We start from the raw sequence: 57,671 nt of genomic DNA, 5'->3' as shown, positions 1-57,671 counted from the left end.
CACGCCGTTGCGATTGCTCTATCTGTCGCCGTAAGGGCGCAATGGTTGGCTCTGTGCCGCTGGCGGGGATTAAGATCCTCAAGGGTGAGGATGCGCTGAAACTCTATGAATTCAATAACAAAACTGCCAAACACTACTTCTGCTCTATCTGCGGTATTTACACCCATCACCAGCGGCGTTCCAATCCCCATGAGTATGGTTACAACATTGGTTGCCTCGAAGGGGTTAACCCATTCGATCTCGAAAATGTTCTCACGAATGATGGTGTTAACCATCCTGCGGATCGTTAGACTATGAACATAGGTCAGTTTGCTGCACTCACTGGACTGTCGGCGCATACGCTCAGGTATTACGAGAAAATTGGCCTACTGCAGTCTGTTGTGCGAAATGGCAGCGGGCATCGTGATTATGCGGCGAAAGAAGCGGAATGGATTGGGTTTATCAATCGCTTAAAAGAAACGGGCATGCCGTTAAAGCAGATATTGACCTATGCCGAGCTGCGTGCCCAAGGCGATGTAACCGCTGGCCAGCGACAGCAGTTGCTCGAGCAACATGCAACACAATTGGCTGAGCGTATTCGCCAAGAGCAGGAGCATTTGGCTGCTCTTAAGCAAAAAATTCACTATTACCAAACTCATTTTTAGTGGCTAAGCTCAGTCGCTAACATTTGTGGTTAAATGCTAAAAAGCTAATATTATTTACTTTTCTATTTGCTTGCTTGTGCCTCTAGCCAGCGAGTTAAGTAGAGGGGCAGTCTTACTGATCCGCATTGCCTGTGTCATGCATCAATGAACCATTGACTTAGAGTTAACTCTAAGGTTTAGGCTGCTTGCTGTGATTTAATCCAGCAGGAGCTAAAAATGAGTAATCAAAGATATGTGCAGGGCCTCGCTAAACTGACTGAAATCGACGGTGAGGCGGGGGAGAAAGTCATCCGCAGTCTTGCCGATATTTGCCCTGACTTAGGCAAGTACATTATCGAATATCCTTTTGGGGATATTTATCAGCGTGAAGGGCTCGACCTTAAGACGCGGGAGCTAGTGACAGTTGCCGCACTCACGGCGCTAGGGCATTGCCAGCCACAGTTAAACGTACATATTAATGGCGCATTGAATGTGGGTTGTACGCCGCAGGAAATTGTTGAGGTGATATTGCAAATGTCGGTTTATGCTGGCTTTCCTGCTGCACTTAATGGCATGTTTGTCGCTAAAACCGTATTTTCTGAGCGGGAGTTAAGCGTCGTTTAGTTAGTCCTGAGTCAGGTTTATCGATTTGCAAGAGTGACCATAAGGCCGCTTTGATTTCCTCTCTCAAGTTCATTTTAGTTGGATTTAAACGGGCGATGGGGTGTTGCAGAGCTTTCATTCGACTCTAAACAGAACGTTCGACTTTGGCTAGAGATAGCCAAAGTGACCAATATACCGAGATTGAGTGGCACAGTTGCCATCACTGTGCTTTGCACATTACAGTGGCAAATGTTGCCCGTCTTACTATTTCAATGGAATGTAAAATAATAATGAATTTAATCGGTTACATTGGGTCAGCTCGCCAATACTTGCGAAAGCTCAGCTTACCATCACTGAGTGACATCCGTTTAGGTTTGGGCAAGTTCTGGCGCTGTCTTATCCTAGGGGTTGCTAAGTTATCCTTTGCGCAAAAGCTGTATCTTATTGCTTTGATATTGGCTTTTAGTAGCGAGTTAATGGGGTTGGTCGCTGTGATTGCCGTAATCGCTATGGCCATCGAGTTTTGGCCTGTGTTCGAGCGGGTTTGGCACAGTTTGGCGGGCAAAGCTGTGTTGTTGCTGTTTTATGCGATGATTGCCAACTTTGCTTTGGGCTGGTCTGGCGCGATAGTTAACGAAGTGGTTGGGGTATCAGCAAGCGATCTCAATTACACCCATAACTTAGCGATTTTACTCTATATGCCCGCTTGGTTTTTGATGGTAAGCGCGATCGTGCTGCTGGCATTACAGTTGATTATTCCTATCTATTTAATATTGATCTTTTTGCTTAAACCTTTAGGTGTCAAATCGTTACGGCTTACCTCGCATACTTCATTCCGTAAAACGACTTTTTTGATCCGTATCGTGCTAGCGACTGTGGTTTTGTATCACTTGAGCCTGTTAATTGATTTAGAGACGCGCATTGAAACCTCATTTGGCAACTTTATTACCTCTCCCCAAGAAGCCGCTAAGCATGCGCCTCGCGAGCCTAAATCGGGACGGTTGCCGGATGCGACCGATGTGCTGACGGTACCGATTGTAGAGCTAACTCAGACTGCTCTTGACTCTGAAAGCGATAAATCGAGCAAGGCTGAGAATAGTAATGATGACGGCGAGCTGGAAGAGGAAGAGCGCAAAAAGGCCTACGCCTCGGTGCGAACTCAATATCAGTACTTAGTGCGGCAATGGCTAGCTACGTTCGCATTTTCACTTGAAGCCAATGGCCGCTCGCGTTGTAAAAAGCCTGCCGAGTCGAATGTGATTGAATTAAATGATTACGAGATTTTGTTGATCACACCCGATAAGAATGCGGATTATGGTTATCGTTTTGAGGTGGAAAAATGTATCTCGGCCGCGTTTCCGTTGGCGGTGAAGGGCAATTGAGTCAATTAATAAAAAAGCGACCACAAGGTCGCTTTCGTTTTATCGGCTAAATCAGCTTGAGCTGACTATCGTGTTATTCAACCATCACGTTATTCAACAATCGCATTATTCAATCAGCAGCTCATCGAAGTTGCTGATTTTGCGGAACTCTCCAGTGCGTTGTTTGCTGTCGCGAACCATTTGGCAGGTCATCATACCCGCAGCGTCAGCAGCCTTTAATTCTTCAATAACATCAGACACAAACAGCACTTGTTTGGGGCTTAAGCTGATAGTGTTGAGGATATTGCAGTAAGCCTGCTTATCTAATTTGTTGCCCGTGCGGGTGTCGAAATGGCCGTTAAACATTTCAGTTAAATCGCCGCCGTCACTGTGGCCGAACAACAGTTTTTGCGCGTCGACTGAGCCGGATGAAAAGCTGTAAATACGCAGGTTTTGTGCGCTAAAACGTTTCACCGCTTCAATAAAGTCCGGGAAGATATGGCCCTTAAATTCGCCATGGGCATAGCCTTGTTTCCAAATTAACCCTTGTAAGGTTTTAAGTGGCGTAGCTTTACGGTCTTCGTTGACCCATTGTTGCAGGATCTCAGTTACACGCGCTAAGTCAGCCTCGGGCTCTAGGGCGATATCTTTAGTGTCACAAATACAGTTTTCAACCAATACATTGTGTTGGTTCTGTTCTAAAAAGTCTGGCAAGGCTTTGACAGAATAGGGGAATAGTACATCTTGGATAAAGTTTAGGTCTGTCGTGGTGCCTGCTGTGTCTACGACTATGGCTCTGATACCCATAATGTTTTGATACTCCACAATATGTTGGCTAAAAAATGCAACTCCGATCCTAAGCGTTATTGGTGAAATTGGCTAGTCTATTTCACCCAAACACATGGGCAAATTGTGGGTGATATCACTAAGCGATAAGATTGAAATTTGATTAATCTAGTAATTTTAAAAGCTTATCCACTGATTATCCGAGAAAACACTAACTTGATACTGGATTTCATCTCGTTTATTGCGCACAAGTTTGTGGTAGACATAAGACTATGGTCTTAATAGCTAAGGGAAATTTAGGCTGCTATTGTAGTTAAAGTCTCTTTACTCCTTTATACCTTGCATGCTGTGGTTTTCGGGAGACGAGACAGCATATTTCACCTGCGAATAGAGAGACCTTACATGAAATATTTACCCGCACTTGGCTTTGGTATCCTATTAGCCTTATTGAGTTTTATCAGTTTCTCATTGGTCGCCAGCGCAGGTTATATGTTGGACATGTTGAGTGCGGTGCCTCACATCTCGCATAACAGTGTGGAGTATCTTTTATTGGCGGCTCATGATGCGAGTTTGCTGATATTGCTTGCAGGTTTAGTGCTTTATGCTTACCACAGGATCTTTCCTAAACTTCCCTTCGATTGGTTTACCGCTGTGCTTATCCAAATGCCGCTTGGCTTGGCGGTACTGGTATTAGATGGTTTTACTTTAAACCTGTTTTCATTCAAAGGTTTTGCACTAACGCTGACCACTTTAGCCGCTTCATTTGGGGTGTTAAGCCTCTTTTGGTTGCTTCAACGTAGAGCTAAGCGCTTCGAGGCGAGGTTGAGTAAATAAGCAGAATTTACAGAACATAGCGTAGGCGCAGTGCCGTTTGTTCAACAGGGGATAACGCGAGCCACTGTTCTCGGATTTCCACGGCCTCTTGCGGATAGTCGGTAATGAGCACATCGGCTCCCAGCGCCAACATGCGCCGCATTTGCCGTGGATTATTTACTGTCCATACATGCACTTGCTTACCTCCTTTGTGTGCACGGGCGATAAATTTTTCGTTAGTAATCGATTGATTGACCGCTAAGAATTGTGTATTCGCCTTAATGGGATCGCCAATGGATTGAGTGACGATAAGGCCAGTGTGAATGGAAGGGTCGAGTCGTTGCACTTCTTCAATGGCTCTTGCTTCGAGTGATGTAATGACGACTTGTTGTGTCATTTTCTCTTGTTGCAATAAGGCGACAACGGCCTGTGCCAAGCTGGGATCGGCTTGATTATATTTAAGCTCAATGTTCAAACCGATTTTGTTGCGTGCCTCATTAAGCATCTCTAGTAGTGTTGGTACGGATTCACCTGCAAAGGCGGCACTGTGCCAACTCCCCGCATCGAGTTGTTGTATTTCACTCGCACTGAGGTTGGCAACTCGCCTAGAATCGCCCGCTATGCGCATTAAATCAGCATCGTGCAATACCATTAAGGTGCCATCGGATGCCGTTTGCACATCGATTTCGGCATAATCCGCCTTTTCTGCAATCGCTAAACGCAAAGCCGCAAGGGTATTTTCTGGTGCCCTAGCAGCGCCAGCACGGTGGGCAGTAATCAGGATGTCATCCCTTTGTGGTTCACTATTGAGGGCATATACCCCTAACCCCAACATGATTAAAAAAGTGCCGATCAACACCCCGCTTATCGTATAAATCGACAGTTCAGACGTTCTTTTTACCGTTTGTCGCCCAAGGCGTTCTAACCCTGCGGGTTTTTCTCCCAGTTGGCGGTATAACAGCAATATGATAAAGGCTTCCCCAAACATTCCGAGTAAGGACCATGCCGCGCTGAGCATAAAAATCAGTGCAGAGACGAGGGCCAATATGGCTAATTCTGTCGAAAGTGTCAGCGTAACCCTATCGAGTAAGCTATCGGCACCCCAGGAGATCAGCAGTATTAAGGGATACACCAAAGCACCTATCCTCAACCACCAACCCGCAGCGTGCCACATAATCGGGCGTTCATTGCCTGCGCTTAATTGCCAACTGCGTTTGAGTGCCGTCAAAGCATCGGTCGTTTCACTCACAATAATTGTTAGTGAAAAGGCCGCTTTGGCCCACAGATATAAGGCAACAAGGACATAGATTATCGCTAAGAACGCCATACTCGTTAAGGCGAGATACCAGTCTATAGGCTTGAAATACAAGTAGTAATTGATGTCGTGTCCCTGTAGAAACACGCTGAAAATCAGATATCCTAACCCGATAAAAGGTACGCTGAGCAGCAATAAGCAAGCTGCATAAATGCTACCAAGGCGAATAAATACGGGTAAGCGCGCTGTCGCGAAAATCAGCGCCCGCACTGGGCCAATGGGAATATCGTATAAGCCAGATGCTGCGAGAATAGTGACTCCAGCACGTTGGGTAAAAAACACGGTAAAGCTGCTGAATAGAGTAATGACCATAAACAGCAAGCCATAGGGAGACATGGCAAAGGCGATTAAGTCGTAATTGGTAATGGTGACATTGCCCGTTTTGGCAATCAGATGGCGCAGTAGCCAGCCAAAAGACGGGACGACAATACCCGCCGACACTAAGGTGAATAACAGTTCAAATTCAATGAGTTTTCTACCGCAGCGACGAATGGCTTTAAGCGTGTCATGCCAGTAACTGTGTTCAGGATTGAGCATGCAGCTTCCTTAATCGTGCGAGTTTAGGACTGTAATTTAGCAGCGTTTCTGGTTGACGGTTAGTCATTCGTGCAATGTTTTAGGTGTGGGTAGTTCGTTAAAGTCTTCTTCTCAATGATTTTACAGAAGACCTATGGGTACCGGATTACATTCGACAATGATTAACAGTTCTGCTGAGTGGCTACTCAAAGCGTTGAATATCTCTTGGCCAACCAGATTCTAAGGTGGCAACTCTTCAGTGGGGCGTTGCATAGTTGACATGCATGTCAATAGTGTCGATAATGTAGGCAACAACTAACCCTTCTGTCACGCGTGGCATTGCGACCCCTGATGGTTGGGAGATAAAGCCGGCGAAAGCCGGTTTTTTCATATCTAAAGGAATATACTAGTTTGAAAACAAGGGTTTATGTCGATGGATATAACTTGTATTACGGTTGTTTAAGAAATACTAGCTATAAATGGTTAGATTTAAAAAAATTATTCCTTACCTATATTCTCCCCAGTTCCGTTCCGTTTCCATACACAGTAGATCCTATTTCGATTAAGTTTTATACTGCGAAAATTTTAGAGAAAGCTGGGCGAGCCCATGATTCTGTCGCTGATCAAGATGCTTATCATAGAGCATTGCGCATGGCCTATTCTGATAAGAGTGTTGAGATTATCGAAGGATATTATTCGATAGATCAAGTTTCTGCTTATTTGATTGATTCTAATAATCCTAATGTCTGGCCGAGAAATTGCCAGCGTGCGAATATTTGGAAGTTAGAAGAAAAACAGAGTGATGTTAATTTAGCATTGGATTCAGTTGTAGATGCAATACTCGATCCTGAACTTGAACACATTGTTTTTGTAACGAATGATACCGATATCGTCCCCGCATTACGTAAACTAAAGCAAGTAACAACAGCTAAAATTGGTCTGATTATCCCAACTCGAAAATTAGAAAGAAGTCCAAATGCAGATTTAGCCGAGCTTGCTGATTGGACGAGGACTCATATTACTACTGATGAATTGAGTCTTTCACTGTTACCTCGTTCGATTACTGGGTTAAAAAAATCTGTGAATAGGCCTATTTCATGGTTTGGTCAACCAGCCATTGTTAATGATATTTTACATGTTTTAGAAGAAGTCATTCCTAGTCCTGCAAAAAGATGGAAATGGTTAGACGAGGTAAAACCTAGTCCAGAGGGATTACCTGTTTTAAGTGATATCCCAAGTAATTTATTAGACTTTGAAGAAACTGCTTTGGATGTTTTAATACATGCAAGAGCTTATGTTGAATACCGAAAAAAAAGTAACTGATTCACTCTGTACCAGACTGACTCATCACACCGCTAAAACCCGCCATTGGGCTCTACATTTGCTATTAGAACGCATTTTTTTACCCTAAAATGAATCAAATTCCTTAAGAACGGATTCAAGTAACTTTGATGACGGCACATTATCAACATAACGAGTTTGTGATGGTGGCGCAGTTTCCTGTAACGCAAATTGCATCAGGCTAATGGCCAAACTAGGTCATCAATATGCACGGGAGTTGATTAGATTAAGCACTGGTTTGTAAGTGACCGTTCGTGACAGGGAGGTCACGGTCGAGCCCTCAAGGATGAGTTTATGGCGCGTCACTGGAAAGCCAGTGCTTAATCATTTTCTGATTATTTGCACATTGCCGCACACTCAGTACAGGGCTGCTTAGTTGACACAATCAACTAATCTCGATATTGTTGATACAGTCAACTATATCGAGAGCCTTCTATGTCGTCATTGTCACTCAGTGAAACCTTACACAGATTAGTGCATGCCTACAAAAAGCAATTGCGTAGTGATATTGCTGCACAAGAGATTGATTTACCTGTCACTCATATCCGTGCCTTGAAGGGGGTTTGTCGTAATCCTGAATCGACGGCCCAGTCTATCGCCCTGCGTATGCAGCGGGATAAAGCACAAATTACCCGTGTTCTTAATGAGCTACAGCAGAGCGGGTTGATCACTAAAATCGATAACCCTAAGGATGGCCGCAGCCAGTTACTGCGACCCACGGCTGAGGGGGAAAAGATCATGACTCAGATCAATGCCTCAGAACGTAAAACCGTGGCGCGCATGACGCAGGCGCTCAGTTCAGACGAAGTCGATACTTTTATTAAACTTGCCAATAGGATCAGTAAAAGTGTGGATGATGCCGCTGCCGCCAAAAGTGAAACTGATTGCCTTACTCAAAAAAGACCATCTAGTAAGCCAAAAGATACGGCTGGAAAAGGAGCCATTGAGTTGCGCTTAACGGCAGAAAACGCAATAGGAGAAAATCATAATGAATAAACCTGCACCACGTGAGCTAGAAGTGATCCGCTCCACTTATATTACTCCGCATATGTTACGCATCACCTTAGGCGGTGCGGGATTGGCTGGATTTCCTGCCGATCAAGAGAGTGCCTATATCAAGTTGTTATTCCCGCAAGCGGGTGAGCGTCCATTAATGCGAACTTACACTATCCGTCAGCAACGCGATGATGAAATCGATGTGGATTTTGTGCTGCACGATACCGACGGCCCCGCATCGAGTTGGGCGAAAACGGCGCAGGTGGGCGAACTCATTCAAATTGGTGGACCCGGGCTTAAAAAACTGATCAATTTTGAGGCGGATTGGTTTTTACTCGCAGGTGATATGACAGCCTTACCCGCCATTAGCGTGAATCTGGCAAAATTACCAAACAATGCCGTGGGTTACGCTGTGATTGAAGTGCTAAGCGAGGCTGACATTCAGCCTCTCGTACATCCTGAACACGTGGAGCTGCATTGGGTGATCAATCCTGAGGCCGATCCCGAAGGTCGCCCTTTGATCGAGCGAATTGCCCAATTACCTTGGCTTGCTGGCGAGCCCGCCGTATGGATTGCCTGTGAATTTAATAGCATGCGCGCGTTAAGAAGACACTTTAAGCAAGCGCATTCATTGCCTAAGAGTCATTTTTATACCTCGAGCTATTGGAAAATAGGTTGTAACGAAGGTGAGCATAAGCTGGTAAAACAAGAAGATGAACAGTTAGAAAATGGGGCCAGTGTTTAAATCCAGATAAGGTCGCCAAGTTTGACTTAACGACCTTATCTAACCTTTCGCTTATGCCGTTTTTGCTGCTGATGCACCTATTATTGATGCACTTAGGCTACTGGTGAACTAGCTTGCCATTCTTCACCACATCTTTGCAGGGATTCACGCCATAGCTGTAGACCAACTGCGCCGGTGTGGCGATATCCCACAGACAAAAATCGGCTTGTTTGCCAATGACTAAACTGCCGACGTTATCTTCAATCCCGAGTGCCTTGGCGGCATTTAAGGTGAGTCCTGTTAAGGCTTCTTCTGGCGTTAAACGGAACAAGGTGCAGCCCATATTCAGCATTAACAGGGTTGAGCAAATGGGGGATGAACCTGGGTTAAAATCGCTGGCGAGCACCATAGGTACGCCGTATTGGCGCAGTAAATCGATAGGTGGTTTTTGGGTTTCCCGCAAAAAGTAAAAGGCGCCCGGCAGCAGTACGGCGCAGGTGCCGCTTTCACTTAAGGCTTTTACGCCCGCCTCATCTAAATATTCGATATGATCTACAGACTTAGCACCAAGACGTGCGGCCAGTGCACTGCCGCCCATATTGGTTAACTGCTCGGCATGGAGCTTAATCTCTAAGCCCGCCGCTTTGGCTGCGCTGAGAACCCGTTCGGTTTGCTCAAGGTTAAAGGCGATATTCTCGCAGAACACATCCACTGCATCGGCAAGATTTTCGGCGATCACTGCGGGTAGCATCTTATTGATAATTAAGTCGACATAGCCGTCGCTATTGTCTTTGTATTCTGGCGGAATCGCATGGGCGCCAAGGAATGTGGTCTTCACATCCACGTGGTGATGTTTGCCGAGCTCGCGGGCGACACGCAGTATTTTGAGTTCAGTTTCAGTATCTAAGCCGTAACCCGATTTGATCTCAACCGTAGTCACCCCTTCTTTGGCCAGCGCGTTTAAACGCTGACGGCCGAGTTCAAATAATTCTGCTTCATCCGCTTCGCGGCAAGCTTTAACGGTCGAAATAATGCCGCCACCTGCACGAGCAATTTCTTCGTAACTGGCGCCCTGTAGGCGTAACTCAAATTCATTGGCGCGATTACCGGCAAAGATTAAGTGGGTGTGGGCGTCAATTAATCCTGGGGTGATCCAGCCGCCTTTGCCCCTGTAAACGGGAATTGACAAAACATCGAAGGCGGGCAGTTCGCTGCGGGGGCCAAGCCAAGCAATTTTACCATCTTTTACTGCGATGGCCGCGTTGGTGATCGCACCATAAGGTGCTGATACGGAAGGGTCCATTGTGGCTAAGTTAACGTCTATCCAAACCTGATCCCAAGACATGTATTCCCCTCGCTGTGCTGGCAGATGTTAACCAAGTGATTAACGGTTTATTAAATTTATGTGAGCTGGCTTGTATTTACTTGTATATACAAGCTAGGATTGTAGCCGCAATTTTGAACGTTTGAAAGAGTGAATAGTACCTAGATTCTAGCGCTTTATATTGAGGAAATGTTTTGGCTACTCCTAAGTTTGCAGAAATTAAGCAATACATTATCTCCTCTATCGAGTCGGGTGAGTGGGAAGAGCATGCTCGCGTGCCTTCTGAGAATCAGCTTGCCGATTTGTTTACCTGCAGCCGAATGACGGCGCGACGTGCGCTAACCGAGCTGACGGATAGCGGCGTACTCGAACGCTCCCAAGGGCTCGGCACCTTTGTGGCTGGGCGAAAATCCCAGTCGTCTATGTTGGCGATTCGCAATATTGCCGACGAAATTAAAGACCGCGGCCACGGCTATAGCGTACAGCAATGGGTGCTAGAACAAACCGTTGCCAGTACAACTATCGCAATTTCCCTTGGACTTGAGCACGGTGCAAAGGTATTCCATTCGATCTTAGTGCATTGCGAGCAGGGTTTACCGCTGCAAGTCGAGGAGCGTTATGTGAATCCCGAGTTAGTGCCCGATTATTTATTGCAGGATTTTACCCAGCAGACACCCCACGAATATTTGTCCCAAGTGGCACCGCTGACCGAGGCGCATCACACGATTGAGGCGATTATCGCCAGCGCCGAATTACAGCAAAGGCTCGAGATCCCCGCGACTGAGCCCTGTTTACAGATTTTACGCCGCACTTGGTCACGCCAAGGCGTGGTGAGTTTTGCCAAGTTAGTTCACCCCGGTAGCCGCTTTAAACTCGGCGGCCACTTAACTTTTAGCAAGTAGCGCCAGTGGCGTTATTTACCGATTTAAATCAGTCACTCTAATAGCTGTACCTTTATAAGTTAAAAGATAAAAACACAATAAAAACAATAGTGCTAACCCGTATTAGCGACTTAGCGAATACGAGTTAGCACCACAGGTTGAAAGAGGAAAATTCAATGGATAAGCGCCACGACCCAAGCCGCCGTATTATTGCACCGCATGGCACACAATTAAGCTGTAAGAGTTGGCTCACTGAAGCGCCAATGCGCATGTTAATGAACAACTTACATCCCGATGTCGCCGAGCGCCCAGAAGACTTAGTCGTCTATGGTGGTATCGGCCGCGCCGCCCGCGACTGGGATTGCTACGACAAAATCATCGAAGTCTTACAACGCCTCGAAGATGACGAAACCTTATTAGTGCAATCGGGCAAACCTGTGGGCGTATTTCGCACCCACGCCGATGCGCCGCGCGTGTTAATCGCTAACTCAAACCTAGTGCCACATTGGGCGAACTGGGAACATTTCAACGAGTTAGACAAGTTAGGTTTAGCCATGTACGGCCAGATGACGGCGGGTTCGTGGATCTATATCGGCACTCAAGGCATAGTCCAAGGCACCTACGAGACCTTTGTCTCGGTCGCAAAACAGCACTTTGAGGGTATCTCTAAAGGCAAATGGATCCTCACCGGCGGGTTAGGCGGTATGGGCGGCGCACAAACGCTGGCGGGCACTATGGCTGGCTTCTCAGTGTTAGCCTGTGAAGTCGACGAGACCCGTATCGATTTCCGCCTGCGTACTCGCTATGTTGACAAAAAAGCTACTTCGCTCGATGAAGCATTAGCCATGATTGAAGAAGCGAACCAAGCTGGCAAGCCAGTATCCGTTGGCTTACTGGCGAACGCCGCCGATGTGTTTGCTGAATTAGTTAAACGCGGCGTTACCCCAGATGTCGTGACCGACCAGACCTCGGCACACGATCCATTAAACGGTTATCTGCCGCAGGGCTGGACTATGGCTGAGGCTGCGGCCATGCGTAAAACCGACGAAGCGGGCGTAGTGAAAGCGGCGAAAGCCTCGATGGCGGTGCAAGTACAAGCCATGCTCGACCTGCAAACCGCGGGTGCAGCCACGCTCGATTACGGTAACAACATTCGCCAAATGGCGTTTGAAATGGGCGTTGAAAACGCCTTCGATTTCCCAGGTTTTGTACCTGCTTATATTCGTCCACTGTTCTGTGAAGGCATTGGCCCGTTCCGCTGGGTGGCGTTATCTGGCGATCCCGAAGATATCTACAAAACCGACGCTAAAGTCAAAGAACTGATCCCAGATAATCCACACCTGCACAATTGGTTAGACATGGCGCGCGAACGTATTGCCTTCCAAGGTCTGCCTGCGCGTATTTGCTGGGTGGGCTTAAAAGATCGCGCTCGCTTGGCGTTAGCTTTCAACGAAATGGTTAAAAACGGTGAGTTGTCGGCGCCCGTGGTGATTGGCCGCGATCACTTAGATTCTGGCTCAGTTGCCAGCCCGAACCGCGAAACCGAATCTATGCTGGACGGCTCAGATGCGGTATCCGATTGGCCATTGCTGAACGCACTACTCAACACCGCTAGCGGTGCAACTTGGGTGTCTTTGCACCACGGCGGCGGCGTCGGCATGGGCTTTAGCCAACATTCGGGTGTGGTCATTGTGTGTGACGGCACAGATGCGGCGGCAAAACGGGTTGGCCGCGTGTTGTGGAATGACCCTGCGACAGGCGTGATGCGCCATGCCGATGCGGGCTACGAGATTGCGAAAAACTGCGCCAAGGAGCAGGGCCTCGATTTACCTATGCAAGACTAGCCGATGCTAACGACTCAATAACAATAATAACTAAAAGCTTGGAGCTAAAAATATGAAATCTGTGAATCACTTAGTGTTAACGCCGGGCAGCTTGAGCCTAGCGCAATTGCGCGAAATCAGCCGTCATAAGTTGACACTGGAACTCGCACCAGAGGCGATTACTGATATCAACACCAGTGCGCAAATCGTGCAAAAAGTGTTGGATGAAGGCCGTACCGTTTACGGCATCAACACGGGCTTTGGCTTGTTGGCCAATACCAAGATAGCGCCCGAAGATCTGCAATTGCTGCAACGTTCTATCGTGTTGTCACATGCCGCAGGTACAGGTCAATACATGCAAGATGCCACAGTGCGCTTGATGATGGTGTTAAAAATCAACTCATTAAGCCGTGGTTTTTCAGGCATTCGTTTAGAAGTGATTAACTTCTTAATCAGCTTAGTGAACGCCGAAGTTTATCCCTGCGTGCCTGAAAAAGGTTCAGTCGGCGCCTCGGGTGACTTAGCGCCACTGGCGCACATGTGTTTGCCTATGCTGGGTGAAGGCGAAATGAGCTATCGAGGCGAGTTAATTTCCGCCGCCGAAGGTTTAGAAATCGCCGGCCTTAAGCCTATCGACTTAGCGGCGAAAGAAGGGTTGGCCCTGTTGAACGGCACACAAGCGTCGACTGCGCTGGCGCTGGAAGGGTTATTCCACGCCGAAGACTTGTTCGCAGCAAGTTCAGTGATCGGTGCCATGAGCGTCGAAGCGGCTATGGGCAGCCGTAGCCCGTTCGATCCTCGCATCCATGCGGCGCGTGGTCAGAAAGGTCAAATCGATTCAGCCATGGTGTTCCGTCATCTGCTGGGCGAAGAGTCTGAGATCAGCGTGAGCCATGCAAACTGTGAAAAGGTGCAAGATCCTTACTCACTGCGCTGTCAGCCACAGGTGCTGGGTGCTTGCTTGACGCAAATTCGCCATGCGGCCGATGTGTTAGGCACTGAAGCCAATGGCGTAACCGATAATCCACTGGTGTTCCAAGACACCGGCGATATCATTTCGGGTGGTAACTTCCACGCCGAACCCGTGGCTATGGCGGCGGATAATTTGGCGATTGCGATTGCCGAACTGGGCTCCATTGCCGAGCGTCGTATCGCACTGTTAATCGATTCTAGCCTGTCGAAACTGCCGCCTTTCCTGGTGAAAAACGGTGGCGTTAACTCAGGCTTTATGATCGCCCAAGTCACTGCGGCGGCATTGGCGTCTGAGAACAAAACCTACGCTCATCCGGCATCAGTTGACAGCTTGCCAACATCGGCTAACCAAGAAGACCATGTTTCTATGGCGACCTTTGCTGCCCGCCGCTTGCGCGATATGAGCGAAAATACCCGTGGTGTACTGGCAATTGAATTGTTAGCGGCGGCGCAGGGTTTAGATTTCCGTGCGCCTTTAGCCCCAAGTGCTGCAGTGGCTAAGGCTAAAGCCGAATTACGTGAAGTTGTCGCTTATTACGATAAAGACAGATACTTCGCGCCAGATATCGAAGCCGCGACAGATTTGTTGTATACAGCGAGCTTTAACACTTATTTGCCAGCAGGAACGCTAGCCAGCTTTTAGGCGTTTGTTTTAGTTTAATGGCTGAACAGGTGTTTACTTTGCGAGAATAGGCTGCACTGAGGCGCTTTTGTTATCGCGCCCAGATTTTGCACCTCAATGTGCTAAAAATAAGCGTTAAAAGGCAAAATTTAAGGTGCAGGCAGATTGCTTGTGCCTTTTTATTTGGTTTTTTCCTGCTTTTCCTCGATCTTTGTCTTTGCCATTTTGGTGTGTTTAACACCGCAGACTCTGCAATTTTTACCCTAATCTTTACATTGTCAGTTTTTGTGGCTGTCTATCCCTCTAGAAACCGTTACCTTTGTGTTTTTATCCGCCATCATTATGCATATTTGAATGTATGTAATCATTTTTAATAACCACAACCCTATGATATGGGACAATATGGGCTTGCAATGTTGGACAAATTGTCCTTTGTGGTTTTTTGGTTTTTAATTCCTTTTATTGTTCTTTGATTATTATTAGTTGGGTTTTAATTCTTTATTTGTAATATTTTTTGGAGTTAAGTTCTGTGGTTGTTTATTTGGGATCTTGATCTCATGTCATTATTTGTTATCTATTTCTTCTTTGGGGATAATCTTAAATTAAGTGTGGTCTTTAGTAGGACTCACTCAATCGGTTGCCATTTTTACCACAGCAACCACTAGACTCATAACGACAAGAGTGTGAGAGGACGCAATGAACAGACGCCAGTTTTTTAGACTGTGTGCTGCCGGAGCTGCCACCTCAGCAATTTCAGCGTTGGGATTGATGTCCGAAAAGGCCTATGCGGCCGTTCGAGAATTCAAACTCATTAGCGCGAAAGAAACCCGCAATAACTGCTGCTATTGCTCAGTGGGTTGCGGATTGCTGATGTACAGCAAAGGAAGTAACGGCAAAAACGCCGAACAAAGTATTTTCCATATCGAAGGGGATGCAGACCATCCAGTCAACCGCGGGGCCTTGTGTCCTAAGGGCGCTGGTCTAGTGGATTATGTGAACAGCCCTAATCGTCTTAAATATCCTGAGTACCGTGCGCCAGGCAGTAATGAATGGACTCGTATCAGCTGGACTGAAGCTTACCAACGCATCGCCCGTCTGATGAAGAATGACCGTGATGCTAACTTGATTGAAAAGAATTCTGCTGGGATGACGGTTAACCGTTGGCTTAGCACTGGGATGATGACCTCGTCGGCGATGCCGAATGAAGGCGGCTATATCACCCAGAAATTTGCACGGGCACTGGGCCTAGTTGCAATCGATACTATTGCGCGTAACTGACACTCTCCAACGGTAGCAAGTCTTGCTCCGACATTTGGACGTGGTGCCATGACCAACCACTGGATCGATATTAAAAACTCTAATTTGATCATTATTATGGGCGGTAATGCTGCAGAGGCTCACCCTGTCGGATTCGGCTGGGTTACAGAAGCTATGCAACATAACGACGCTAAACTTTTGGTGGTCGATCCTCGCTTCACCCGTAGCGCCGCTGTGGCCGATTACTATGCGCCGATCCGCTCGGGCACAGATATCGCCTTCCTGCTCGGGGTGATCCGCTATCTTATTGAAACCAAACAAGTGAACTACGACTATGTGAAGGCTTATACCAATGCCAGTTACATAGTGCGCGAAGACTTCTCTTTTAGTGAAGGTCTGTTCAGCGGTTTCGATGAAGAAACAGATAGCTACAATAAAGAGTCTTGGTACTACGAGTTAGACGAACAGGGTTACGCGAAAATTGATCCTAGCTTCGAACATCCACGCTGTGTGTGGAACTTAATGAAGCAACATGTAGAACGCTATGACTTTGAAACAGTAAGCAATATTACCGGTACGCCGATTGCGGACTATGAGATCGTTTGCCAACAAATTGGTAGCACTCATACCCACGATAGAGCCGCGACCTTTATGTATGCCTTAGGTTGGACTCACCACAGTAAAGGGGCGCAGAACATTCGCTCTATGGCCATGGTGCAGTTGCTGCTGGGTAACATTGGGGTGTTGGGCGGTGGTGTTAACGCTCTGCGCGGACACTCGAACGTGCAAGGCGCGACCGATATGGGTTTATTGTGTCAAAGCTTGCCCGGTTACCTCAAGTTACCGAACGAAAAAGACATTAATCTTAAAACCTATCTCCACAACTATACCCCTGTCGCTCTGCGTCCGGGTCAAACCAACTATTGGCAAAATTACCCTAAATTCTTTGTTTCGCAAATGAAGAGCTTTTGGGGCGATAACGCCACGGTTGAAAATGACTTTGGTTATGACTGGTTACCGAAATGGGACAAGCAGTACGACTTTACTAAACACTTAGATATGGCTTTCCACGGCGAAGTGAATGGCTACATTATCCAAGGTGTTAACGCCATTAACTCTATGCCAAACCGTAATAAGGTACTCAAAGCCTTGAGTAATCTTAAATACATGGTGGTGTTGGATGCCTTGGCAACGGAAACCGCAACCTTCTGGCAAAATGCCGATGGCTTCAATGAAGTCAATCCCGCTGAAATCATGACGGAAGTGTTCCGTTTACCTACGACATGTTTTGCCGAGGAAGAAGGTTCCATCGTCAACTCTGGCCGTTGGATGCAGTGGCATTGGAAGGGAGCTAACCCGCCAGGTGAAGCCAAGCCAGATGCTGAGATTCTCTCTGGCGTCTTAATGGCAATGCGTGAACTGTACAAACAAGAGGGCGGTAAGCTGCCTGAGCCAGTGCACGCGATGAGCTGGAATTACCACAATCCTCACTCACCGCACGCTGAAGAAATCGCTCGCGAGCTTAACGGTAAGGATCTCGTGACTCAACGTCAGCTCAGTAGTTTTGCTGAACTGAAAGCTGATGGTAGTACCGCCAGCGCCTGTTGGATTTATGCGGGTTCTTGGACCGAAGAAGGCAACTTGATGGCTCGCCGTGACAACCATGATCCTTCCGGTAAAGGTGTTACTCCGGGTTGGGCATTTGCTTGGCCAGCAAACCGTCGTGTGCTGTATAACCGCGCTTCTTGCGATATCAACGGCAAACCTTGGGATCCAAAACGCACTATCGTCGAGTGGGTTGACGGTAAGTGGCACGGTATCGATGTGGGCGACTTCAATATGAAGTTAACACCACAGGAATCCGCTGGCCCCTTCATCATGCAACCCGAAGGTGTGGGTCGTTTCTTCGCCCTTAAACTATTGGCCGAAGGTCCGTTCCCTGAGCACTACGAGCCGATGGAGTCGCCTATTGGGTTGAACCCGTTACACAAGGTCACCAGTAACCCTGCGGTACGTATGTTACCGGGTGTGAAGGAAACCTTAGGTTCCCATAAGGACTTCCCTTATGTGGCAACTACTTACTGTGTAACTGAACACTTTAACTTCTGGTCTACGCATGCTCGTTTAGCTGCGATTTCTATGCCTGAAACCTTCGTCGAAATCGATGAAATGTTAGCGGCAGAAAAAGGTATCGCCAATGGGGATTGGGTCACTGTCAGCTCTAAACGCGGCAGCATTGAAACCAAAGCTTTAGTGACTAAACGGCTACAGCCGTTAAAGGTAAATGGCCAGTTAGTCCATACCGTCGGGTTACCCCGTCACGGCAGCCATAATGCACTCACTCGTAAGAGTTACTCCTGTAACGTACTCACCACGGAAGTGGGGGATGCAAATACACAGGTGCCTGAGTTCAAAGCATTTTTGGTTAACATCACTAAAGCGGAGGGGATCTGATTATGGCATCACAAGACATTATCCGCCGCTCCGGTACTTCAGCGGTGACGCCTGCGGCAAAGGGGCGTAATTCGTCAGAAAAGGTCGCCAAGCTGTTCGACGCCACTAAGTGTAATGGCTGTAAAGCCTGCCAAGTGGCGTGTTCTGAGTGGAATGATTTACGGGAAGAGGTAGGTACTTTCCAAGGCAGTTACCAAAACCCTATGTCGCTATCGGGCCAATGTTGGACCCTGATGCAGTTCCATGAGGTGATGGAAAGCAACAAGCTGCGTTGGCAATTTACCCACTCGGCCTGTATGCACTGTGCCGACCCTGCCTGCTTAACGGCCTGTTCGACCTCTGGCGCGATTATCCAGCACGCCAATGGTGTGGTGGACTTCGATTCGGACAAATGTATCGGCTGCGGTTATTGCGCCAGTGCTTGTCCCTTTGATGTGCCCAAAATCGATCCTAAGGATAACAAGGCCTACAAGTGCACTATGTGCTCTGACCGCTTGGCTGTGGGATTGGAACCTTCCTGCGTTAAGTCCTGTACCACAGGGGCGCTGCGTTTTGGCACCCGTGAGGACATGTTGTTCTACTCGCAAAAACGGGTCGAAGAACTGAAGGAAAAGGGCTTTGCTAAGGCAGGACTGTATAACCCTGAGGGTGTAGGTGGCACTGGTATGATGATGATATTACACGATATCAATCAGCCCGAAAGCTACAACATGCCTGATAACCCGCAGATCCCACTGTCACTCACTCTGTGGCAGGACTGGGTCAAACCTTTAGGCACTATGGGCATTCTTGCCACTGCCGCCGTCGCTTGTCTGCATAAGATCACCGTCGGTCGCAACATAGTTGAAGAAGACCAACCGGGTTATCAACCGCCAGAGGAAGAGGCTAAGCAGGAAGAGGGGGCCGACAAATGAGCAAGCATGATAAGCAAGAAATGATAGTGCGTCACAAGCTGTTCGATCGCATCTGTCATTGGTTCATTGTGGCGGTTGGCCTAGTGACATTTCTCACTGGCTTTTCCTTCTTCTATCCGTCGTTTCAATGGCTGGGGGCGATAGCGGGCACACCGCAATTGGCGAAGTTTATTCATCCCATTGCGGGCTTGATGATGTGCTTACCTTTGATGTTGATGTTGGTGCGTTACTACAAACACAACAAATGGGAAAAGCACGACCTCGCTTGGATGCTCGCCATTAAGGATGTGATGTTCGAGAACGAGGAGAAAATCCCGCCTATCGGCCATTACAACCCTGGGCAAAAGGTATTGTTTCGCGCCTTCGTGCTGACATCTATCACTTTAACGGTGACGGGAATCATCATGTGGCAGCCTTACTTTGCACCCTATTTCTCCGCCACTGTGGTGGGTTGGGCCATTCTGTTGCACGCCATTTGTGCGCTCATCATGTTGATTTTTGTGATGGTACATTTTTGGATGGCGACATGGGTGGAAGGGTCGGTTAAGGGCATGCTTTACGGCAAAGTCTCTAAGGCTTGGTGCCGCAAACATCACCCTGTGATGTTGGATGAACATTCGGACGTGGAGAAACATTAATGAGTCATACAGCCGAGATACCTCTGGCCCAAGGCAGCGAATCGCCGCTGGAACTTAAACCGTTAAAAGCGGCAGATCCCCAAGCTGTGTATCACAGAAGGGCGCAGCGTTTGCTGTCATTGGCCAAGGACTCGCCGCTGGCTGATTACTTTGAGCTATGTCGCCGTTTGGTCTCTATACAGGCCAGGTTAGCGCAGGAGGCTGACTTCGGTAAGCTTCTCGCTTGGGGGGAAGATGAGGCGACTCCGCTTTCTCTGTTGGGCTCAGAGGCAGATAGCTATTGGCAAGGACTGCTACAGCAACTGTTAAGTGATTTGTTGCCGCAGGTGGATGAATCCATAGCTCGGGTAGTGCGTTTGTTGATGCAGCAATCACCCGAGCAACTGAGTTCGTGGGGGCGTTCACTACGCCAAGGGCATGTCAGTGAAGTGCCTGCCCGTTTTAGCTTATTCATCTGGGCGGCGATGGGCGTTTATTGGTCGCATTGGGCACCTATGGTCATCAAGCGGATGGATCCGTGCAAGGTGGCGCAGCAGAGTATGTGTCCCGTTTGTGGATGTCATCCGGTGGCGAGTGTGATTGTCGATCAGCCCCGAGCTGGTTTGCGCTACCTGCATTGCAGTCTGTGCGAGAGCGAATGGCATTACATTCGTGCCCATTGCACCAGTTGCGGTCAGGACAAAGAGATGACGATTTGGTCGCTAGATGATGCCAAGGCTCAAGTGCGGATCGAAAGCTGCGATGAATGTCATGGCTATACCAAGATGATGTTCGTCGAAAACTCGCCGTCTATGGATGTGGCGGCAGACGATCTCGCAACCTTGATGTTAGACAGTGAGCTAAATGCTAAGGGCTTTGGTGCAACAACACTGAACCCACTGCTACTGGCCCACGAAACCACGTAAGCCACATAGCTTAAACAAATGCGGGAGGGAGTCGGGTTGCTGATCCCTTCCTGCTTTTTATAAACCAATGGCAATAATATAAACAAAATGACACAGATGATGACCCAAGCACCTGAAACACTACAAGTTCTGTACCGAGCTTTGCCTTCAATGGATAGCCTACTTGCAGAGCCTAGTTTTGTGGTATTGCAGCAGTCCTACGGCAAAGCGGCAGTAAAGGCCGCACTGGATACCCAGTTAAAGGCGGCGCGCAGCTTAATCGGCCGTGAGCACTGTTTGCCGACATGGTGTGGCGAGCTTGCGCAATTGCACAGATGTTTGGTTGATCGACTGTCTAATGATTACAGCCACAGCTTAAAACCTGTATGGAATCTCACTGGCACCATATTGCATACCAACCTTGGCCGAGCGCAGCAGTCAGAAGCGGCAATTCGAGCCGTGACTTCTGTTATGCGCTACCCCACACCGCTGGAATTTGAGCTTGCGGCAGGTGAACGTGGTCACAGGGATAATGCAATCAGTGCTTTAATCCAGCGCTTAACGGGTGCCGAGGCTTGTTGTGTTGTGAATAACAATGCCGCAGCTGTGTTGTTGATGCTGTCAGCGGTGGCTGCGGGGAAAGAAGTCATAGTCTCCCGTGGTGAGTTGGTGGAAATTGGCGGCGCGTTTCGCATCCCTGACATTATGCGCCAAGCGGGTTGCACCTTAGTCGAGGTCGGCAGCACCAATCGGACTCACCTTAAGGATTATGAGCAGGCCATTACTGAAAATACCGCTGCGATAATGAAGGTCCACACCAGTAATTATCATATTAGTGGTTTTACTGCCGCAGTGGAGGAGGCAAGGCTGGGTCAGTTATGCCGTGAGCGTGGCATATCACTCATTTCAGATCTTGGCAGCGGTTCACTGACGGATCTGCGCCGCTTTGGCCTAAAACAAGAACCTACGCCCCAAGCCATGCTAGCCGATGGTGTCGATTTAGTCAGTTTTTCCGGCGACAAACTATTGGGTGGCCCTCAGTCTGGTTTGATCGTTGGCAAACAGTCGCTGATTAAGAAGTTACAGAGTCATCCACTAAAGCGCGCCCTGCGTTGCGATAAGCTGATCTTGGCGGCGTTAGAAGCGACATTGATCCACTATCTTAACCCTGAAACCTTAGACATTGAGCTGCCTATTATGGCGAAATTTGCCCGTAGCCAAGAGACGTTATGGCAGATTGGTCGTCGCTTACAGCAAGCTTTGGTTCCACACTTTGAACCTTGTTATCGCATTGAGTTAGTCGAGTGCCAAACACAGGTCGGCAGTGGCTCGCAGCCCGATACTTTTTTACCCTCAGTGGCGTTGTGTTTTACCGCACTCAATGGCGGCAGTTTAAGCCTATTAGAGCAACATTTTAAGCAGGCGGCACGGCCTATCATAGGTCGCATGAGTCAGGACCAACTCAGATTAGATCTGCGCGGTCTTGATAGTGAAGCCGAACTCCTCGCCGAGTTGAGTACGTTAGGTGTGCAGTTGTGATCATTGTGACTGCGGGTCATGTCGATCATGGCAAGAGTACGCTTATTCGCGCTTTGACTGGGATGAATACCGATCGTCTGCCGGAGGAAAAACGCCGCGGTATGACGATCGATCTCGGCTATGCGTTTATGCCGCTTATGGATGGTTCGCGCCTTGCTTTTATTGATGTGCCTGGGCATGAAAAATTTATCAACAACATGCTGGTGGGCGTGAGTCATGCTCGCCATGCCTTACTCGTGCTGGCCTGTGATGATGGCGTTATGCCACAAACCCGCGAACATCTGCAAATTCTTGCGCTCTTACCTTTGCACAGTTTGACCTTAGTGCTAACTAAGCGGGATTTAGTTGATAGTGGCACGGCGGCACAGCTTGTCGCCGACGGACTCTCTTTGCTCGCCGAGTATGGCATTGAGGCCAGTGGTGTTTTTGAAGTGTCGGCGAATAGCACCGCCGACTTAGCATCTCATGGCGTGGCGGCGCTGAAGGCGCATATTCTTGATTTAGGTGAGCAAGAGTCAAAGCGGGCGGAGGATGCCAGCAGCTTTAGGATGACGCTCGATCGCGCCTTTAGTGTGAAAGGTGCGGGTTGTGTCGTGACTGGCACAGTGATCAGCGGCAGCGTATGTGTGGGGGATAGTCTTTTTAGCTCAGGGCAAAAGGCCAAACTCAGAGTGCGAGGCATACATTGTCAGGGACAAGAAGCCCAAAGGGCTGTCACGGGTACACGCGTAGCACTCAATTTAACGGGTATCGATAACCATAGGGAGCCAGAGCGTGGCGATTGGTTGAGCAGTTTGCCTCAAGCCGAGCTCTGTAGCCGTCCTGTTGTGCACATTCGAGCTTTCGATTTTTTAGGCTGTGAGCCATTAGTGCATTGGCAAAATGTCCACTGTCACCATGGCGCTGATCATACTTTAGGTCGAGTTTCCCTGTTAAATGAAGCTGATGAAGAAGGCTTCTGTCTGGCGGAGTTAGTACTCGAAAAGCCACTACTCCTATGCCAAGACGATCGAATTGTCCTGCGACACATTGGGGGTAAACAGACTTTAGGTGCGGGGCGAGTGTTGGCGCTGAAAGTCCCTAATCGTAAGAAACGTACGCCTGAACGAGTCGCGAGATTACTGCAATTAGCACGCTTGGATAATCCTGCCCATGTGGTGGCTTTACTCGGCCAAACTCAGGCGCTAGAGCTTGATGAAATCGCGTGGCGTTGGCAATTAACCGACGAAGGGCTGGCAATGCTGTTAGCCCAAGCGGGTTTAGTCCGTTTTGGGGCATTTGCTGTAGCGACAAGTTTACTTGAGCAAGAAAAACAACAGTTTATTACTTTACTTAGCGAGTTCCATCAACAGCATCCCGATCAACTTGGGCTTGGGCGTAATCGCCTGCAACGCATGAGCCATAGCGCTTTGCCGCCCGAATTAGCCAATAAAGTGCTCGATACGCTTTGCCAAGAAGGTCGCATGGTGCTGCGTGGTGCCTTGTTGCAGCTCGCTGAACACAAAATAGTGCTAGATGCTGAGGCGCAGCATTGTTGGCAGGCGCTTGCGCCTTGGCTGGCACAGCAAACAGCCCCTGTATGGGTCACCGAAATGGGCGAATACCTTGAGCTTGAACCTGCCAAATTAAGGCTGCTGTGTTTCCAGCTGGTGCAGCAGGGGTTTATTACTGCAGTGGTGAAAGACAGGTATTTGCTCAGCGAACAAATCTGTTACTACGCCAGCTTAGTGCGTACTCATATTGCAGAACACGGCAAGCTCGAAACGGCAGAATTTAAAGATATGGTTGGGCTTGGGCGTAAGGTGAGTATTCAACTGCTTGAGTTCTTTGACAGAAGTGGTTTTACCCGTAGGAAGTATCGCAGTAATAGCCGAGAAGTTCGGGATGCGGAGTTGTTTTTTTCCCATGAGAATTGGCGGAAGAACATAGGAGTCGAACCTACCCAGGACTGCTGGCAGCCCTACCCGGATTTGAAATCCGGACGCCTCACCGGAGACGACGTTCTTCCAATAGAAGACCTAGGGATAGTAGAAAATGCGTAAAGATGATTCAAGGCGATTCTTATTTAGTTTATGGGTTTGTGATACAAGTCTTAAATTGTCATCAAACTAATTGTTTTTATTTGGTTTTATAGTTTTAAAGGGGCGCTATGGAATATCATTCACATGAAGTGGTGACAGAAAGAAACGTGATCTTGTTAGAACATGGGCACGCATCTGAGCTGACAGACTACTTAGCTAATGAAGTGCGGGTCGCACTGGTCTATAACGGCATAGCGCATACCGTGATGTTGGCGAGCCCTCAAGATTTAGAAGCCTTCGCTATTGGTTTTACGTTATCTGAACGTATCGTTTCCCATATCAATGATATCAAAGGGGTGGAGCTCGAGTTCACCAGTGAAGGCGTGTTGATCCAAGTGGAAATCAACCAACGATGCTTTATGGAACTCAAGCAACAAAGGCGCAATATGGCGGGGCGCACAGGTTGTGGATTGTGCGGTGTTGCCCAGCTCGAAGAGGCCGTCAAGCCTGTGATGCGGGTGGACTCAGATGCCAGATTCGATATCGAACACTTACAGGTTGCACTTGGGCAAATTCAAGATAATCAACAACATTTTAAGCTGACGGGCGCCACTCATGCGGCCATGGGGCTTAACCATCAAGGACAGATCATCGCCGCCTATGAGGATATAGGCAGGCATATCGCACTAGACAAGCTAATTGGCGCCTTTTCCGCTCACAATGTGGAACGTCCTGTGGCCGTATTGCTCACCAGTCGCGCGAGTTTTGAAATGGTGCAAAAGGCCGCTAGTGCCAATATCCAAATTCTGTTTGCTATGTCCGCCGTGACTTCACTGGCGTTGGAATTAGCAGAGAAAAGCAATATCACGCTTATCGGTTTTTGCCGTAATGGCAGGGCAACGCTTTACACCCACGGTTATCGCCTGTTGGGGCAGCAGTGTGTCAGCTTAGCTAAAGCCATTTAAGCGTGAGGCCACTTGAGATTGAGGTTGTCGAACGACTTCAATCATTCTGGCACACAGGTTATAAGCGCATTGCGCTTATTTTTTATAGTCTCGTTCATTAGGGTAATGACATGACATGGCAACAATTTAAACAAGAATATTTGGTCCGTTTTTGGGCGCCTATGCCAGCGGTTATCGCTGCAGGTATCCTTTCTACTTACTATTTTGGTTTGACGGGAACCTTCTGGGCTGTTACTGGGGAATTCACTCGTTGGGGTGGTCATTTACTGCAGTTTTTAGGTGCAGAACCAGAAACTTGGGGTTATTTCAAAGTGATAGGTCTGCAGGGCTCTCCTCTAGATCGTATCGACGGCATGATGATTATCGGTATGTTTGGTGGTTGTATTGCTGCTGCGCTTTGGGCCAATAACGTCAAACTGCGTATGCCACAGAGCCGTATCCGTATTGCTCAGGCACTGATCGGCGGCATTATTGCTGGCTTTGGTGCCCGTTTAGCTATGGGTTGTAACCTTGCCGCCTTCTTCACGGGTATTCCGCAGTTCTCTTTACATGCTTGGTTCTTTGCTTTGGCGACTGCGGCAGGTTCTTACTTTGGTGCAAGATTTACCTTACTACCTATGTTCCGTATTCCGATAAAACTGAAAAAGGTAAATAAAGCGACTTCAATCAAGCAGGACGAAAACCAAGCTAGACGTCGTTTCCGTATCGGTATGTTGGTGTTTGTAGGCATCGTCGGTTGGGGGTTATTGACTATGTTCAATGCGCCAAAACTCGGCATTGCTATGCTCTGTGGTGTTGGTTTTGGTTTATTAATCGAACGGGCCCAAATCTGCTTTACCTCAGCGTTTCGCGATATGTGGATCACTGGTCGTACTCACATGGCGAAGGCGATTATCTTAGGTATGGCGGTCAGTGCGATAGGTATTTACAGCTATGTGCAACTGGGTGTGCCACCTAAGATCATGTGGGCTGGCCCTAATGCGGTGATCGGCGGCTTACTGTTTGGTTTTGGTATTGTACTGGCTGGTGGTTGTGAAACGGGTTGGATGTATCGTGCAGTCGAAGGCCAAGTGCATTTCTGGTGGGTGGGCTTAGGTAACGTGTTGGGTTCAACCTTACTGGCGTATTACTGGGATGATATCGCTCAGCCATTAGCAACGAACTGGGACAAAGTGAATTTACTGACCAGCTTTGGCGATAAAGGCGGATTATTGCTGACCTATGTGCTGCTGGGGCTCTCCTTTGGCGCTATGTTGCTGTGGGAAAAACGTTTCTTTGCTCGTAAGGCGAAGCGTGATGAACAATTGCTAGCGGAGGCGGCGTAATGGCTCAATATATTCCAGATTATCAACTCGATATGGTGGGTGAACCTTGCCCTTATCCCGCAGTGGCTACCCTTGAGGCTATGCCAAAGTTAAAGCCCGGTGAAATTCTCGAGGTGATTAGTGACTGCCCGCAGTCTATTAACAACATTCCCCTCGATGCTAAAAATCATGGTTATAAAGTGCTGGAAATTGAGCAGAATGGTCCGACTATTCGTTATCTGATCCAGCGTTGAGGATAGGACTATGTTGACTATTCTCAGTGGCTTAGGTATTGGCTTAGCCATGGGGTTTGTGATGCAAAGGGGGAGATTTTGTATGGCGGGCGGGATCCGCGATACCTATCTGCAACGGGACTTTACCATGGTGATCGCTATTTTGATTGCCATCAGCATCCAAAGTCTAGGGCTGTTCCTGTTTTACGAATGGGGTTGGGTTAAATTGCCAGAAGGGCATTTCCCTTGGTTGGCAACCTTAGTCGGTGGTGTATTGTTTGGTGTGGGTATGGCAGCAGCGGGAAGCTGCTCCACTGGTGCCTATTACCGCGCTGCCGAAGGGTTGGCTGCCAGTGTGATGGCCGTTCTCGGTTTTATTGCTGCCAGTAAATTAGTGCGTCTCGATGAGTTGAAAGGTCTACTTAAACCTTTTAAACAGCATCAACTTGAGGACCAAACGCTCTATCAAACTCTGGGCGTTTCCCCTTGGGTGATCGTGCTTGTCCTCGTATTACTCACATTGTGGTTGGCATTGGGTTATCTCAAACGCCGCAAACGTCCGGTTGCACTGATGGCACCCCGTAAAACGGGTTTAGCTCATTGGTTGTTTGAAGCGCGCTGGCATCCCTTTGTAAGTGCTTTGCTGATTGGTTTACTGGCGCTACTTGCATGGCCTGCAAGTCTTGAAAGTGGCCGTGTAGGCAGTGTTGGGATAAGTGGCCCGAGTGCGCAGTTATGGGATCTTGTCACCACAGGTAACACTAAGTTCTTTAGTTGGCCTGGATATTTTCTCTTGGGATTATTTGTAGGTGCCTTTATCGCTGCTCGGGGCAGTGCTGAGCAGCGCTGGCGCTACCCAGGTCATAAAGTGGTGTTATTTGGGTTTATTGGTGGCCTGTTGATGGGTGTGGGGAGCGGGCTTGCCGGAGGTTGCATGCTTGGTAATGCGCTCGTTGGCACGGCTTATTTGTCGTGGCAAGGCTGGCTATTTATCCCTGCTATTTTATTTGGCAGTTGGTGCTTTAACTATTTTGCGCTACTGAGGCCAATGCGTCTTGCGCAGATTTAACGTTTATAAAGGAGCTGTATATGGAACAGTATCTCGACACAACGGGTAAACTATGCCCTTTTCCTTTAATTGAGTTACAACGCTTAATTGCGAGTCTTGAGGCTGGCGATAAAGTGGTACTGGATTACGATTGTGGCCAAGCAACTGAGAATATTCCCCGCTGGGCGGCTGAAGCCGGGCATGAGGTGACCCACTTTGCCCAGAAGGGCGATGCTGCTTGGACTATGACGATTCAAAAGGGCTAACTCGTCCTCAACTAAAAAGCGCTGCATTTGCAGCGCTTTTTGATCTTAGCCTTGGCAATCTACTGGCAGATATTCATCCGGAATACCGTTGCTGCTGCAAACCCAAGTGATATTATTTTGCTCATCAACTTGAGGCGATAGATAGACTTCATAGCCTTGATAATCCCCGAGTGCTTCGCTTCCTATAAAACCGACTATGCCATCTGTGTACAGATTAAATGTCGCAATCTGCTCGTCCGTGAGTCCAAGCACATCCAATTCGGTTGGCCAAGCTTTGTTGGTTTGATAGTAACCGACTAAGATGTCAGTGATCGGTGCCAGTGCTTGATGTTGCTGGTCGATACTGGCGATGGCCAGTGCCGCATCGGGTACATTCAATGCTGCTGGTGTGGCTTCGGTCGTGGTTGGTGCCTCATAACTCGTGGTGGCACCCATTTTCTCTTGATAGTCCTTATACGCTGGCAACGCGACTGCTGCAGCAATACCAATAATCGCAGCGAAGATTATCAATCCACCGCCTGCTGTGCCTAAACGTGGCATAAAGAAGCTGAGTACATAGGCCCATGCACTGCGTGATGGCGGTGCATATTCCACTCCTTGTGCTTTGGCTTGGACTCTTGCCATGCGCTTAGTCAACCAAGGATAGCTGCCATTAAGCTCGTGCAGCGACATCCAAAAACCACTCGACTCACTGGCTTGGCGGATATATTGCTCCACATTCATACGTTTCCATTGCTCGACACCAGCGGCTAACACAGCAACGGCATTTGTGGCTGAACGTAAGCTGTTGCAGCAACGTAATCCGTGGAGATCGCAGGTATATTCACAGGCGCGAGAATAAGCCGCACCTACTAAAGGTAACCAAGTGGCGAAGACTAAGAAGGGCGCTTTACCTATATGATTGCGGCGAATATGGCCTAACTCGTGGCCGATATAGAAGTTGAGCGCATCTTTATCTGACTCAAGCGCATCCACAATCGATGAAAATAGCACTATATAGTTGCGACCGAGGAAGCGTGTCGCCAGTGCGTTTAACATGCCATCAGCTGCCAATAAGTAAGCGCGTGGTGGCTCGCGCATTTCTAAACGTTCGCAACACGCTAAATATTGTTTATGTAATTCAGGAAACTGCTCTGCATTGATTTCGACAGCCGTGCCTTTTAAGTAGCTGATAAAGGCGGAGTGGCTAAAGAGATAAATAATGAAAAACATCAACACATAGAGCAGCGCCATGCCAAAAGTGCCTATGATCAATGCCGCCCAGACGATCCCAGAAATAATAGCTAACAGAGTGAACAGCGATTTTTCCTTCGAATAGACAATATCTGTCATTTGAATGGGATTCTCGTTCCCTGCGGTAATAACTTGTTCCATGTTGATCCTTTTCCTTGTGAAGAGACAAACGGCGTGAAAATAGTCAATTTTACTCGAAAATTCAACCACTATCGCGTGCAAAGCAAAAAATTAACCGTTTTGACATTCAGTTTAATCAGCTATGCGCAAATTGGAGTAGGTCGATTTCATCAGGATTTTGTGGTTTTTTAGCGCTAGAGAGTCCGATTATGCAGGCGGACACAGATTGGTAAGTGGCTTTAGTCTCTGGGCATTTTCCTCGCAGCGCACTAGAATTAGGTGTTTTCGCAGCATATCGGCTGAGGGTTAAGTCTTAAGTTAGAACCGAGATAAAAGTAAATCACATCACTAGGAGTACACTTTAAGGCATGGTTCTTCAAGGCAGAGTGCTTTGAGTCAGGCTCGGTTAAGCCTATATAGGGTTAGCTATGGCAAGCGTTAAAACAAACCACAGAAATACAAAGGAATTGAGATGGCTAAGTTGACAAATAAGATGATAAGTAATCGATTGGGTTTCAAATGGTACAGTGCCGCAGGCGTGATGGTTAGCGCGTTAAGTGCGGGAGTAATGGCGGCTAATGCACCTTCTTTTGACTGCACGAAAGTGAATGCTGGCAGTATTGAAGACATGGTCTGTAAGGATGCAGGGCTGAACCAACTTGATAATCAGTTAGCTAAGGTTTATAGCCAAGCGCTTGAAAAAGCGAAGAATGAACAACCTCCTACTTTAAAGGCGATGCAACGTGGTTGGGTGAAAGGCCGTAATGAATGCTGGAAGAGCGACGATAAGCACGCGTGCATTGAATCTAGCTATCAAACCCGCATTGCCGAACTGCAGGCACAATATCGTTTAGTCGATATGACCGGCCCAGTGTTTTATGCCTGTGACGGCAATCCAGCTAACGAAGTTGTCGTGACTTATTTTAAAACCGAACCTGCCACCCTGATTGCTGAACATGGTGATAGTACTTCATTAATGTTTGTGCAACCCAGCGGCAGCGGCGCTAAGTATCAAGGCCGCAATGAAAGCCTATGGGAACATCAAGGCGAAGCGAAAGTGGTTTGGGGCTACGAAGCACCAGAAATGATCTGTAAACTGGTGACTAAATAGGATTGATTTAAGGTCGCCATGAAACAAGCTCTAGTGCATATCGCCTTAGTCGTAAGAGATTACGACGAGGCGATTGATTTTTATGTGAATAAATTAAAATTTGAATTAGTCGAAGACACTTATCAAGCCGAGCAAGATAAGCGCTGGGTCGTTGTTGCCCCACCGGGTTCTAAGGGCGCGTCTATCTTGTTAGCGCGGGCGTCTAAACCTGAGCAGTTCAATTTTATCGGTAATCAGGCGGGTGGTCGGGTGTTTTTATTCTTGAATACCGATGACTTTTGGCGTGATTATCGCCGTATGGTCGCCGATGGCGTGGAGTTTGCGCGCGAGCCGCAAGAACAAGACTATGGCACAGTCGCTGTGTTTAAAGATCTCTACGGTAACTTATGGGATTTACTGCAATTGAATGATGAACATCCTATTGCTCACAGGTTAGCGTATCGGGAATCAGGATTAGAAGTTAACCCCTAATCCTAAGGTGTAGCTGGTATCTCTCGTATTGCCTATCACAGTTTTAGTGTCATTGAAGTCATATTTAAATGACAAATAAATCCGCTGAGTTAGCAGATATTTAAGTCCTACTGTCGAGTTTGAGATGTAATCAATCGAAGGCATATCTGGGAAGGCAATTTGCAGATCGGCATAGGACTCTAAAATGCCACCAAACCAATATTGTTTATAGTTAAGTGAGGCCGCCCAAGCATTTAGTTCTTGTTTAAAGGACTGTTGTTCAAGCCAAAAATGGTTGTAGGTTACGACGAAGTCTAATTTATCGCGCCCAGCACCCCAAAAGCGATAACCAGGACCGAGCGCTGCATAATAGCTATGGCTATCGATGCCGAGTTTATCTTCTTCATAAAAATCTTCCTGACGTAACAGCCAATGCTCATTGAGTAGATAGTCTAATGAATAATGTCCTTCGAGGGTGTTGCGCTTAGTCACGTCATCTTCGGTTTCGTAGCGCACTTCGGTCTTGAGATTATGTCGCCATTGCAAGGTTTCCGCTGTGATATCGCCTTTGATATGTAGCTTCTGACTATTTTTCTTGTTTTTGGTGACATCAAGTGTGGTTTCTACACTACCGTTAAAATTCCAATCTGAGTTTGCATAGTGCTGCGAAAATCTCAACTCACTCACGGGAGTGTGCTGGTTATTAATTAATACCATGCCATGTTCATTAGAGGCTTGAATTCTTATGTCCTGTATGGAACGACTGACACTCCAAGGTCTAGTATCTGTGACTTCGAGGCTGAGAATGGCACTGCGTTGAATGGTAATTTTAGGGGCATAACTGGTGTTGATGATGAGATTTTGATCGTTAAACTCTTTAATTTCACCGCTAATTTTATCGCCATTGATCAAAAAAACTGTGTCGGCATAACACAAGGGGCTGACACTGCAGAGCGTAGCAACAAGGTACAATGCTGGATTGGATATCAGATTATGCATCTTGCTCGTGGGCTCAAAATAAAGGGAGAGTAAGTGTTGTCATTCTACTCGAACACAGGCTCTACAAAGCAATAACATTTGATAAAAGTGTTGATAAGGGATTGAAAACGGGTTTGCAATCCCTTACTTCTTGGCCATGTTAGCGTGAGTTAATTTCGGTGATTGTGAGGTTAATGAGCTGCTTCTGCCATTGGGATTTATCTATGCCTTCGACCCAAATGACGCTGCTTTTACGCTGTTCGCCTTTGCGTAGATAGGTCTCAGGCATACGGAAAATGGCTTCCCACACTTCGAGTTTTTCGGTTTTGAGCAAAGTACCATTATCGGCGAAGAAGCTAGCTTCAACTTCAACTAAGGTAACGTGTTCATTGCTGGTGCTGGCGAGATCGAAGCTGAGTCCGAGTTTGTCGCCTTTCCATTGACCTTCAGCAAAGCTGACTTTGATCCCATCTTTTGCCGTTGAGCCTAATAGCTCAGGTTGGGTAATCGCAGTGGCGGTCAATGTGGTGACTGGCGCAGCAACAGTTTGAGTGGTAACTGCGGCACTTGGGACACTGGCAACATTGCTCGATGCACTTGCTACGGCTGTAGCGGCTAAGGCATTGGGCGCGGCTTTGGTTTCAGTGATCACGTATTCCCAGGTAAAGTCGTCTTTGAGCCTGACTTGGGCGCCATTTTCTAGGGTGATATTGGCTACGTCGGCGGCCATAACCGATGATGTTAGCAATAACAATGAGCTAAGTGCGCTAAGGCGTAATGAAGTGTGCATTAATTTTCTGGCTCCGATATCCGTCTGAGTCAATATTCTGCCCTAACATAAACAATTTGCCGCATGTTAGTCACTGTCTAAGTCGTGTTTTGATGAATAAAGTGGATTAATGGCGAGATTTTAACGCTAGTACAGATTGAGCTAGCTGACTGTGGCACTATTAGATAGGTGTACATGAGCGGTATGCTCAATGAATAAAGTAACAGGAGATTAAGATGCAGATGAAACATGGAATTTATGGCTTAGTGATTGGATTGGCATTTAGTACTGTCACTTTGGCTGCTGAAGCACCGAAAGTGGGTTGCGCGGCGAAATTAGATGCTATTAGTGCCGAACTTGCCCAAGCAAAAGCGGCAGGTAATAAGCATAAAGTCGCGGGACTTGAAAAGGCCTATGACGAAGTTTCAACCCATTGCGACGATGATAGCTTATACGCCGAGCGAGTCGCTAAAGTTGAGGCCTTAGAGGAAAAACTCACCGAGCGCCAAAACGAATTGGCCAAAGCCATAGAAGAAGGTCGTTCTATGGATAAAATCAACAAGAAACGCAATAAAGTCGCCGAAGTCGAGGCTGAACTTGCTAAGGCGCGAGCCGAGCTAACGCAATAAATAGCTCAAGCCCAAGTTCAAGCTCAAGCCCAATCGCTAGGAGCTTAGCCCGCGTAACCTATGCTTAAAATAGTGGATTCTGTGCTGGAGTTATAACCGGCACTCAGTATGAAGTGCTCAGTGATTCGATATCTTAGCCCAGCTTCTGCGCCCCAACGGGTTGTTTTATCTTCTTCCCATGTGGGTTTGCCATCGACAATTTTGGGTGAAATGTTATTCGTGTAAGACACAGTGCTGATATAGCCGCTGCCTCCGGCATAAAAGCTTAAATCTGCCGTTAAGCTGTAGCTTAAGCCTAAGCGGAAGAGGCTTTCTTGGCGATAGGACTGCGCGGGTTCTGGCACGATAATATCGGTTTCACGACTGCGGGCATAGCCTAGGTAATAACCCCATTGTTGGTAATTATTATCGAAATGATAGGGGGCGATTGTAATGCCATAGAGATTATCTGTGGCGGGAATATAATCGAGCATGAGAGCGATATAAGGTGCATTGGCAGTTTCGTCTGATTTATCTGGCCTAACTAATTGCTTAGAAGTGCTATATTCGGCCGCTTGAAGCGGTTGGCATAGGCTCAGGAGTCCAATGCTAAGACAGGCTAGCGTATATGAATGACGACACATGGGATGGTTTCCTTAGGGATAGGGGAAATATTGTTCATTTTCCTGTGTGCGGGGTCAATTCAAAATGCTAAAATCTCTTTTAAAATAAGTATTTGTAAATATTTTGTGTTTTGATTTGAGTGTTTTCTAGGGTGATATTTAACCGAGGTTAACTCGGCAGTTACCTTTGTATGGGTTTGTTGCGCTAGCGCCTACGTTGGAGTGAAATTGTGGATCAGGAAATAAGGCTCGAAATTTCGGCATGGTTAGCGGGCTTTGGGATTGATAGCCAACCCTCTGATGGAATATCGACCACAGTTATGGTCATTGCTTGCTTACTGTTAGCGAGCATCGCTTATTTTATTGTCCGACGCGTGGTGATTCGTGCGGTGAATATGGTGATCCTGCGCTCTAAGGCGACGTGGGACGATGTATTCATGCGTTATAAGGTACTTGAAAAGCTGGCCATGCTTGTGCCCGCTATCGTACTTAATCTATTGGTGCCAATCGCGCTGACTGAGCATCCACTGCTAAGCGGGCTAGTCGACCGATTACTGAGTATTTGGTTAGTGGTGCTGATTATCCGCGCTATGTATGCAGGTATGGATGCGGTTGATGAAATTTCAGATGTGAATCTGGTGAGTCGGCGCTTGCCTGTTAAGAGTTTCGTACAGTTAACTAAGCTATTTTTATTCTTTGTTGGGATTATCGTTTCTATCTCAATCTTGGCCGATCAATCACCTGTGTACTTCCTCAGCGGCTTAGGTGTGGCAACGGGTTTTGTGATGTTAGTGTTCCGCGACACTATCTTAGGTTTTGTGGCGGGCATTCAGTTAGCGGCAAACCGTATGGTGAGTAAAGGCGACTGGATCCAGATGGACAAATACGGCGCCGACGGTGCGGTAGAAGAAGTCTCGCTGACCACAGTGAAAGTGCGTAACTGGGACAAAACCATCACTATGATCCCTGCTTATGCCTTAGTGTCGGATGCGTTTCGCAACTGGCGGGGTATGTCTGAGTCGGGTGGTCGCAGGATCAAACGCGCGATCAATATCGATATCAACAGTATAAAGTTTTTGACCGAGGAAGAGCGCGAACGTCTCAGTAAGATCAATTGCTTAAAAGAATATTTCCCCGCAAAAATAAATGAAATTCGTGAGGCGAATGCCAGAGTCTCTGACCTTGATATGAAAGTGAATGGTCGCCATTTGACTAACGTTGGCACCTTCCGCGCTTACCTGCAGGAATACCTACAGCGTCACGATAAGGTGCACAAGGACATGACCCTAATGGTGCGGCAGCTCGCGCCAACCACAGAGGGTCTACCGATCGAGATTTATATCTTCACTAACGACACTCGCTGGGCATTTTATGAAGCGATACAAGCGGATATCTTCGACCATATTTTTGCGATATTGCCTGAGTTTGGTCTGCAGGCATTCCAAGCGCCAACGGGCAACGATATTCGTAGCTTAAAATCGGTGAAGGTCGAGGGTTAGTCTCGACTGATCAGAATCGCGGCTAAGGTAAGAAATACACCGCCGCTGGTTCTGTCAAACCAATGCAGCTTGTTGCTCGCCTTTAGGCTGGGCGCAAGCACATTGGCCATGCTGGCGTAAATCATCACAAAGCTAAAATCCACTATGGCCCAAGTGGCTGCCAGTATCATAAGTTGCGGTAATTGCGGCGCGGCAAGATCGATAAATTGCGGAAACAGCGCGGCAAAAAACAGTAAATCCTTGGGATTACTGATCCCCACTAGAAACGCCTGCTGATAAAGTTGTCTTGGCGTGCCTTTGCCTTTTGATTGGCCGATCTCAAGGGGTTGAACTTGGTTCTTAGTCAACAACAACTTGATGCCTAAAAACACTAAATAGGCTGCGCCACACCATTTTAGCAAGGTAAAACCGTATTCTGAGGTGCTGATAATGGCGCCTAATCCCGCCGCTGACGCCATCATCAAGACTAAAGCGGCACTCACACTGCCAAGGCCTGTGGCTATGCTGCGCATCTTGCCGAAATGGATCCCGTTGGACATAGACAACATAGCGATGGGGCCGGGTGAGATCCCAATCAATACAATGGCCAAGAGATAGAGTAACCAAGTTTCGGGTTGCATGTGTGCCGCTCTAAATAGGGGGAAAGATTAATGCTTCGTGCTCGCCACAAAATCAGGGATCACCTTAGGATGACGGCCTTTAATGGTGCGATAGAAGCTCAAAATCTCGTGCATGTCGGTCGCGATATCACCACTGGGCTGCAATGGCGTACGGATAACGACAGTGCGGCGGCTAAAGTCTAAGCCAACGGGAGTGATAGGTACGTGAGCCTTACAGGCAATATGGTAGAAGCCGCACTTCCAGCGCGTCACTGGGCTACGGGTGCCTTCGGGCGCCAACGCTAGCTTATAATCGGTTTTCGATTCAAACAGCTGTACGGCAGCATCGACTAAGTTATTGTTTTTGCTTCTATCCACTGGGCTGCCGCCAATGGCGCGGAAGAACCAGCCCCAAGGCGGGATAAAGAGTTGGTGTTTACCGAGAAAGTGAATTCGAGTGCCCAGAGCACCACGAGCTAAGATGCCTACGATGAAGTCCCAGTTACTGGTATGCGGCGCGACTATAATGATGTATTTAGCGCTGTCGGGCAGTTGGCCTTCTATCTGCCAGCCTGAAAGCTTAAGTAGCCAACGGCAAAGTGGTGTAAACATAGTTCGGTGCCCAGAGTCGAAAAATTAATAATATCATCAGCTTTTTTAGATTTTAAACTGGCTTAAACAAGATAGTCTGTACTTAATTCGCGATATACCCAAACAACCTCAAGATGCAGGATTCAGCGGGAATTGAACGCATTTTAGGCAAGGCGGCTATTTGCGGACCTAGTGGACTAAGTTAAAAATAGCCAACACGGCATAAAATGCGTTAAAACCCGCCGGGACGGAGCGCCTAGGGCACCCCACTTCCGTGTTGCATCAATTCAAAAGGTGGTCGACATTCTTTCATTGAAGCGCCTTGAATTGGTGTACCCTAGACGCTCTGAAACTCGTATCTTGAGGTAGCTTGGGTATAATACAGTTTAACCTGATTGATTGTGGGGGAACGATACTATGTTGAAAAATGGACTATTAAACAAGGTTATCTGGCAGCGTGTTTTTGCGGCACTGTTACTCTTGCTGACTTGTCATGTTAATGCGGTGCCGACGGATGAAATTACGCAGATGCTCAAAGGCCAAGAAGACGCCTGGAATCGCGGCGATCTCGATGCTTATATGCAAGGCTATTGGAAGAATGATCAACTGCGTTTTGTCTCTAATGGTAAGTTTCGTTTTGGCTGGGAAGAAACTCTCGCTGCCTATAAGAAAAATTATCCAAATAAAGAAGCGCTTGGTGAACTGAAGTTCACTATCAAAGAAATCAAAATGCTCAGTAATTACGCCGCTATGGTTGTTGGGCGCTGGGATTTACGGCGGATAAAAGATGCCCCAACGGGCGTGTTTACTCTGTTGATTGAAAAAATCGACGATCGTTGGGTGATCACTATGGACCACAGTTCAGACTAAACCGTGTCCTTTACACTCAGTGCTGCACAGCAGTTCAAATTAGATTTGCAATAATAAACAGTCTGGTTTGGTGGGCGGCTCGGCGGGCAGGGGTAAATGGAAATCCTGCTGTCCAAGCTGTCTACCTTTGCCATCGTATCTCACTTCGGTGAAATGCATACCGCCCTCAGCATCTTCAAGCAGAATGCTGGTGGAGCGGGTGCCATAGTCGGGGTGACGAATATAAATCGCAGCTAAACGCCGTTCCCACTCGATCCCCACTCCCGTATTCGGCAGCTCATTATCTTGCGGCTGGGAATCGTCTTTCATTAGTTGTAACAGTACTTGCACTTCTATACTGCTGGACTGGCTGATTGCCGCTTCTAACGCCTGCTGTCCCTTCGCCATTTTCGGCCAAATATCATCGAGTGCACCATTGCTAATGGCATGAAATCCATCGGCAAGTTTTACTGTGTCTTTATTGATACTGTTAAAACAATATAAGTCAGTACCTTGGCCGAAGATGAGATTGAACGGCTGATAATTGTCGCTATGTTCAACGAGCCAATTAGGGCACACGAGCGACCCTGAGTTGAGCGTCATAGTAATTAGCTCGCCACGACTACGCATGGCTTCAGGGTTCTTTTGCGGAACGCGCAGATTGGTTACGCCAGCGATTTGTCCTTGTTTATTGATACCAAACCAAGTGCCACCGGCCTGCAGATCTTTACCCGCGAGTATGTTTTCTTCCGGCGGCCAAAAATGCGCTGGCGCAGTTGGTCTATGATGAAACTCATCGCGGTTGGCACAGATGATTAAGGGATACTTAGGATGGGCATTAATGGCGACAAAGAGTATGCACATAGCAGGCTAAATTAATCCAAAGGTAGATTAACTTAGCCTGTCTGCTCACAAATGAACAGCGTTAGTGGTGCGAGTGCTTATCTGTTTTTGCGTGTTCATGTGCATGTTTATTGGCACTAGGTGTCACAACAGGTTTCTGCTCGTCTGTGTGCGAAGCGCTAGATTCATGAGTATGTGTATTCTCGTGGGAATGCCTATGGGCGTGACTATGCGTATGAACTGCAGGTTTGCTGAGCATTAAGCGGCGTAAAAATTTACGTGGACCTAAGCGCAGTAAGCTGGCGGCAAACAACCCTGAGAGGATCAGTAGAGCAATTAAGTTCACGACTTCAGGCAAGGTAAATAAGGAGAACCATAGTGGCAAGCGTAATGCTGCGGCTAAGCTCAGCGCAATAATACTCAGTAATATCGCCCTTTGCGTCCATGTCATTAACTTAAGCTGAGCTATGTTGAGCACAGGTGCAGCAATCAGCGGCATCATAATCGCAATAGGATTCCAGCCACTATAGGCCAGTGCAAGAGCGAGGACGGCGGCGCCTAAGTTGCAGAAACGCATAGGTAAAAATACAAGCAATAGCACAACAACCTGTAGCAATGGATTGCTTAAGGGTATTGAAGGGTGGCCAATTAAATTCACTAATACTAGGCTGAGTAAAATCCAAGGTGCGCTGCGATCGACTAAATGAGCAAAGCCGAAACGCAGTGAATTGCTGGGTAATTTAGTGTGTGGATCGGTAATGGTGACGTTAGCATGGCTTAAATACGCACTCAGAATAAACACTACAAGCAATTGGAATAATGCTAACCAAGGACCAAGAAGTAGAGCTGTGATCACTAAGGCTTCAGGCCCAGCTAAGCGTTGGAACCAGCGACGGGCTAAACTGCTATCCTGCGGCGTCAAACCTAATTTAAAGCGCAGCGCAGCCGCACCATAGCTCAGCAGCAACACGGGTGCGAGCTTTAATAGCCAAGTTATTAATTGCTCTGTGCTGTGATCATGGTGGGCATGTTCGTGGCCGCCTGAATCCTTTAATAGCAACATCACGAGTAAGCCGATGCCGAGCAAACTACCTATGCCAGCTTGGTATTCATATTTGCCTTGCGTATCACTTTCATGCTGACCATGGGGTTGATGTAGTACCACATGCAGAATTGTGCCTGTAATAAAGGCTTGTAAGTAGACAGTGTCATCGATATTTAAATAAGGAAGTAGTTGCTCACCGGCGAAATAGCCTATGCCTGTAAATAGCATCTGGGCTGCAAAGATCATGAGTGTCCAACGTGTTCCGAGATGGGGTTTAAGTATCCACCATACTGCAAAACCGACGGGTAATTGGTGGAGTATGACACCAAGAGCTAGCAGAATGGAGTTATCGTCTTGCTGCGCCAAAACCATAGCGGTGCCATCGGTGATGGTATGCAGTAATAAGCCACCAATACCCAAGAAAAGCGTAAAATTATGGGTGACTTCTGAATAACGGTGAAATAGGCGTTCGCTGGCGGTAGGCCCCCAGATGCCGAGGAGTACAAAGACGATCGCAAGCATGCCACCATGCTCGAGTAATTCTGGCAAGATGTGGATCAGCACTAATCCGCCTAATGAGACGAATATAAAACCATCGAGCCCCTTTTGTAAGCCACTACTCGATGAGAAGTAGCGATAAAACAGAGGGCCAATTAAGAGTGCGATACAGCTAGCAAGAAGATAGAGCATGGATTCCACGGAAAATTTGCTGAAAAAACGCCATAGTATACCAGCTGTAAAGCAAAGTGAGCAGTGACTTGCAGGCAATTTACTCAACTGACATTTTATACTGTGTTTTGAAGGGGAGAATTTTATTCACTTTGACCATTCTGCGGAGAAATTTTCGGATCTAACTCGAGAAAAGGTACTATACCCAAGCTACCTGAATATACGAGTTTCAGAGCGCCTAGGGTGCTTCAATTCAAGGCGCATCAATGACAGAATGTCGGCCACCTTTTGAATTGTTGCAACACGGAAGTGGAGCTCCCTAGGCGCTCCGTTCCGGCGGGTTGTAACGTACTTTATGCCGTGTTGGTTATTTTTAACTTAGCCCACTAGGTCCGCAAATAACCGCAATCGCCATGGATGGCGTGAATGCCATTTATGCAGGAGCAATAAAGGGCCTTGCCTAAAGTGCGTTACATTCCCGCTGAATCCTGCATCTTCAGGTTGTTTGGGTATATAATATGGGCCTATGTTGGCTTGGGTGTTGATACGTTAAATGGATATATTTTCTGCTGCGGTAATGTTGTTTCTGATCATGGACCCTTTGGGGAATTTGCCGATTTTTGCATCGATTCTGCGACATATCGATCCCAAGAAACGTCGTAAGGTACTGATCCGAGAGTTACTTTTCGCCTTAGTGATCATGCTGTCTTTTCTTTATGCGGGTGAAGCCATTTTAAGTTTCTTAAATCTTCGTTCCGAATCTGTGAGTATTGCAGGCGGTATTATTCTGTTTTTGATCGCGATTAAGATGATCTTCCCCCAACCCGGTGGTGTCGTTGGATTAGCCGCGGGAGAAGAGCCTTTTATCGTGCCTATGGCTATTCCCTTGATGGCTGGCCCATCGATTCTTGCAGCCTTGATTTTACTGGCGCATACCGATAGCTCACGTATGGGCGATTGGACCATAGCGTTAGTGTCAGCTTGGGGGGCGAGTGCGGTGATCTTAATGTTTTATAAACTTTTCACCCGTGTGCTGGGGGAAAAGGGGCTCACAGCGGTCGAGCGTTTGATGGGTATGGTGCTGGTCATGATCTCAGTGCAAATGTTCCTCGACGGTATTTCAAACTATCTGAAAACCGCTGGCTAACTTTATCTAGTTTGATCAAAACGAAACCGTATTAACGTTGTTAATGCGGTTTTTTTATGGCTGAGATTTGGCTTGGAATTGAGTCAGCACAGAGGTTTGCTGAGTATTTGCTGACAAAAGTGCAAATCTTACCTGCGAACAGGTGTATCAAGTTGTTACTGAGGTGCAGTGCTGCTAATGTCGAAAAATCTGTCTCTATCACTTGAAGACGGATAAACCCTGAGTAGGTTACTCATTAAAGGTAATTTGTCTTAATGCAAAGAGACACTAGTCTTAATAAATAGAATGGCGTTGGCTGTTACAGAAGGATGTTAAAAATGCGAAGTACAAAAGGCGTAACAGCGTTTGGACTGATGTTGGCATTGATTAGCGGCGCGAGTATTGCGGCTCCGAATCATACGCCTGCAGATGCGGGTGTGATTAATAAAGATCGAATTTTATATTGGTTGATTAAGCGTGGCGAAGTGGCCGCCGATGCCAGTGATAGCGTAAAGCAGGAGGCGATAGAGGCTTATATTCATCGCGCCACTTTGGCACAACCTAAAGCGCCGCGCATTGAAGTTGAAGCTGAACATGCGCGTCTACAAAGAGCTAAATCATCGCAAATGATGCGCTCACCCGCACAGCGTTTACAGGCCGATGCGGATGTAAAGAAAACCGTTAAAGTGCTCACAGTATTAGTGGATTTTGCTGATCTAAAACATGATGACAATGGCTTAAAAGCGGGGGATACAGACATGTATTACCCGAGTTATCCTGCGTCCCACTACAAGGAATTACTCTTTTCGCCTACGGGCTTCAAAGGTCCACAGGGGCAGACGTTAGATTCGGGGTATCAATATTATCAAGCGGTTTCTGGGCAAACCTTCTCCTTTACTGGGGATGTGAAGGGCTGGTATACCGCCTCGCAAAATGCTGAATACTATGGTGTTAATGATCCAGATACCCGTAGTGATTCACAGGTCGAACAATTGGTAAAAGAAGCCGTATCTCAAGCTGTTGCAAATATGTCTGAAGCAGAGCTGGCTAGCTATGATATTGAAGATCAAAATGATTTGAACAATAACGGTAATTACGATGAGCCCGATGGCATTATCGACCATGTGATGATTTTCCACTCTAGCATAGGTGAAGAAGCCGGTGGTGGAGCTTTAGGCGCGAGTGCAATTTGGTCGCATCGATTTTTTGTTGACCAAGTAACCAATGGCTATGCGCTTCCTGGTACGGACAAAAAAGTATTCGGTTACACCATTCAGCCTATCGATGCGGCAACGGGCGTATGTACCCACGAATTTGGCCATGATTTAGGTCTGCCAGATGAATACGATACCACTGATAACACCAATAAAGACGGCTCGCCTGTGGGGTTATGGTCTTTGATGTCTGGAGGCAGTTGGGCTGGCGCTATCGCTGGTGCCCAGCCGAGTGGTTTTAGTCCCTATGCGCGTTCTTACCTACAGGAAAGATATAAAGGTAAGTGGTTGAATGAACGTGAAATCAGCTTAGATAGTATTCCTAAATCAGGCATGGATGTGACCTTGAATGAGGCGGTTAATCATCAGGCGGTTAACCAAGTCTCTATTCCACTTCCTCCAACGCCAATCCCCTTTAAAGCACCTTATCAGGGCAGTTATCAGTATTATTCTGGTCAAGGGGATATGCTGAATAACAGCATGAATTTCAATGTTACTTTGCCCGCAGTCACGACAGATAAACTGATCCTGAGTATGAAAGCCAGTTGGAGTATTGAACGTGACTATGACTACATGCAAGTGAAAGTGGATGGTGAGGCTATTGCGGGTAATCACACTAAGTTTAACAATGGGGTAAATAGCGCTCGTCATATTATTACTGGCGAGTCGTCTGCGATTGCTCAGGCGGAGGGCAATGATGCTTGGGTAACGTTAGAGTATGATTTATCTGCCTATTCAGGGAAAACGATTGCGGTCGAGATCAATTATGTCACCGATGACTATACCGGAGGGTCAGGTATCACTCTCGATAACATCAGCGTTAAACAAAATACCGCTGAGTTCTATAGTGATAACGCTGAAGTCGCGGATAAAGTGACGTTTTACGGTTATAGCCGGATTAAGGACTCACGTCCTGGGGCGGCATCTCGCTATCTTATCCAACTGCGTAGCCATAACGGTGTCGATGCTGGCTTAAACGTGGCAAGTTTTGAGCCTGGTGTATTAGTCTGGTTAGAAGATTTTGGTTACAGTGACAATAATGTCTCCGATCATGCGGGCCATGGCTTGATTGGCGTGATTGATGCTGACCAGAATATGATTGGCACTCGCTCTACCGACGTACAAATTCGTGATGCGGCCTTTAGTACAGTAAATCAAACCTTCTATTTGGAGGACAATCATCGCGATGCTGTCAGCCTGTTCGATGACAGTTTTGATTACAGCGCGCCACTACAGCCACAGTCAGGTATGGTGTTGCAGCAGCTAGGGTTGACAATGCAGGTACTATCTCAAGCCAGCAACAATAGTACTGCGGTTATTCGTCTTGCTAATGCGAACTCTGATGCTATAGCGCCGTTAACTGTCAGTTTTACTAATACTGTCAACCAATTAGCAGTAAGCTTCACCAGTAATATTGATGGTGGTATGGGAGTATTAACCTACACTTGGGATTTTGGTGATGGCACGACAAGCACTGTCACGGCGCCAACCCATACCTATGCGAAGGCGGGCACTTATACTGTGAAGCTTACAGTGACAGATGCGCAAAATACTAAGGCGATTAGCAGTTCGACGGTAACGGTTGTTGCACCTGTTACGCCTCCAGTAACTCCGCCGGCCAGTGAGAGTTCAGGTGGCGGCAGCTTAGGCTGGTTAAGCCTTGCCTTTCTTAGCTTATTGACTTGGCGCCGCCAGTTAAATGTGCACTAAGTTAAATGTCCACTAAGTTGATTGTTTGAAACCCGAACAAAAATGCCTCTGATCTAGAGGCATTTTTTATCTGTCTTGAGGCTAAATTCTGACTAAGCTTTGGATGAAGTCTAAAGTTTACAACTGACGGATAGCTTGCTCGGCCGCTGGCAGAAAGATTTCGCTGACGATCATTTCATGCTCACCGTGATGGAAATAGCGGCGGCGTCCCCAGAGTGCATGTTCGACACTTTGATCTAAACTTTCAGCTAAGTGGGCAAGGCGACTACAGGTTTCGAAACTGGCAACTTCGATTCTACCGGGGATGAAATTATCTTGGCTAAACAGTAATTCACCTAAGGGGCGAGTACCCAAACTAAGGAAATCCATTTTGCGCTCGGCCATTAATTTTTCAGGGATCAAGGTTCTGGCAAATACCCAAGGTATCGAGTCGAGGCAAAGCAAGACTTCACGGATCCATACAGCACCTTGCTGGGGATATTCGCCCTCTAAGGGAGCATGCAGTCCTTCGCCTAGTATCTTTACTTCAAATTGAGCGCAGCAAGTTTTGAGTTTTTGCGTTAGGCTGCCAGTGGCAAGCAACCATTCTTTCAAGGGCGATTTGGGGAGTTTGTCGGCTAGATCGGCTGAAAACCACTGAATAGATTCACCATAGGGAAAGCTTAAGCTAGTCACATTCATTAAATACTCGTTACAATATAAACAAACGTCGGCAGTCTAGCATGTCGCGACGCGAGCATATATACCCAAGCTACCTCCTGATACTGATCTGGCGTTTTCAGGTTGTTTGGCTATATCGATTGGGAAGTTTCTTCCATTACCATTATTGTTTTAGGGAGCCGTAAGTCGCTATGAAAAAATTACTCTCAGTCTGTCTTATCCTGTTTACAAGTGTTTTCAGTGTTTATGCGGCCGATGAAAAAGAAGCTGCACCTGCTGCAGCAACCCCACCTACGGGTGAGTATGCCTACTATGGTTTCGAACCCGAAATTGTCACTAACTACATTTCTAATCGCAAGAAATTGGGTTTTGTGAAGATTAGCGTTGAGTTAATGGTAAAGAGTCCAGATGATCTAGTGACAATTGAGCTCCATAATCCATTATTGCGAGCCGCAATTGTTGAAGTGTTAGGCAATCAATCGGAAGAGAAGATTAAGTCGCTCACGGGTCGTGAAGAGATTCGTCGTGAGTGCTTTGAAATGGTCAACAACTTGATCACCAAAGAAGCTGGCAAACCCTTGATCGTAAACTTATTGTTTACCTCTTATCTGTACGATTAATTTACTGCCTCACTCTATGGGCTGACTTAGGTCGGCCCACTGCGTTACAAGAGCTATTATGTCAAAACCTGCCGTTAAACCCGTCCAATTAGTGACTGCGAAACGCCTAACGAGTACAGCCAACATTGGTCATGCAAAAACTAAAGCACCAAAGCAGGCTAGAACTGAGGTGAAAGGCAAAGCCAAGTCGGTCAAAAACAGGCCTAGTGCTGAGATCAAAAAAGCTTTGCATCCTCGAAATGTACACTTGAACGGCTATGATTTTCTGGCGCTGATGAGTTCATTCCCTAAGCTAAAAGCCTTTGTTCGACCCACGCCTTATGGGGCTTTATCGGTCGATTTTGCCGATCCGTTAGCAGTTAAAATCCTTAATGCGGCGCTACTGAAACATCATTATGGAATTGAGTCTTGGGATATTCCTGATGGAGCGTTATGTCCTCCTATTCCCGGTCGAGTCGATTATTTACATTATTTAGCAGACCTTCTAGCCGAAGGCGATGATGTATTTGCTTTGGATAAAACTAGGGTATTAGATATCGGCACTGGCGCGAACGGTATTTATCCCATATTGGGTTGCCAAGTATACGGTTGGCAATTTGTCGCCTCGGATATTAATGCCCATTCACTCAGTAATGTGCAGAGTATTATTGAGCAAAACCCAGTGCTGCAAGGGCAGATAAGTTTACGATTACAGCCAAATGACAAGGCGGTCTTCAAGGGAATCATTCAAGCCGGAGAATGTTTTGCGTTAACCCTGTGCAATCCGCCATTTCATGCTTCTATGGCTGAGGCGAGCGAAGGTACAAAGCGTAAGGTGAATAATCTGCAGCTCAATCGGGGTGGCTTGGTAAAGGTTGCACCTAAGCTGAATTTCGGCGGTCAAGCGGCTGAGCTTTGGTGCCAAGGTGGCGAACGACAGTTTTTAGCGACTATGATCCGTGAGAGTCAAATGTTTGCAGATCAATGCTTATGGTTTAGCAGTCTAGTGTCGAAGAAGGAAAACCTGAAACCTTGTTATCAAGCCTTAGCGCAGTTGAAAGTCGATACTGTGAAAACGATTGAGATGCAGCAGGGTAATAAAATTACGCGGGTTTTAGCGTGGAGCTTCCAGTCAGCAGCTAAGCGCAAAATCTGGCGCAGTGAACACTTAGCCTGTTAAGACTGTTGGGTATGACCCAATTAAGTACTGCTAACAAAACAGGCGCTAATGGCGCCTGTTTTTATTAAAAGTAAAAATAGCCACTGTTACTGTGGCTTTTCTTCCTTATGATCGCGACGGAATAACGCCCACTCTTCAATTGCTTCACCGCTGGGTAAGGTGCAGATCCCATGTTCACCTTCAGCGGTTTTCTCAATTGTTAATTTGCCACCAATGGAGACACAATACTCAGAGGCGGGGTTGGCTATTTTTACTTGTTCAGTATCACTGCATCCGACTAATACCAGACTCGCCAGAAGTGGAGCAGTAACAAGCAGGAATTTGATTTTCATAGACACTCCTTGGTGAGTTATTTTCGCCCTAAAATCCGCAGGATCCGTAGAAACAAGTTGATGATATCCATATACAAAGCGGCGGCGCTATCGATGGCATTATCTATGGTTTTAGGGATTTGATTCGCCCGTCCCCAGTCATAACCAATATAACCGCAGAAAATAAGCACGACTATCCAATCTAAAATGCCGTGGTGAGTATTAAAGATAAACACTTCAATCAGTTCGACGACGATAACGAGCAATAAAGCAATCGTGAGTGCACCGGAAATTTTTTGGAAAAAGGCGGGGAAGAGTGTGCCTAAACACATCATAGCTATGGTCACTAGCCCTGTGATACGAATGGCCTCAGTCACCAATTCGGGATCGTATTGACTGACCACCATATTGATTATTAAGCCGAAGGGCACGACCACAAAGTTGTAGCCAATAAAACTGACAACGGGGTTAGTCGATTTTTGGAACAGATAAATCCCAAAGAAACAGGAGGCGAAATAGCCGATAAAGAAAATCCAAGGATTAACACTGGCAATCGCCTCTGGGTCGATATTGGTGACCATCCAATAGTTAACGGCAAAACCCCAAATCAGCGTGAGGCCGATAACGAGGTTGTAAATACCTGCGCCAACTATGGGGTCGTCTGTGGTCATGCGGTCAAATACACTGTTTTCCGAATCCATATGTTTTCCTTATGATTTCCTTATTTTAACGGGCCATTAAGCGTCATCAGTGTTGAGCTATATGACGGCAAATTAAGCGGTGGCAATTAAGCTAGTGTAAATAAAGCCGTTTTTCAAGCGAGAACAACCTAAGCCTCTTTAGTACCACAAACACTGCAGCGGGCTTGTTTCGGTAACTTCATCTCGCGAAACTCCATCGTCATTGCATCGATCATCAAAATGCGTCCTGCTAAGGTTTTACCCATGCCAGTAATCACTTTGATGGCTTCAACTGCCTGCAAACAACCTATCATACCGACCACGGGTGCTAGGATGCCCGATTCAACGCAGCTCAGTTGTTGCTCGCCAAATAGGGCGCTAAAGCAATGATAACAAGGCGTTTCGCTGTGATAATTGAACACAGTGACCATGCCTTCCATCCGAATTGCCGCGGCAGACACTAAGGGTACTTTATACTTAAAACAGCTGAGATTAAGTTGCTCGCGCACACTGACATTATCGGTGCAGTCGAGCACTAGATTGTGATCGGCGACTAGGGCGTCAATCTCATGATCATCTAATACAGCATTGATAATATTGATCTTAATAAAGGGATTGAGCTGGCTGAGGCTCTGTTTAGCCGATTCGACTTTAGGCTGGCCGACATTGGCATCTTGATGCAGCACTTGGCGCTGCAGGTTGGATAATTCAACTGTATCAAAATCGACCAGTGTCAGTTCACCAATACCCGCAACCGTGAGGTACTGGCTGGCGGCACAGCCCAAACCGCCAGCGCCTATCATGAGCACTTTGGCCTGTTTTAGGTGCTCTTGACCGTCGATATCCATAGCCTTGATGGATATTTGGCGGCTGTATCTTAAGAGTTCGCTGTCGCTGAGAATATCTTTTGGCACATTCATTGGGATTTTCCTAGCAAAGCACGCTGTTAAATGGCTCGACAGTCACTTGGATGCCAGCGGAAGTATCACCTTGGAATTGCTCCAATAAAACGAAACAGTTTGCTAAGCTCATCGAAGTCAACATGCCAGAACCTTGGCTACCAGTAATGGCAACTTCAAGTTTACCTTGTGCATTACGGCTTAAAATGCCCCGTTGATATTCGACGCGGCCCGGTTGTTTACGCACAGGCGTGGTGAGCGTAGCGTCTAACATCAAAGGTGCAATTGGGGTTAACCCCTGCATCTTGTTCAGTATTGGCCAAACGAGTTTATAAAACGTCACCATAGAAGACACGGGATTCCCCGGTAAACCACAGAATATCGCTTTGCCTATTCGGCCCATGGCAAAGGGCTTGCCTGGTTTGATGGCGAGTTTCCAGAAGGTAATTTTACCTTCCTCATCAAGAATTTGTTTAGTGAAATCCGCTTCACCGACCGACACGCCACCCGAGGTTAATACCATGTCGGCTTGGCTGGCAGCATGGCGAAATGCCTGACGTATGGCTTCAGGATCATCGGCAATCACGCCTAAATCGAGCCATTCCACGTTAGCGCGGCTGAGTAAACCTTGGATCGAGTAACGGTTTGAATCGTAAATTTGTCCTAGGGCTAATTCGCTGCCAACGGGACGCAGTTCATCGCCAGTGGAGAAAAAGGCCACTTTAAGCTGACGATAAACTCGCACTTGGCTAACACCAATAGTGGCCAACACCCCGAGTTCGGCAGCACCAATTTGAATGCCAGCACTGAGCACTTTAGTGCCTTGGGTGAGTTCTTCACCGCGGCAACGCACATTGGCGCCTTGCGCCCTAGGATGGCGGATATGAATAATCTCACCTTCAACCTCGGCTTCTTCCTGCATTTGCACTGTGTCATAACCTGTAGGCACAGGCGCACCTGTCATGATCCGCACGCAGGTATTAGGTTTGGCTTCACCTTTAAAACCATGGCCAGCGAAGGAACTGCCGATAAGGCGCAATGCGGTCTGATTGGTTTGCGTATTTAAGTCGACAAAACGGAAGGCGTAGCCGTCCATAGAGGAGTTGTTAAAGGGCGGCAGGTCGATGCAGGAAGCTAAATCTTCTGCTAGGACGCGGCCAAGGGCATGGGGAAGCAATACGACTTCGGTGTCTGACACTGGACTAACTTGCTCGAGCAAAAGGGGAATAGCTTGATCTGGATGCATTAAGCTAGGTTGCGAACAAGGATCGGCTGTTACGGACATTAGGGTCTGCCTTATATGCAATGGGTCGTAATGACGCTGAATGAATTTCCACCTGATTATGACTGGCTATTATGCCACGGTGATCTGGGATGGCTATGATTTGCATGTGAGTTTCTGTGATAGGCCAGTCAGTTTTTTCTGCCACTTTGGGCGATAACCTCGCTAGAAGTCATACAATTTACTGCGCTAATTCGAGGGTTGAACGCGAGTCGATGAACAAATGAAAATCATTTTTATCAATGAATCATTAACTTAGCAAGAAATCCAAAGGTAAATTTTGTTGCTTTTGTCGACCCCCTTGATGACAATGTCCCCCATGATTCAGTTCGAATGCAAAAGAGGATTTACTATGCTGTCTGCAACTATGATCGAAAAGTTGAATGAACAAATTAATATGGAGTTCTTCTCCTCAAATTTATACCTGCAAATGAGTGCGTGGTGTGAAGATCAGGGATTTGAAGGTGCAGCTAAGTTTATGCGTGAGCACGCGGATGAAGAAATGGGCCATATGCGTCGTCTGTTCACGTATGTGAGTGAAACTGGTGGCTTACCTTTGTTAGGTGCGATTGCGGCGCCACAGTCACAGTTCGATTCTTTACTGGCGTTGTTTGAATTAACCTATGAGCATGAGCAGCTGATTACCCGTCAGATCAATGCCTTGGCCCATGCCGCATTTTCGAATCAAGATTACTCAACCTTTAACTTCTTACAATGGTATGTCGCTGAGCAGCACGAAGAAGAAAAGCTGTTTAAGTCGATTGTCGATAAGATACGTTTAGTGGGAGAAGATGGTAAGGCACTGTTCTTTATTGATAAAGATTTAGCTAAGCTAGCCTCTAAGGGTGGCGAAAGCATAATGAACGGCCAAGGCCAACCACAGGCTTAAGTCCGTTTTATTTGCCACAAAAAAGCAGCCTAGGCTGCTTTTTGTTCTTTATCGTTTTATTTTTTATAAGCTTAGATATTCACGCATTTATCTTGATAGCCATCATTCAACAGCGCTGTGTGCTTGATGCGTAGCAAGGGAGTGATCTCGTTGAAGGGGAGCGGTTTGGAGATCAAATACCCTTGAGCGAAGTGGCAACCTAAATCTCGTAGGAAGTGCCACTGTGCTTCGGTTTCTATGCCTTCAGCAACTAACTCCATTTCTAGGCTTTGCCCCATCATGACAATCGCTTTGACTAAGTTGGCGTTCGAGTTATTTTCGAGGGCATTTTCCACAAAGCTGCGGTCGATTTTAATCACTGAAATCGGGAATTTTTTCAGATAACTCAGGGAAGAATAACCCGTACCAAAGTCATCGATATAGATTTGCGAGCCTAAATGACGAATAGACTCGAGCGTGCTCAAGCAATGGCTGGCATCGCCCATCAGCATGCTTTCAGTGATCTCAATATGCACATTTCGTGGGTTAACGTGGTGGCGGTTGAAGCACTCTTGCAACACTTGGTCGAACCCCATACCGCGTGTATTGATACATTGGCGGCTGGAAACATTAATCGCGACATTGATATTTAAGCCACTTTTCTGCCATTGCCTCAGGTCATGCATGGCTTGGTTGAGCACCCATTCGCCCATAGGCTCTATCAATCCAGTCTCTTCGGCTAATGGGATAAATTGATCCGGCGGGATCAACCCAAGCTCGGGATCTTGCCAGCGGATAAGGGCTTCGACGCTGCAGACACTTCCGGTTTGCATATCCACGATAGGTTGATAATGCAGGGCAAATTCATTTTGTGCCACGGCACGGCGTAGACGTTGTTCTAACTCCATCCGGGCGAACATGGCTTGATTCATACCCGCGGTGAAGTATTTAAAATTGTTCCGTCCCGCATCTTTGGCTTGATACATGGCGGTTTCGGTATTGCGGGTGAGTGAGCCAGTATCTAACCCATCTTCGGGATAGACGCCAATACCAAAGCTGGCCGAAATCTGGATCTCGCGGTCATTTAAGTTAAATGGCATACCTAAGGTTTCAATGATTCGGGTTGCCATGTGTTCTATGGCGAGTTCGTTAGTCAGCCGTGGCAAGATAAGCACAAACTCGTCGCCACCGATACGTGCGATAAAATCGGTTTTCCCCGCAATGCCTTCTAAGCGCTTTGCGACATCTTTAAGTAATAAGTCTCCAGTGGCATGGCCTTGTACATCATTGATATATTTGAATTGATCCAAATCAATCAGCAAGATAGCCAGCTTGCGAGAGTCATGCTGCGCCACATGGATTTCGTGCTGTAGTCGTTCATTGAACAGCTTACGATTAGGCAGCCCAGTTAACCCATCGAAGTTGGCCTGATACCAAAGATCCTGCTCATATTGCTTACGCTTACTGATATCCATAAATAAACCAATATGTTGGATTATTTTACCTTGCTCATTTCGCACCACAGTGATCGCTAGATACTCGGGATATACTTGGCCATCTTTGCGTTTATTCCAAACTTCACCCTCCCATTTGCCTTCTTTTTGTAGTGACTCCCACATGGCGGTATAAAAGTGTTTAGGATGACGGCTAGAGCTGAGTAGGGAGGGACTGCGGCCTTTTACTTCTTCCAATGAATAGCCCGTAATGTGGCAAAACGCGGGGTTGACCAGTTCAATATGGTTGTCGGCATCTGTCACCACTATGCCTTCGGCAGAATAGTCAAACACAGCTGCGGCACGGCTTAGGGCATGGTTCGCTTTTTGCCGTTCGCTAATCATACGGTTCATGGCACGGGCCATGCGGGCGAGTTCATCTGTGCCTGAGACTTGGATATTAATATTGAGCTGTGGATCTGCTGCCATTTGCTGCATGTCATTGGCAATCTTAGTGATCTTATCCATAAAATTGCGGATGATCTTTTGTCCAAGCCAAAGTGTGATGGTCGCGGTGAACAAAGCCGAGAACAAGTATAAGCCGAGTAAGATTAAGGTGTGGTTTTGTTGATATTCGCTCTGCTGCGCCATGTTCTTGGTGATATTTTGCGCCAGCAAATGTAGTTGATTGATACGCTGAGTGGTGAGATCCCACCACTCCTGGCTATCAATTGGATGTGGCGGCATTAATAGTTGGCTCATCGCTTGGCTTAATTTGTCCTCACTGGCTGGGACTTGCGCGATGGCTTTGATCTCCGTCATCGGCAAACCTTGCTGCTGCAGTTGCTGCAACTTGACCATGCTGAACTGGTATTGATCTATGCTCTCCTCAATGGTTTTCAGCGCTGCCTTAAATTCGGGTAGAGAACGAGTCTCGTGACTGAGTTCATCCAAATTAAGCTGAATCGTCGCAAGTGCTGCATTAAATTTTTGCAGTGAAATCTCATCGCCCTTAAGCAAATAGTCCTGAAAACTGCCCATTAAGCCACCGTAACCTAAGTAGGCATTAATATTTTGTGCCAGAGCGCTAATGCGAGTTTGTTGTTCAATTTGCTTGCTGATTTGCAGAATGCGTTGATTTTCTGGTGAATCTTGTAGGTTTTGTAGTAAGGACCTTCTATCGGAAATTGATGCATTACTTGCGTGCATCACGGCTCGCTCATATTCATACATGAAGGAGATTATGGTGCGGTAATCATTAATATTGAGTGATTTGCTGAGCAGTAATTGATTGATGGCACTTCGTTCTTTTACGGCCAACTCCTGCACCATAAGTAGGTTCAATAGATCGGTATAGGCACGGGACTGACTGATTTCGTTGGTTTGTAACTGTAATAACTGAATGAGCTGTAAAAGCTGAGTGTGGAATTGATTATAGAGTTCCGTAAACTGACTCAGTGTTTCGTCTGTGTGGTTTTGGTGAACGTTAGCGAGTTTGTTGCCTGTAAGTTTGAGCGCATCCAACAATGCGTTCATTTTGTTTGCTTCAATACTTTTAGGGTCGAGCGCCTCCAGAAGATGCTCTAAAGGCTCACTGTTCAGTAACGCATCGAGTGCTTTTGACCTAGTTGCTTGTTGCTGTAATAGCACTTCATCGGTTGGTCGCTGATTTGTACTTAAACCATATTCGTTTTGCAACTGATAGAGTAGCTCAGTGATTTGTACCGTCGTTTGTACCGCAAGATGATTGTGCTTGGCCGAGTGTGATTCCTTTATCAAGTCATGCATGCGCGTCAGAATGAAAAAGCTCATCATTAATAATGGGACTAACGAAAACAGAATGAGCTTTTGCTTCAAACTGAGATGGTGTAGCGCTGACGGCATTAAAGATCACTCCACTCGTTCGCCTAGGCAGAAAAAGAAAATTCAACGTAATAACGTTGAATCCGAGTTACAAATAGGACTAGGCACAGGGTGAGGATATTTAACATAGGCGGCCAGCCACCGCGACCTTTAGTTTATGGATATCTAATCTAGGTCACGAAATTAAGCAAATTGTTATATATCATGCTAAGAGACTATTTTTATTAACCTATTTTGCACCTATCAAACAAGCATTTGTCTTGTCTGTGATGTGAAGCAGTATTTCATCATTCGAAAGAATGACTTGTTTAACTTTACCTTTTATCGGTTTTTTTAGTGCATTAGGTGGAACGCGATTGTTAATGGTAAATCTATTTAAATAAAAAGGACGCTTGCCGCAGCTAAACGTCCTTCTATTTAAATCAATGCCCTAGATTCAGGCGATTGGCATGTTATCTAGCCGACATTGGCCAGCAATGATTTGCGATAAACGACAATATCTTCAATCGTTAATACGGGTATATTGTGCTGCGCACCGAAGGCAATAATTTCGGGCAAACGCGCCATAGTGCCATCGGTGTTAGTGACTTCACACAATACGCCAGCGGCTTTTAAACCCGCGAGTTGCATTAAATCGATAGTGCCTTCAGTGTGACCACGGCGGGTCAATACCCCACCCGGTTGGGCGCGAAGTGGATACACATGGCCAGGACGAGCGAGATCACTTGGCTTAGCGCCATCGGCAATCGCCGCTTTAATGGTGGTCACGCGATCGGCGGCAGAAACCCCTGTAGTCACACCGACTTTAGCTTCAATACTCACAGTAAACGCAGTGCCGTATTGGCTAGAGTTGTTTTCCACCATAGGGGGTAATTCGAGGGCTTTGACTTTTGCATCGGGTAAACACAGGCAAACAATACCGCTACATTCACGGATGAGCATGGCCATTTGCGCGTTAGTCAGCGTCTCGGCAGCGAAAATTAAATCGCCTTCGTTTTCTCTATCTTCGTCATCGACAACTAATACACCTTGGCCTTGACGCAGGGCATTAAGACCCGCTTCAACACGTTCGATAGCAGTACCAAAAGGAGCAAGTAAAGACTGATTCATGGTTAATATCCTTAAATAAACGACATTGGAATATCCAGAATCAGGGCGTGCAGAAATACAACGTAATCAAACCCAATGGCTCGATTTTGCTGTAGCAATATCACTTCACTTGGGGTGAAGTTATTGCAAAACATGAGGCTAACACTGCAATACATAAGCGCGTTGCACTTAAATACCGCAAGGTGTTGTCTTACATTCTCTTCCATCCGGACTCAGCACTGTCGCCATTAAAGCAAACAGTCCATTACCGTCGGCTCTGGAATAGTCAGTTTTGCACTAGGCAAAATCTAAGGCACCAGATCTGCTGACCCCGAAAGTGATTTCGGGCGCTCGCGGGCTTTGGGTGTCGCTCAGCAAAATAATCACTTAGTCGTTACCCATTTACCGCCGGTGGGGAGTTTCACCCCGCCCTGAGAATTTGCTTTTGAGCCATTTGCGCTCAAAAACGCGGTTATGTTGCTCTTATTTACCGCGAATGGCAACTTCTCGCGTTCAATGTTTGCGCTAGTGCACACCTGACCACTATCATACTGAACACATAAGCTAATTGACTTGCCGTCGCATTCTTCGACGGTCGTTATGGACGTCACAAGGACGTATAAATGCGCTCTCTGCTACTCACTTTAGGTATTGCTATGCTGTTATCCGCTTGTTCGACCTCTAAAGGGCAAGTACCCGCCCCGGTTGCTGAAAAAATTCCCCATGTGATGACTTTACATGGCGTAACACGTACCGATGATTACTATTGGCTGCGTGATGATGAGCGCAAAGATCCTAAAGTGTTGGCCCATCTCAACGCTGAGAATCGCTATACCGCGGCTTATTTCAAACCATTAAAGCCGTTGCAAGATGGTCTTTATAAAGAGTTAACCGAGCGTTTAGTCGCCGATGAGTCGAGCGTGCCGTACCAATGGCATCAGCACAGCTACTATCACAGATACCAAGAGGGTAGCGAATATCCGCTGATCAGCCGTAAGGGCGCCGATGGTGTTGAGCAAGTGATGCTCGATGTTAACGACCGAGCTAAGGGCCATGAGTTTTATGGTTTAGGCGGCGCGAGTGTGAGCCCAGATGAAACCATGTTGGCCTTTGGCGAAGACGTCCTCAGCCGCCGTGTATATCACATCTATTTTAAAGACTTGGCTTCTGGCGACATGATCACCGACGTGCTTGAAAATACCGAAGGTCGCGTAGTGTGGGCGAACGACAACAAGCATGTGTTCTATATCGCCAAAGATCTAAAAACCTTGCTGGGCTATCAAGTGTATCGCCACGAGCTGGGCACTAAGCAATCGAGCGATGTCTTAGTGTATGAAGAACAAGACGATTCATTTTATATCTCACTCGGCAAAACCTTAGATGAGTCGCAAATTGTGTTGTTCCAAGAAAGCACCACGACGAGTGAAGTGTCTATTCTCGATGCCAGCGAGCCTTTAGGTTTATTCAAACCAGTGTTAGCGCGGGAAGAAGGTCACGAATACAGTGTGTCTAAGCTGGGTGATACTTATTACATTCTCACCAACTGGCAGGCGACTAACTTCCGTTTGATGAAAGTCGCCATTAAAGATGCAGCGGACAAATCTAAGTGGCAAGAAGTGGTTGCGCATAATCCCAATGCCCGTATCGAAGACGAGTTGGTGCTCAAGGATTATCTGATTATTCAGACCCGTGAAAATGGCCTAACGCGGATTAAAGTGATGCCGCTCAATGGTCAAAAGCCCTTCGAGTTGAGCTTTGATGAGCCTGCTTATGTGATGGGTTTAGAGATCAATTCCCAGCAAGACAGCAATAAGTTACGCATTTTCTACTCCAGTCTAACGACGCCAGAAGCCGTATACGAATATTCGCTGGTGAATCCCGATAGACGTGATTTATTGAAACAAGATCAAGTCTTAGGTGGCTTCGATACCAGCCAGTATCGTGCCGAACGGATATTTGTGACGGCCCGCGACGGTGCAAAAGTGCCCGTCTCTTTGGTATATCGCAAAGATAAATTCAAGAAAGATGGCACTAACCCTCTGTATCAATACGGTTATGGATCTTACGGTTACACAGTAGAACCCGATTTTTCTTCATCCGTTATCAGTCTGCTTGACCGCGGTTTTGTGTATGCCATCGCCCATGTGCGCGGCTCAGAAATGCTAGGTCGCCCTTGGTATGACAATGGTAAGTTGTTGAATAAGCAGAATACCTTCAATGATTTTATTGACGTAACAACGGCATTAACGGCGCAAGGTTATGGCGACAAAAACAAGGTTGTTGCCTCTGGCGGCAGCGCGGGTGGTTTGCTAATGGGCGCGATTGCTAACCAAGCGCCGGACAAGTATTTCGCCCTTGCAGCCCATGTACCTTTTGTTGATGTGGTGACGACTATGCTGGACGAGTCGATTCCGTTGACGACCAATGAGTACGACGAGTGGGGCAATCCGAACGAGAAAACCTATTTCGATTACATGCTGAGTTACTCGCCCTACGACAATGTCACTGAGCAAGAATACCCACACATGTTAGTGACGACAGGTTTGC

General features: G+C 47.1%; 50 protein-coding genes, 1 tRNA gene, 1 pseudogene and 1 riboswitch (2 of these 53 cut by a window edge). Of the genes and pseudogenes, 33 read left to right on the top strand and 19 right to left on the bottom strand.

Translation table 11 applies throughout. The features are described from left to right. The 4 genes from AAA952_RS12695 to AAA952_RS12680 all read left to right on the top strand — a co-directional run. Window positions 1-290, top strand: partial view of a GFA family protein gene (locus AAA952_RS12695; RefSeq protein WP_338257488.1) — the 3' portion only. The gene continues 106 nt to the left of window position 1, outside the view; 290 of the gene's 396 nt are visible here — the last part of the coding sequence; the start codon falls outside the window, past its left edge; it ends in the stop codon at window positions 288-290. 3 nt (window positions 291-293) lie between these two features. Beyond that, complete coding sequence (locus tag AAA952_RS12690) at window positions 294-644, top strand: MerR family transcriptional regulator (protein ID WP_263169376.1); 351 nt, start codon at window positions 294-296, stop codon at window positions 642-644. Between the two features lie 216 nt (window positions 645-860). Continuing rightward, on the top strand, window positions 861-1,247 hold the full coding sequence (locus AAA952_RS12685) for a carboxymuconolactone decarboxylase family protein (RefSeq protein ID WP_263142254.1): 387 nt from the start codon (window positions 861-863) through the stop codon (window positions 1,245-1,247). A 269-nt stretch (window positions 1,248-1,516) separates the two neighbouring features. Continuing rightward, entirely contained in the window at window positions 1,517-2,608 is a 1,092-nt protein-coding gene (locus AAA952_RS12680) for a hypothetical protein (protein WP_263169374.1), read from the top strand. A gap of 105 nt (window positions 2,609-2,713) precedes the next feature. Here AAA952_RS12680 and mtnC read toward each other — a convergent pair whose 3' ends face one another. Beyond that, a complete protein-coding gene (mtnC, locus tag AAA952_RS12675) occupies window positions 2,714-3,394 on the bottom strand; it encodes an acireductone synthase (RefSeq protein WP_338257485.1) in 681 nt (226 codons plus the stop codon). Between the two features lie 381 nt (window positions 3,395-3,775). Between mtnC and AAA952_RS12670 the strand changes: the two genes are divergently transcribed. Continuing rightward, window positions 3,776-4,207, top strand: a complete 432-nt coding sequence (locus tag AAA952_RS12670) for a hypothetical protein (protein ID WP_113941233.1) — start codon at window positions 3,776-3,778, stop codon at window positions 4,205-4,207. 7 nt (window positions 4,208-4,214) lie between these two features. Here AAA952_RS12670 and AAA952_RS12665 read toward each other — a convergent pair whose 3' ends face one another. Next, window positions 4,215-6,038, bottom strand: a complete 1,824-nt coding sequence (locus AAA952_RS12665; protein ID WP_263147178.1) for a glycerophosphodiester phosphodiesterase — start codon at window positions 6,036-6,038, stop codon at window positions 4,215-4,217. A gap of 390 nt (window positions 6,039-6,428) precedes the next feature. Between AAA952_RS12665 and AAA952_RS12660 the strand changes: the two genes are divergently transcribed. The 3 genes from AAA952_RS12660 (at window position 6,429) to AAA952_RS12650 (ending at window position 9,099) form a co-directional block, all read left to right on the top strand. After that, window positions 6,429-7,340 carry an NYN domain-containing protein gene (locus AAA952_RS12660; protein WP_263192155.1) on the top strand — a complete coding sequence of 304 codons (912 nt, stop codon included), beginning with the start codon at window positions 6,429-6,431 and terminating at the stop codon, window positions 7,338-7,340. A gap of 453 nt (window positions 7,341-7,793) precedes the next feature. Continuing rightward, window positions 7,794-8,354, top strand: coding sequence for a MarR family winged helix-turn-helix transcriptional regulator (locus tag AAA952_RS12655; RefSeq protein ID WP_113941237.1), 561 nt, complete (start codon window positions 7,794-7,796; stop codon window positions 8,352-8,354). After that, the gene (locus AAA952_RS12650; RefSeq protein WP_113941238.1) at window positions 8,347-9,099 is read left to right on the top strand and encodes a siderophore-interacting protein; all 753 of its coding nucleotides are present in this window, start codon (window positions 8,347-8,349) and stop codon (window positions 9,097-9,099) included. The genes AAA952_RS12655 and AAA952_RS12650 overlap by 8 nt, the downstream gene beginning before the upstream one ends. A gap of 97 nt (window positions 9,100-9,196) precedes the next feature. On the opposite strand, the gene hutI is transcribed toward AAA952_RS12650, so the two are convergent. After that, window positions 9,197-10,423 (bottom strand): imidazolonepropionase, encoded by a 1,227-nt coding sequence (gene hutI, locus AAA952_RS12645; protein ID WP_338257478.1) that lies wholly within the window; start codon window positions 10,421-10,423, stop codon window positions 9,197-9,199. Between the two features lie 173 nt (window positions 10,424-10,596). On the opposite strand from hutI, the gene hutC reads away from it, so the two are divergent. The 9 genes and pseudogenes from hutC to selB all read left to right on the top strand — a co-directional run. Then, window positions 10,597-11,304, top strand: a complete 708-nt coding sequence (hutC, locus tag AAA952_RS12640) for a histidine utilization repressor (protein WP_263142239.1) — start codon at window positions 10,597-10,599, stop codon at window positions 11,302-11,304. Window positions 11,305-11,459: 155 nt separating this feature from the next. Further along, complete coding sequence (hutU, locus tag AAA952_RS12635) at window positions 11,460-13,127, top strand: urocanate hydratase (RefSeq protein ID WP_113941241.1); 1,668 nt, start codon at window positions 11,460-11,462, stop codon at window positions 13,125-13,127. A 52-nt stretch (window positions 13,128-13,179) separates the two neighbouring features. Next, entirely contained in the window at window positions 13,180-14,721 is a 1,542-nt protein-coding gene (hutH, locus tag AAA952_RS12630) for a histidine ammonia-lyase (RefSeq protein ID WP_338257473.1), read from the top strand. 675 nt (window positions 14,722-15,396) lie between these two features. Further along, window positions 15,397-18,411: a formate dehydrogenase-N subunit alpha gene (fdnG, locus tag AAA952_RS12625; protein ID WP_338257471.1), complete on the top strand. Its 3,015-nt coding sequence runs from the start codon at window positions 15,397-15,399 to the stop codon at window positions 18,409-18,411. Window positions 18,412-18,413: 2 nt separating this feature from the next. After that, window positions 18,414-19,325, top strand: coding sequence for a formate dehydrogenase subunit beta (gene fdxH / locus AAA952_RS12620; RefSeq protein ID WP_338257469.1), 912 nt, complete (start codon window positions 18,414-18,416; stop codon window positions 19,323-19,325). After that, window positions 19,322-19,963, top strand: a complete 642-nt coding sequence (locus tag AAA952_RS12615; RefSeq protein WP_105250947.1) for a formate dehydrogenase subunit gamma — start codon at window positions 19,322-19,324, stop codon at window positions 19,961-19,963. The genes fdxH and AAA952_RS12615 overlap by 4 nt, the downstream gene beginning before the upstream one ends. Next, window positions 19,963-20,868, top strand: a complete 906-nt coding sequence (fdhE, locus tag AAA952_RS12610; protein WP_105250948.1) for a formate dehydrogenase accessory protein FdhE — start codon at window positions 19,963-19,965, stop codon at window positions 20,866-20,868. The genes AAA952_RS12615 and fdhE overlap by 1 nt, the downstream gene beginning before the upstream one ends. A gap of 96 nt (window positions 20,869-20,964) precedes the next feature. After that, window positions 20,965-22,386, top strand: a complete 1,422-nt coding sequence (gene selA / locus AAA952_RS12605) for an L-seryl-tRNA(Sec) selenium transferase (protein WP_263164158.1) — start codon at window positions 20,965-20,967, stop codon at window positions 22,384-22,386. Continuing rightward, a pseudogene (gene selB, locus AAA952_RS22375) lies at window positions 22,383-24,230 on the top strand (selenocysteine-specific translation elongation factor); the annotation flags it as partial. The gene selA and the pseudogene selB, both read left to right, overlap by 4 nt. A gap of 69 nt (window positions 24,231-24,299) precedes the next feature. On the opposite strand, the gene AAA952_RS12600 reads toward selB, so the two are convergent. Continuing rightward, a tRNA-Sec gene (locus AAA952_RS12600) sits at window positions 24,300-24,394 on the bottom strand. 141 nt (window positions 24,395-24,535) lie between these two features. On the opposite strand from AAA952_RS12600, the gene fdhD reads away from it, so the two are divergent. The 5 genes from fdhD (at window position 24,536) to AAA952_RS12575 (ending at window position 28,223) form a co-directional block, all read left to right on the top strand. Continuing rightward, complete coding sequence (gene fdhD / locus AAA952_RS12595) at window positions 24,536-25,372, top strand: formate dehydrogenase accessory sulfurtransferase FdhD (RefSeq protein ID WP_113941247.1); 837 nt, start codon at window positions 24,536-24,538, stop codon at window positions 25,370-25,372. 110 nt (window positions 25,373-25,482) lie between these two features. Further along, window positions 25,483-26,697: a selenium metabolism membrane protein YedE/FdhT gene (yedE, locus tag AAA952_RS12590; RefSeq protein ID WP_107946195.1), complete on the top strand. Its 1,215-nt coding sequence runs from the start codon at window positions 25,483-25,485 to the stop codon at window positions 26,695-26,697. Beyond that, window positions 26,697-26,930, top strand: a complete 234-nt coding sequence (gene yedF, locus AAA952_RS12585) for a sulfurtransferase-like selenium metabolism protein YedF (protein ID WP_107946196.1) — start codon at window positions 26,697-26,699, stop codon at window positions 26,928-26,930. The genes yedE and yedF overlap by 1 nt, the downstream gene beginning before the upstream one ends. A gap of 10 nt (window positions 26,931-26,940) precedes the next feature. Continuing rightward, complete coding sequence (locus AAA952_RS12580; RefSeq protein ID WP_212600824.1) at window positions 26,941-27,978, top strand: YeeE/YedE family protein; 1,038 nt, start codon at window positions 26,941-26,943, stop codon at window positions 27,976-27,978. A 20-nt stretch (window positions 27,979-27,998) separates the two neighbouring features. Further along, entirely contained in the window at window positions 27,999-28,223 is a 225-nt protein-coding gene (locus tag AAA952_RS12575; RefSeq protein WP_173496978.1) for a sulfurtransferase TusA family protein, read from the top strand. 45 nt (window positions 28,224-28,268) lie between these two features. Here the strand turns inward: AAA952_RS12575 and AAA952_RS12570 are convergent, their stop codons facing one another. Further along, window positions 28,269-29,597, bottom strand: coding sequence for a M48 family metallopeptidase (locus AAA952_RS12570; protein WP_338257457.1), 1,329 nt, complete (start codon window positions 29,595-29,597; stop codon window positions 28,269-28,271). 451 nt (window positions 29,598-30,048) lie between these two features. Here AAA952_RS12570 and AAA952_RS12565 point away from each other — a divergent pair, with 451 nt between their 5' ends. Continuing rightward, entirely contained in the window at window positions 30,049-30,687 is a 639-nt protein-coding gene (locus AAA952_RS12565; RefSeq protein WP_338257455.1) for an MliC family protein, read from the top strand. 18 nt (window positions 30,688-30,705) lie between these two features. After that, window positions 30,706-31,158, top strand: coding sequence for a VOC family protein (locus tag AAA952_RS12560; protein ID WP_338257454.1), 453 nt, complete (start codon window positions 30,706-30,708; stop codon window positions 31,156-31,158). Here the strand turns inward: AAA952_RS12560 and AAA952_RS12555 are convergent. Beyond that, window positions 31,141-32,136: a DUF481 domain-containing protein gene (locus AAA952_RS12555; protein WP_338257452.1), complete on the bottom strand. Its 996-nt coding sequence runs from the start codon at window positions 32,134-32,136 to the stop codon at window positions 31,141-31,143. The two genes, AAA952_RS12560 and AAA952_RS12555, sit on opposite strands and share 18 nt — an antisense overlap. Before the next feature lie 139 nt (window positions 32,137-32,275). After that, window positions 32,276-32,905, bottom strand: a complete 630-nt coding sequence (locus AAA952_RS12550) for a DUF3157 family protein (RefSeq protein ID WP_338257450.1) — start codon at window positions 32,903-32,905, stop codon at window positions 32,276-32,278. Between the two features lie 215 nt (window positions 32,906-33,120). Between AAA952_RS12550 and AAA952_RS12545 the strand changes: the two genes are divergently transcribed. After that, window positions 33,121-33,513 carry a DUF1090 domain-containing protein gene (locus AAA952_RS12545; protein WP_263179409.1) on the top strand — a complete coding sequence of 131 codons (393 nt, stop codon included), beginning with the start codon at window positions 33,121-33,123 and terminating at the stop codon, window positions 33,511-33,513. A 44-nt stretch (window positions 33,514-33,557) separates the two neighbouring features. Here the strand turns inward: AAA952_RS12545 and AAA952_RS12540 are convergent, their stop codons facing one another. Next, window positions 33,558-34,136: a porin family protein gene (locus tag AAA952_RS12540; protein ID WP_219235484.1), complete on the bottom strand. Its 579-nt coding sequence runs from the start codon at window positions 34,134-34,136 to the stop codon at window positions 33,558-33,560. A gap of 209 nt (window positions 34,137-34,345) precedes the next feature. Between AAA952_RS12540 and AAA952_RS12535 the strand changes: the two genes are divergently transcribed. Next, entirely contained in the window at window positions 34,346-35,614 is a 1,269-nt protein-coding gene (locus AAA952_RS12535; RefSeq protein ID WP_338257447.1) for a mechanosensitive ion channel family protein, read from the top strand. Here AAA952_RS12535 and AAA952_RS12530 read toward each other — a convergent pair. Together AAA952_RS12530 and AAA952_RS12525 are read right to left on the bottom strand one after the other, a co-directional pair. Further along, window positions 35,611-36,234, bottom strand: a complete 624-nt coding sequence (locus tag AAA952_RS12530) for a LysE family translocator (RefSeq protein WP_338257445.1) — start codon at window positions 36,232-36,234, stop codon at window positions 35,611-35,613. The genes AAA952_RS12535 and AAA952_RS12530 overlap by 4 nt on opposite strands. A gap of 27 nt (window positions 36,235-36,261) precedes the next feature. Further along, window positions 36,262-36,825 carry a lysophospholipid acyltransferase family protein gene (locus AAA952_RS12525; RefSeq protein WP_338257444.1) on the bottom strand — a complete coding sequence of 188 codons (564 nt, stop codon included), beginning with the start codon at window positions 36,823-36,825 and terminating at the stop codon, window positions 36,262-36,264. A 396-nt stretch (window positions 36,826-37,221) separates the two neighbouring features. On the opposite strand from AAA952_RS12525, the gene AAA952_RS12520 reads away from it, so the two are divergent. Then, window positions 37,222-37,674, top strand: a complete 453-nt coding sequence (locus tag AAA952_RS12520) for a YybH family protein (protein WP_113941260.1) — start codon at window positions 37,222-37,224, stop codon at window positions 37,672-37,674. Between the two features lie 39 nt (window positions 37,675-37,713). Here the strand turns inward: AAA952_RS12520 and AAA952_RS12515 are convergent, their stop codons facing one another. Continuing rightward, on the bottom strand, window positions 37,714-38,517 hold the full coding sequence (locus AAA952_RS12515; protein WP_338257441.1) for an NRDE family protein: 804 nt from the start codon (window positions 38,515-38,517) through the stop codon (window positions 37,714-37,716). A 61-nt stretch (window positions 38,518-38,578) separates the two neighbouring features. Next, window positions 38,579-40,231 (bottom strand): metal transporter, encoded by a 1,653-nt coding sequence (locus AAA952_RS12510; protein ID WP_338257539.1) that lies wholly within the window; start codon window positions 40,229-40,231, stop codon window positions 38,579-38,581. Window positions 40,232-40,763: 532 nt separating this feature from the next. On the opposite strand from AAA952_RS12510, the gene AAA952_RS12505 reads away from it, so the two are divergent. Both AAA952_RS12505 and AAA952_RS12500 read left to right on the top strand, forming a co-directional pair. Then, on the top strand, window positions 40,764-41,357 hold the full coding sequence (locus tag AAA952_RS12505; RefSeq protein WP_011848195.1) for a YhgN family NAAT transporter: 594 nt from the start codon (window positions 40,764-40,766) through the stop codon (window positions 41,355-41,357). 317 nt (window positions 41,358-41,674) lie between these two features. Further along, window positions 41,675-44,260: an immune inhibitor A domain-containing protein gene (locus tag AAA952_RS12500; RefSeq protein ID WP_338257436.1), complete on the top strand. Its 2,586-nt coding sequence runs from the start codon at window positions 41,675-41,677 to the stop codon at window positions 44,258-44,260. Between the two features lie 117 nt (window positions 44,261-44,377). Here the strand turns inward: AAA952_RS12500 and AAA952_RS12495 are convergent, their stop codons facing one another. Next, a complete protein-coding gene (locus tag AAA952_RS12495; RefSeq protein WP_131525672.1) occupies window positions 44,378-44,941 on the bottom strand; it encodes a chorismate--pyruvate lyase family protein in 564 nt (187 codons plus the stop codon). A gap of 170 nt (window positions 44,942-45,111) precedes the next feature. Here AAA952_RS12495 and AAA952_RS12490 point away from each other — a divergent pair, with 170 nt between their 5' ends. Both AAA952_RS12490 and rlmF read left to right on the top strand, forming a co-directional pair. Beyond that, window positions 45,112-45,540, top strand: coding sequence for a flagellar basal body-associated protein FliL (locus AAA952_RS12490; RefSeq protein ID WP_105250969.1), 429 nt, complete (start codon window positions 45,112-45,114; stop codon window positions 45,538-45,540). Between the two features lie 58 nt (window positions 45,541-45,598). Then, window positions 45,599-46,699 carry a 23S rRNA (adenine(1618)-N(6))-methyltransferase RlmF gene (rlmF, locus tag AAA952_RS12485; RefSeq protein WP_338257432.1) on the top strand — a complete coding sequence of 367 codons (1,101 nt, stop codon included), beginning with the start codon at window positions 45,599-45,601 and terminating at the stop codon, window positions 46,697-46,699. A gap of 86 nt (window positions 46,700-46,785) precedes the next feature. Here rlmF and AAA952_RS12480 read toward each other — a convergent pair whose 3' ends face one another. The 4 genes from AAA952_RS12480 to moeA all read right to left on the bottom strand — a co-directional run bounded on the left by AAA952_RS12480 (window position 46,786) and on the right by moeA (window position 49,874). After that, window positions 46,786-47,031, bottom strand: coding sequence for a putative hemolysin (locus tag AAA952_RS12480; protein ID WP_113941266.1), 246 nt, complete (start codon window positions 47,029-47,031; stop codon window positions 46,786-46,788). A gap of 17 nt (window positions 47,032-47,048) precedes the next feature. Beyond that, window positions 47,049-47,711 (bottom strand): Bax inhibitor-1 family protein, encoded by a 663-nt coding sequence (locus tag AAA952_RS12475; RefSeq protein WP_168826929.1) that lies wholly within the window; start codon window positions 47,709-47,711, stop codon window positions 47,049-47,051. A gap of 128 nt (window positions 47,712-47,839) precedes the next feature. Then, entirely contained in the window at window positions 47,840-48,610 is a 771-nt protein-coding gene (moeB, locus tag AAA952_RS12470) for a molybdopterin-synthase adenylyltransferase MoeB (protein ID WP_263198300.1), read from the bottom strand. A 10-nt stretch (window positions 48,611-48,620) separates the two neighbouring features. Continuing rightward, window positions 48,621-49,874, bottom strand: a complete 1,254-nt coding sequence (gene moeA / locus AAA952_RS12465) for a molybdopterin molybdotransferase MoeA (RefSeq protein ID WP_338257427.1) — start codon at window positions 49,872-49,874, stop codon at window positions 48,621-48,623. 349 nt (window positions 49,875-50,223) lie between these two features. On the opposite strand from moeA, the gene ftnA reads away from it, so the two are divergent. Next, the gene (ftnA, locus tag AAA952_RS12460; RefSeq protein ID WP_105250975.1) at window positions 50,224-50,760 is read left to right on the top strand and encodes a non-heme ferritin; all 537 of its coding nucleotides are present in this window, start codon (window positions 50,224-50,226) and stop codon (window positions 50,758-50,760) included. A 71-nt stretch (window positions 50,761-50,831) separates the two neighbouring features. On the opposite strand, the gene AAA952_RS12455 is transcribed toward ftnA, so the two are convergent. Together AAA952_RS12455 and ribB are read right to left on the bottom strand one after the other, a co-directional pair. After that, window positions 50,832-54,056, bottom strand: coding sequence for an EAL domain-containing protein (locus tag AAA952_RS12455; RefSeq protein WP_338257425.1), 3,225 nt, complete (start codon window positions 54,054-54,056; stop codon window positions 50,832-50,834). 435 nt (window positions 54,057-54,491) lie between these two features. Beyond that, on the bottom strand, window positions 54,492-55,145 hold the full coding sequence (gene ribB, locus AAA952_RS12450; protein WP_105250977.1) for a 3,4-dihydroxy-2-butanone-4-phosphate synthase: 654 nt from the start codon (window positions 55,143-55,145) through the stop codon (window positions 54,492-54,494). 190 nt (window positions 55,146-55,335) lie between these two features. Further along, a riboswitch (FMN riboswitch) is annotated at window positions 55,336-55,567 on the bottom strand. Window positions 55,568-55,747: 180 nt separating this feature from the next. Here ribB and AAA952_RS12445 point away from each other — a divergent pair. Continuing rightward, window positions 55,748-57,671 carry the 5' portion of a S9 family peptidase gene (locus AAA952_RS12445; protein ID WP_338257423.1) on the top strand. 212 nt of this gene lie beyond the right edge of the window, so only the first 1,924 of its 2,136 coding nucleotides appear in the window; its start codon is at window positions 55,748-55,750; the stop codon falls past the right edge of the window.

The sequence above is a fragment of the Shewanella sp. M-Br genome (genome assembly GCF_036245925.1).
Lineage (GTDB): Bacteria > Pseudomonadota > Gammaproteobacteria > Enterobacterales > Shewanellaceae > Shewanella > Shewanella oncorhynchi.
The sequence above is the reverse complement of the archived record's forward strand: the minus strand, read 5'-3'. Positions and strand labels throughout refer to the sequence as shown.

Excerpts from the sequence above, each read along its gene's own strand:
- AAA952_RS12520 (WP_113941260.1), top strand. The coding sequence starts at position 37,222 with ATGTTGAAAAATGGACTATTAAACAAGGTTATCTGGCAGCGTGTTTTT.
- AAA952_RS12670 (WP_113941233.1), top strand. The coding sequence starts at position 3,776 with ATGAAATATTTACCCGCACTTGGCTTTGGTATCCTATTAGCCTTATTG.
- AAA952_RS12495 (WP_131525672.1), bottom strand. The coding sequence starts at position 44,941 with ATGAATGTGACTAGCTTAAGCTTTCCCTATGGTGAATCTATTCAGTGG.
- AAA952_RS12560 (WP_338257454.1), top strand. The coding sequence starts at position 30,706 with ATGAAACAAGCTCTAGTGCATATCGCCTTAGTCGTAAGAGATTACGAC.
- hutI (WP_338257478.1), bottom strand. The coding sequence starts at position 10,423 with ATGTCTTGGGATCAGGTTTGGATAGACGTTAACTTAGCCACAATGGAC.
- AAA952_RS12565 (WP_338257455.1), top strand. The coding sequence starts at position 30,049 with ATGGCTAAGTTGACAAATAAGATGATAAGTAATCGATTGGGTTTCAAA.
- AAA952_RS12685 (WP_263142254.1), top strand. The coding sequence starts at position 861 with ATGAGTAATCAAAGATATGTGCAGGGCCTCGCTAAACTGACTGAAATC.
- yedF (WP_107946196.1), top strand. The coding sequence starts at position 26,697 with ATGGCTCAATATATTCCAGATTATCAACTCGATATGGTGGGTGAACCT.
- AAA952_RS12490 (WP_105250969.1), top strand. The coding sequence starts at position 45,112 with ATGAAAAAATTACTCTCAGTCTGTCTTATCCTGTTTACAAGTGTTTTC.
- yedE (WP_107946195.1), top strand. The coding sequence starts at position 25,483 with ATGACATGGCAACAATTTAAACAAGAATATTTGGTCCGTTTTTGGGCG.
- AAA952_RS12510 (WP_338257539.1), bottom strand. The coding sequence starts at position 40,231 with ATGCTCTATCTTCTTGCTAGCTGTATCGCACTCTTAATTGGCCCTCTG.
- AAA952_RS12500 (WP_338257436.1), top strand. The coding sequence starts at position 41,675 with ATGCGAAGTACAAAAGGCGTAACAGCGTTTGGACTGATGTTGGCATTG.
- moeB (WP_263198300.1), bottom strand. The coding sequence starts at position 48,610 with ATGAATGTGCCAAAAGATATTCTCAGCGACAGCGAACTCTTAAGATAC.
- AAA952_RS12665 (WP_263147178.1), bottom strand. The coding sequence starts at position 6,038 with ATGCTCAATCCTGAACACAGTTACTGGCATGACACGCTTAAAGCCATT.
- AAA952_RS12550 (WP_338257450.1), bottom strand. The coding sequence starts at position 32,905 with ATGCACACTTCATTACGCCTTAGCGCACTTAGCTCATTGTTATTGCTA.
- selA (WP_263164158.1), top strand. The coding sequence starts at position 20,965 with ATGATGACCCAAGCACCTGAAACACTACAAGTTCTGTACCGAGCTTTG.
- AAA952_RS12690 (WP_263169376.1), top strand. The coding sequence starts at position 294 with ATGAACATAGGTCAGTTTGCTGCACTCACTGGACTGTCGGCGCATACG.
- hutH (WP_338257473.1), top strand. The coding sequence starts at position 13,180 with ATGAAATCTGTGAATCACTTAGTGTTAACGCCGGGCAGCTTGAGCCTA.
- AAA952_RS12680 (WP_263169374.1), top strand. The coding sequence starts at position 1,517 with ATGAATTTAATCGGTTACATTGGGTCAGCTCGCCAATACTTGCGAAAG.
- AAA952_RS12580 (WP_212600824.1), top strand. The coding sequence starts at position 26,941 with ATGTTGACTATTCTCAGTGGCTTAGGTATTGGCTTAGCCATGGGGTTT.
- AAA952_RS12570 (WP_338257457.1), bottom strand. The coding sequence starts at position 29,597 with ATGGAACAAGTTATTACCGCAGGGAACGAGAATCCCATTCAAATGACA.
- AAA952_RS12655 (WP_113941237.1), top strand. The coding sequence starts at position 7,794 with ATGTCGTCATTGTCACTCAGTGAAACCTTACACAGATTAGTGCATGCC.
- AAA952_RS12540 (WP_219235484.1), bottom strand. The coding sequence starts at position 34,136 with ATGTGTCGTCATTCATATACGCTAGCCTGTCTTAGCATTGGACTCCTG.
- hutU (WP_113941241.1), top strand. The coding sequence starts at position 11,460 with ATGGATAAGCGCCACGACCCAAGCCGCCGTATTATTGCACCGCATGGC.
- AAA952_RS12530 (WP_338257445.1), bottom strand. The coding sequence starts at position 36,234 with ATGCAACCCGAAACTTGGTTACTCTATCTCTTGGCCATTGTATTGATT.
- mtnC (WP_338257485.1), bottom strand. The coding sequence starts at position 3,394 with ATGGGTATCAGAGCCATAGTCGTAGACACAGCAGGCACCACGACAGAC.
- AAA952_RS12525 (WP_338257444.1), bottom strand. The coding sequence starts at position 36,825 with ATGTTTACACCACTTTGCCGTTGGCTACTTAAGCTTTCAGGCTGGCAG.
- fdxH (WP_338257469.1), top strand. The coding sequence starts at position 18,414 with ATGGCATCACAAGACATTATCCGCCGCTCCGGTACTTCAGCGGTGACG.
- AAA952_RS12575 (WP_173496978.1), top strand. The coding sequence starts at position 27,999 with ATGGAACAGTATCTCGACACAACGGGTAAACTATGCCCTTTTCCTTTA.
- fdhD (WP_113941247.1), top strand. The coding sequence starts at position 24,536 with ATGGAATATCATTCACATGAAGTGGTGACAGAAAGAAACGTGATCTTG.
- AAA952_RS12555 (WP_338257452.1), bottom strand. The coding sequence starts at position 32,136 with ATGCATAATCTGATATCCAATCCAGCATTGTACCTTGTTGCTACGCTC.
- AAA952_RS12650 (WP_113941238.1), top strand. The coding sequence starts at position 8,347 with ATGAATAAACCTGCACCACGTGAGCTAGAAGTGATCCGCTCCACTTAT.
- moeA (WP_338257427.1), bottom strand. The coding sequence starts at position 49,874 with ATGTCCGTAACAGCCGATCCTTGTTCGCAACCTAGCTTAATGCATCCA.
- AAA952_RS12515 (WP_338257441.1), bottom strand. The coding sequence starts at position 38,517 with ATGTGCATACTCTTTGTCGCCATTAATGCCCATCCTAAGTATCCCTTA.
- fdhE (WP_105250948.1), top strand. The coding sequence starts at position 19,963 with ATGAGTCATACAGCCGAGATACCTCTGGCCCAAGGCAGCGAATCGCCG.
- AAA952_RS12455 (WP_338257425.1), bottom strand. The coding sequence starts at position 54,056 with ATGCCGTCAGCGCTACACCATCTCAGTTTGAAGCAAAAGCTCATTCTG.
- AAA952_RS12545 (WP_263179409.1), top strand. The coding sequence starts at position 33,121 with ATGCAGATGAAACATGGAATTTATGGCTTAGTGATTGGATTGGCATTT.
- ftnA (WP_105250975.1), top strand. The coding sequence starts at position 50,224 with ATGCTGTCTGCAACTATGATCGAAAAGTTGAATGAACAAATTAATATG.
- AAA952_RS12615 (WP_105250947.1), top strand. The coding sequence starts at position 19,322 with ATGAGCAAGCATGATAAGCAAGAAATGATAGTGCGTCACAAGCTGTTC.
- ribB (WP_105250977.1), bottom strand. The coding sequence starts at position 55,145 with ATGAATCAGTCTTTACTTGCTCCTTTTGGTACTGCTATCGAACGTGTT.
- AAA952_RS12480 (WP_113941266.1), bottom strand. The coding sequence starts at position 47,031 with ATGAAAATCAAATTCCTGCTTGTTACTGCTCCACTTCTGGCGAGTCTG.
- AAA952_RS12505 (WP_011848195.1), top strand. The coding sequence starts at position 40,764 with ATGGATATATTTTCTGCTGCGGTAATGTTGTTTCTGATCATGGACCCT.
- AAA952_RS12475 (WP_168826929.1), bottom strand. The coding sequence starts at position 47,711 with ATGGATTCGGAAAACAGTGTATTTGACCGCATGACCACAGACGACCCC.
- rlmF (WP_338257432.1), top strand. The coding sequence starts at position 45,599 with ATGTCAAAACCTGCCGTTAAACCCGTCCAATTAGTGACTGCGAAACGC.